The organism is Pseudomonas sp. R3-18-08, from assembly GCF_003852065.1.
In the GTDB taxonomy this organism is placed as follows: domain Bacteria; phylum Pseudomonadota; class Gammaproteobacteria; order Pseudomonadales; family Pseudomonadaceae; genus Aquipseudomonas.
In genome coordinates, this window is record NZ_CP027729.1 from 56,581 (window position 1) to 112,475 (window position 55,895).

Consider the following 55,895-nt stretch of genomic DNA (forward strand, 5'->3'; position numbering starts at 1 on the left):
ATCAGTCGGCGTTCCGACCGTTGGGCGGTGAAGGTCCGATTCCATCCGCGACGCCTAAAGCGCGCTTCTAACACACTTCCCTGCCGGGTAAAGCGGTGGCTGCCATGGATGCAGCCAGGCTTTACCGCGCCCGGCGAATGCCTCGGGAGAGTCATCATGCGTGCTGCTCAATTGAAAGCTGTTTTGCCTCGGGAGCTGCTCGCCTCCGTGGTGGTGTTTCTGGTCGCCCTGCCTTTGTGCATGGGGATTGCAATCGCGTCCGGCATGCCGCCGGCCAAGGGCTTGATCACCGGGATCATCGGTGGTCTGGTGGTGGGCTGGTTGGCGGGTTCTCCGCTGCAAGTCAGTGGCCCGGCAGCGGGGTTGGCGGTGTTGGTGTTCGAGCTGGTACGCCAGCACGGCATGCTGATGCTGGGGCCAATCCTGTTGCTGGCGGGCTTCCTGCAATTGGTGGCCGGGCGTCTGCGCCTGGGCTGCTGGTTCCGCGTGACGGCGCCGGCGGTGGTGTACGGCATGCTGGCGGGGATCGGCGTACTGATTGTGCTGTCGCAGGTCCATGTGATGCTCGACAGTGCGCCCAAACCATCCGGGCTGGATAACCTGGCAGGCTTCCCGGCGGCATTGATCGAAGCGATACCCACCCTCGGCGGCGGGCTCGGCTGGCAGGCGGGCTTGCTCGGTGTATCGACGATGCTGGTGATGTACCTGTGGGACAAATTCCGTCCACAACAACTGCGCTTCGTGCCAGGGGCTCTACTGGGCGTAGGCCTGGCAACGGTGACGAGCCTGGTGCTGGCGTTGCAGGTCAAACGTGTGGAAGTGCCGGAAAACCTGGCCGACGCCATTGACTGGCTGCGCCCCAGCGACCTGCTCAACCTGGCTGACCCGCAGCTGCTGATCGCCGCATTTGCCGTCGCCTTTATCGCCAGTGCCGAAACGCTGCTGTCCGCCGCAGCGGTCGACCGCATGCACAGCGGCCAGCGTTCGGATTTCGATAAGGAATTGTCCGCTCAAGGCGTGGGCAACATGCTGTGCGGATTGGTCGGTGCCCTGCCGATGACCGGCGTGATTGTACGCAGCTCGGCCAACGTCCAGGCGGGCGCCACCACGCGCTTGTCAGCGATGTTCCACGGCCTGTGGCTGCTGGGCTTCGTGTTGTTGCTGTCGAGTGTGCTGCAGAGCATCCCGGTGGCGAGCCTGGCGGGCGTGCTGGTGTATACCGGGATCAAGCTGGTGGACGTGAAGGCGTTCAAGGCATTGGGGCGTTATGGCCGAATGCCGATGTTCACCTACGCGGCCACGGCGCTGGCGATCATCTTCACCGACCTGCTGACCGGTGTACTGGTGGGCTTCGGGCTGACGCTGGTCAAGCTGGCCTTCAAAGCCTCACGGCTGAAAATCAGCCTGATCGACTTGCCTCAGGACGGCGAGATGGAGTTGCGGCTGATCGGTGCGGCGACGTTCCTGAAAGTGCCGGCGTTGACCCAGGTGTTGTCGACGGTGCCGATGGGAACCACCGTGCATGTGCCGCTCAATAACCTGAGTTACATCGACCATTCCTGCCTGGAGCTGTTGGAGGAATGGGGCCGGGCCAATGCGGCCAAGGGCTCGAAACTGGTGATCGAGGCGCGTGGGTTGAAGCGCCGGTTGGAAGGCCGGATAAGGACCACCACGGGGATAGGCTCCGCGCCCTCAACCACCTGACCAAACCGGATCAAAATGTAGGAGGGGCTTGCTCCCGATTGGGGTGTATCAGCCAAATAGATTTTGACTGGTCCACCGCTATCGGGAGCAAGCCCCCTCCCACATTTCGTTCTGTGTCTGATTGAGGATTTAAGTCGGCTGATCCAGCGCCAACTCCACTCCAAGCTGGCGCGACAGGCACGGCCAGCGCTTCCATGCCGCTTCCGTATCCGGGCTTTTCAACTGTTCGCGGTATGTCTCGACCGACTCCAGCGCAAAGCTCTCTTCGTTAAGCATCTCATCCACTGCCAGGTGCACCGCTTCATCCAGCTGATTGGCGAAGTCTTCACCGATCAATTGGTGGGCAATCAGGTTGGCGACCGTGGTGTCCGCCGGGATCAGCGGCTGGCCGAAATGCTTGATATACAGGTCGTTGACCTCCTCCACCAGGCGATGGGCCAGGTAGGCTTCGTCCAGCAAACCGTCCAGGCCTTCGTGGCCCGCCAGAATTGCCGGCGGCTGCAGGAAGAAATGCTCGGCAATCTTCAGCACAGGCTTGATCTGGCTTTCGATTCCGGCTTCGCGCGCTACGTCGTTGGCGGCTTCGAGCAAATCCGGGACGAGGTCGATGTACGCGGTGACAAAGCGGGTCATGACAATGTTGCGATCACCGTCAACCAGGGAAATGGCCGAATGCAGGTGCGGCAATTGCTTTTCCAATTGCTGGGCAAGCTGGCCCGTGGTTGCTTCGTGTTGATGGGCACGGGAAATCTGCTCGCGCAATGCGGCGGTGTTCATGAAGGCTCCGGTCAGGCGTAGGAAAAGAGAGAGGATAAGGTAGCTCGGTTATACGAGCACCTAAGACGCATTTGTCATAATTATTTCATGGTTATACGCACACGTTATATCGAATTGCCATCGCTCGTCGGATAAACGATTCCGCCGCCCGGTTTATTGGGCCCGTCTGTCTGTTTTCACTCATTTGCCCCTACACATTGCGGGGTCGCTGCGGCTGTCTATACTCGGATTTGTAGGCAATTGGCTGATGACGCCCGACTGCATGACGCAGCAAGGCTTGGCGGTGGTAAGCAGTTTGGAAGCCGCTCCCTTCGCCGCAGGTGCAAACCGGCGGGATAACAAGAAACATAAAAGGGGAACCCGCAATGACGCGACATCCACACGTTTGGATGGGCTTAGTGTTGTCGTCGGTATTCGGCCAGGCCCACGCCGCCTGGACAACGAATATGGCGCCAGGTGCTACTGAAGTCAGTCACGCTGTGTTTGACCTGCACATGACCATTTTCTGGATTTGTGTAGTGATCGGCATCGTCGTGTTTGGCGCGATGTTCTGGTCGATGATCCTGCACCGCCGATCCACGGGCCAGGTAGCGGCCAAGTTCCACGAAAGCACCACGGTGGAAATTCTCTGGACCGTGGTGCCGTTGCTGATCCTGGTGGCCATGGCCATTCCCGCGACCAAGACGCTGATCAACATCTACGACAGCAGTGAGTCGGATATCGATATCCAGGTCACCGGCTATCAGTGGAAGTGGCACTACAAATACCTGGGCCAGGATGTGGAGTTCTTCAGCAACCTGGCCACTCCGGCTGAGCAGATCCATAACCAGGCCACCAAGGGCGAGCACTACCTTCTCGAAGTCGACCAGCCGCTGGTGTTGCCGGTGGGGGCAAAAGTGCGCTTTCTGGTGACCGCCGCCGACGTGATCCACTCCTGGTGGGTGCCGGCCTTTGCGGTCAAGCGTGACGCCATTCCAGGCTTCGTCAATGAAGCCTGGACCCGCGTCGAGAAACCCGGCATCTATCGCGGCCAGTGCGCCGAGCTATGCGGCAAGGACCACGGGTTCATGCCCATCGTGGTCGAGGTCAAGTCCAGGGCCGACTACGACACCTGGCTTGGCGAGCGCAAGCAAGAGGCGGCCAAGCTCAAGGAGCTGACCTCCAAGGAATGGACACTCGACGAACTGGTGGCCCGCGGCGACAAGGTCTACCACACCACCTGCGTGGCCTGTCACCAGGCCGAGGGCCAGGGCCTGCCGCCCATGTTCCCGGCGCTCAAGGGCTCGAAAATCGCCACCGGGCCTGCCGCCGATCACCTGAACCTGGTTTATCACGGCAAGCCAGGTACCGCGATGGCCGCGTTCGGCAAACAACTCTCGGAAGTCGATATCGCTGCGGTCGTGACCTACGAACGCAATGCCTGGGGCAATAACAAAGGCGACATGGTCACGCCAAAAGACGTGCTGGCCATCAAACAGGCGGAAAGTAAATGACAGCCTCCCTTGCCACCGTCCAGACCCGCCCCGCCCACTCGCTTGCAGGAGAACGGTCATGAGCACTGTGATCGATGACCATGGTCACGCCGACCACGCCCACGGCCCCGCGAAGGGGTTGATGCGCTGGGTGCTGACCACCAACCATAAAGACATCGGCACGATGTACCTGTGGTTTGCCTTCACCATGTTCCTGCTGGGCGGTTCGTTCGCCATGGTGATTCGCGCCGAACTGTTCCAGCCCGGCCTGCAGATCGTGCAGCCGGCGTTCTTCAACCAGATGACCACCATGCATGGCCTGATCATGGTGTTCGGCGCGGTGATGCCGGCCTTTGTCGGCCTGGCCAACTGGATGATCCCGTTGATGATCGGCGCACCGGACATGGCCCTGCCGCGCATGAACAACTTCAGTTTCTGGCTGCTGCCGGCGGCGTTCCTGTTGCTGGTCTCGACCCTGTTCAGCCCCGGCGGCGGGCCGAATTTCGGCTGGACGTTCTATGCCCCGCTCTCCACCACCTATGCGCCGGAAAGCGTGACCTTCTTCATCTTTGCCATCCACCTGATGGGCATCAGTTCGATCATGGGCGCGATCAACGTGGTGGCGACCATTCTCAACTTGCGCGCGCCGGGCATGACCCTGATGAAAATGCCGCTGTTCGTGTGGACCTGGCTGATCACCGCGTTCCTGCTGATTGCAGTGATGCCGGTGCTGGCCGGTTGCGTGACCATGATGCTGATGGATATCCACTTCGGCACCAGCTTTTTCAGTGCGGCGGGCGGTGGTGATCCGGTGCTGTTCCAGCATGTGTTCTGGTTCTTTGGCCACCCTGAGGTGTACATCATGATCCTGCCGGCGTTCGGGGCCGTCAGCTCGATCATCCCGACCTTCTCGCGCAAACCGTTGTTTGGCTACACCTCAATGGTCTACGCCACGGCCAGCATCGCGTTCCTATCGTTCATCGTGTGGGCGCACCATATGTTCGTTGTCGGTATACCGCTGGTGGGCGAACTGTTCTTCATGTACGCCACCCTGCTGATCGCGGTGCCCACCGGGGTCAAGGTGTTCAACTGGGTCAGCACCATGTGGCAAGGCTCGCTGACCTTCGAGACGCCGATGCTGTTCGCGGTGGCCTTCGTGATCCTGTTTACCATCGGCGGTTTTTCCGGGCTGATGCTGGCGATCGCGCCGGCGGACTTCCAGTACCACGACACCTACTTCGTGGTGGCGCATTTCCATTACGTGCTGGTGCCCGGCGCGATCTTCGGCATCTTCGCCTCGGCCTACTACTGGCTGCCGAAATGGACCGGTCACATGTACGACGAAACCCTGGGCAAGCTGCACTTCTGGCTGTCCTTCGTCGGCATGAACATGGCGTTCTTCCCGATGCATTTTGTGGGCCTGGCCGGCATGCCGCGCCGGGTGCCGGACTACAACCTGCAGTTCGCCGACTTCAACATGGTGTCGTCCATTGGTGCGTTCATGTTCGGCGCCACGCAGATCTTCTTCCTGTTTATCGTGATCAAGTGCATCCGCGGCGGCCCGCCCGCGCCGGCCAAACCGTGGGATGGCGCCGAAGGCCTGGAGTGGAGCGTGCCCTCGCCCGCGCCGTACCACACCTTCACCACGCCGCCGGAGGTGAAATGAATAAGTCACCCTCGATTCCTTGTGGGAGGGGGCTTGCCCCCGATTGCTATCTCACAGCCAAAGGTAGTGTCGACTGGTACACCGCCATCGGGGCAAGCCCCCTCCCACATTGATTGTGTCCGCTTTGGGTGGGCGTTATGGCTGACTCCATACCGATCAAACGCCTGGTCACGCGCCTGCTTATCCTGGTGCTGGCGATGTTCGCCTTCGGTTTTGCCCTGGTGCCGATCTATGACGTGATGTGCAAGGCATTCGGCATCAACGGCAAGACCGGCGGGCAGTACGAAGGCGAGCAGGTCGTCGACCCGTCGCGCCAGGTGCGGGTGCAGTTCCTGTCCACCAACGCCATCGATATGGTCTGGGATTTCTATGCCAAGGCCGACGAGGTGGTGGTCAACCCGGGTGCTGTGACCGAGATGCTGTTCGTCGCTTACAACCCGACTGACAAACCGATGACCGCCCAGGCGGTGCCGAGTATTTCCCCGGCCGAAGCGGCGATGTACTTCCACAAGACCGAGTGTTTTTGCTTCACCCAGCAAGTGTTGCAGCCAGGCGAACGTATCGAGATGCCAGTGCGCTTCATCGTCGATCGCGCCATGCCCAAGGATGTGAAGCATTTGACCTTGGCCTACACGCTGTTTGATATCACTGCGCGCCAGCCGCCCGTGGCGGCCCACAGCGGCGGCTAGCTACTGTTTGCCCGCTCAATCAGGAGAGCGAATACATGTCGACTCATGATACGTACTACGTACCAGCGCAAAGCAAATGGCCGATCATTGCCACGATTGGCCTGTTGGTCACCGTGTATGGACTGGCCGTGTGGTTCAACGATCTCAAGGCGTTACGCCCGGAATCCCACGGCCCGTGGATCTTCTTCGTCGGTGGCCTGTTGCTGGCCTACATGCTGTTCGGCTGGTTCGGTGCGGTGATCAAGGAAAGCCGCGCCGGCTTGTACAGTGCGCAAATGGACCGTTCGTTTCGCTGGGGCATGACCTGGTTTATCTTTTCCGAAGTGATGTTTTTCATCGCTTTCTTTGGCGCGCTGTTTTACGTGCGTGTCTGGGCAGGACCCTGGCTGGCAGGTGAGGGCCCCAAGGGCATCGCGCATATGTTGTGGCCGAATTTCGAATTCGCCTGGCCCTTGCTGAACAACCCGGACCCCACGTTGTATCCGGCGCCCAAAGGCACGATCAGCCCGTGGGGCCTGCCGTTGGTAAACACTATCCTGCTGGTGAGTTCCAGCGTGACCATCACCATCGCCCACCATGCCTTGCGCAAAGGGCACCGCGGCGCGCTGAAGATCTGGCTGGCGCTCACCGTGCTACTGGGCCTGGCGTTTCTCGGATTCCAGGCCGAGGAGTACATCCACGCCTATAAAGAGCTGGGCCTGACGTTGGGTTCGGGCGTGTACGGCGCGACGTTCTTCATGCTCACCGGGTTTCACGGTGCCCACGTGACCATCGGCACGATCATTCTGTTTGTGATGCTGATGCGCATCCTGAAGGGGCATTTCAATGCCGAACACCAGTTCGGTTTCGAGGCGGCCAGTTGGTATTGGCACTTCGTGGATGTGGTGTGGATCGGGCTGTTTTTCTTTGTGTATGTGCTGTGAATCGTTCTACCACGGCGCATGCGAGACCAACTGGCCACTGAAAAAGCCCCAGGCGATCAGCCCGACGGTGATGGCGGCCAACACGACACGCACGGTCAGGGCAGTGACGAGGCGGTTGGAACGGCCCTCGTCCTTGACCAGGAAGAACAAGCCACTGAACAGGCTCGCGACGGTCGCGATCAGCATCAGGGCAATGGCGGCTTTGAGCATGGTCTGGCTCCGGGCTTCAGGGGGAGGGGGCAATGAGATTCAGTATAGCCAGTGCCAGGCAGCGCTTGCGGCCCGGCATCGCGCCGACCTTGGTGGTGCTGCTGTTGCTGCCGTTGATGGTCGGCCTGGGGTTCTGGCAACTGTCGCGCGGTCAGGAAAAACAGCGCTTGGTCGACAATTACGCAGAGCGGCGTGCGGCCGAGCCCATGGGCAGCGAGCAGCTTGAAGCCAGTGCCGACCCAGCCTTTCGCCGGGTTCATCTGCGCGGCAATTTCGATGCCGAACACAGTGTGCTGCTCGATAACCGTATGCGCGACGGCAGGGCCGGGGTTGAGCTGTTACAACCCTTCCATGATCAGGCCAGTGGCCTGTGGTTGTTGCTCAATCGTGGTTGGCTGCCCTGGCCGGACCGGCGCACGCCACCGGTGTTCACCACCCCGGATCAACCGGTGAGTCTTGTCGCCTGGGTGTACGTCGCCCCCGGCGAAACCTTCCAATTGCGCGTCGACCCCACAACCGCGCAGTGGCCGCGCCTGTTGACCGCGTTGCATCCCGTCGCGCTGTGGGCTGAATTGCGCCGCAGCGGGTTCGCCTACGAACTGCGCGCCGAAGCCGGCCCCGGTACCTACGACACCACCTGGCCGGTAGTCGCCATGGGCCCGGAAAAACACCTGGGGTATGCGGTGCAGTGGTTTGCCATGTCACTGGCGCTGCTGGCGCTTTACCTCTACCTCGGATGGCACAACGCAAAGGAGAAGCACCATGGGAGCCGCCATGAATCCACTCAACATGTCTGAGGCGCCGGACCGGCGTAAAGGCCGCTTTCAGTTGATCCTGATCCTGCTGATGGTGGTGGGCCCGATGGTGCTGGCGACCTTTATGTACAAGCTGCAGTTCTGGGTGCCGGACAATCGCAGTTATCACGGTGAAATGATCGGTAACGGCCAGACCCGCGCCGACATCGGCGTGCAGGCCGATGAGCAGCGCTGGCAACTGCTGGTCACCGCCCCCACCGACTGCGCCGCCGAGTGCCAGCAACTGGTGTATCTGGCGCGCCAGCTGCAGATCGGCCTCGGTCGCGATGCGTCCCGTGCCAGCCACGCGCTGGCCAGTGCGCAGCCGGTCGCTACCGACTACGACGCCAAGCTCAAGGCCGAGTACCCGCAATTGCAACGCTACTCACTGGACCTGTCGATCTTCAACCGCAATGCCGCCGCGCCGGGGGATGCGCACCTGTGGATCGTCGACCCCCACGGTAACCTGGTGCTGCGCTACGACGCCAAGGTCAACGGCAAGGATTTGCTCAACGACCTGCGCCTGCTGTTGAAACTGTCGAACATCGGATAAGGGCATCATCATGGCCAAGCCTGGATTTCGCCTCGCGTTGTTTGCCACCTTGCTGGCGCTGATCGTCGTGTTGCTGGGCGCCTATACCCGCCTGACCCATGCCGGCCTCGGGTGCCCGGACTGGCCGGGTTGCTACGGCTTTATCAGCGTGCCGCAAAGTGCAGCCCAGTTGGCCCATGCCGAGCTGCATTATCCGGATACGCCGGTGGAGGCCGACAAAGGCTGGGCCGAGATGACTCACCGCTACTTTGCCGGCACCCTCGCCCTGCTGATTGCGCTGCTGGCGGGGCGTGCGTGGAGCCACCGCCGCGACCCCGGCCAGCCGGTAAAATTGCCGCTGTTCATGTTGATGGTGGTGATCGCCCAGGCGGCGTTCGGCATGTGGACGGTGACGCTCAAGCTGTGGCCGCAAGTCGTGACGGGGCACCTGTTGGGCGGTTTTGCCACCTTGAGCCTGCTGTTCCTGTTGACCCTGCGCTTGTCCGGTGTGTTGCCCGCATTGATCGTGCCCAGGCGCCTGCAATATTGGGCAACGGCGGGGTTGGTGCTGGTGATCGGGCAGATTGCGCTGGGCGGATGGGTCAGCTCCAACTACGCGGCGGTGGCCTGTGTCGATTTGCCAACGTGTCACGGGCAATGGTGGCCGGCAGCGGACTTTGCCAACGGCTTTCACCTGACCCAGCATATCGGCCCTAACTACCTCGGTGGTCAGCTGGACAGCGATGCGCGCACGGCCATTCACCTCACCCATCGCGTCGGGGCGGTGCTGGTCACGCTGGTGCTGCTGGGCCTGGCCTGGCAATTGCGCGCGGTGGGCATGACGCGCCTGGCAGGCTTGCTGTTGATCGCCCTGGCGGCGCAAATCAGCCTGGGCCTGAGCAATGTGGCGTTCGGCTTGCCGCTGCCGGTGGCGGTGGCTCATAACGCCGGGGGCGCGGCGCTGTTGCTGACCCTGGTACTGGTCAATTATCACGCGCGTACCAGCCTGGTTCGGGTGCGCGTTCCACGCCCGATTGCCTGGCGGTTTATTCCGCGCAAACAGGTATCGGGCCTGATAACCCTTAAAGGAGAAATGCCATGGCGTCCCTGATCGGCGCAGGTCACGGCCAGGCTATCTGGCGCGACTATCTGGAGCTGACCAAGCCGAAGGTGGTGGTGCTGATGCTGATCACCTCGCTGGTGGGCATGTTCCTCGCCACCCGCGCTGGAGTGCCGTGGACGGTGCTGGTTTTCGGCAACCTGGGCATCGCCTTGTGTGCGGGCGCGGCGGCTGCGGTCAACCATGTGGTGGACCGGCGCATTGATGCACTGATGGCGCGTACGCACAAACGGCCATTGGCCGAGGGCCGCGTCTCGCCGGCTGCGGCACTGGCCTTTGCGTTGTTGCTGGCGGTGGCGGGCCTGGCGCTGTTGCTGGCCTTTACCAACCCACTGGCGGCATGGCTGACGTTGGCTTCGTTGCTGGGCTATGCGGTGATCTACACCGGTTTTCTAAAACGTGCGACGCCGCAGAACATCGTCATCGGTGGCCTGGCCGGCGCCGCGCCGCCGCTGTTGGGCTGGGTCGCGGTAACCGGGCATATCAGTGCCGAACCCCTGCTGCTGGTGCTGATCATCTTTGCCTGGACGCCGCCGCACTTTTGGGCGCTGGCCATTCACCGCAAGGAGGAGTACGCCAAGGCTGACATCCCGATGCTGCCGGTCACCCACGGCGAGCATTACACCAAGGTGCATATCCTGCTCTACACCTTTGCCCTGCTGGCGGTGAGCCTGATGCCCTATGTGATCCATATGAGCGGGTTGCTGTACCTGGCCTGTGCGCTGGTATTGGGCGGGCGCTTTCTGCAATGGGCCTGGGTGCTGTACCGTGGCAGCCAGCCGCACGCGGCGATCAACACCTTCAAGTACTCCATCTGGTACCTGCTGCTACTGTTTATCGCCCTGCTCGTCGACCACTACCTACTGTTGAACCTATGACTCGAACTCAGAAAACTGTCTTCATTCTCGTGGCCCTGGTGGCGTTGATCATGGGCCTGACCGTCAATAAGGTGCTATCAGGCAAAGGCCAGGGCGATCCCACCGCGCTGATCGACGCCGGCATTATCCTGCTGCCGCAAAGTCGCCAGCTGCCTGCGGTGAGCATGACCAACCAGGACGGCCAGCCGGTGCTGGTCGATGAGCTGAAAGGCAAGTGGAGCCTGCTGTTCTTCGGCTACACCTTCTGCCCGGATATCTGCCCGACCACCCTCGCCCAGCTGCGCCAGATCAAGAGCGAACTGCCCAAGGACGCGGTGGATAAGTTGCAGGTGATCCTGGTCAGCGTCGACCCGAACCGCGACACCCCTGCCCAGCTCAAGCAGTACCTGGGCTATTTCGATCCGCAGTTCCAGGGGCTGACCGGTGCGAATGTGCAGGAGGTGCAGACGGTCTCGAATGCGGTGAGCATCCCGTTCATCCCGGCGGACACCAGCAAGCCCAACTACACCGTCGATCACAGCGGCAACCTGGCGCTGATCGGGCCGGATGGTACCCAGCGTGGGTTCATTCGCGCGCCGTTGAATAACCAGAAGCTGGTGGCGCAGTTGCCGGGGCTGTTGCAGCGTAAATAGCTCACGACACAAAACAAATGTGGGAGGGGGCTTGCCCCCGATAGCAGGGTGTCAGTCGATGAAGATGTTGACTGACCCGCCGCTATCGGGGGCAAGCCCCCTCCCACATTTTGATCTCCAGTGTGTTGGAGATCGTTCCCACGCTCTGCGTCCGCTTTGAATCAGAACGCTGGCTTGATCGCGCCTTTGTACTTCTCTTCGATGAATTGCTTCACTTCAGGTGTGTGCAGGGCGGCTACCAGCTTCTTCACCGCGTCCGAGTCCTTGTTGTCTTCACGGGTCACCAGGATGTTTACGTAAGGCGAGTCGCTGCCTTCGATCACCAGGGCGTCCTTGGACGGGTCCAGCTTGGCTTCCAGCGCGTAGTTGGTGTTGATCAGGGCCAGGTCGACCTGGGTCAGCACGCGCGGCAGGGTGGCGGCTTCGAGTTCGCGGAACTTCAGGTTTTTGCTGTTAGCGGTGATGTCCTTGATGGTCGACAGGATGTTGGTCGGGTCCTTCAGGGTAATCAGGCCGTTGTTGGCCAGCAGCAACAGGGCGCGGCCGCCGTTGGTGGCGTCGTTCGGGATCACCACATTGGCGCCGTCCGGCAGCTCGTCCAGCTTCTTGTATTTGCTCGAGTACGCGCCCAGCGGTTCCAGGTGCACGCCGCCGACGCTCACCAGGTGAGTGCCCTTGGCCTTGTTGAATTCATCCAGGTACGGCTGGTGCTGGAAGAAGTTGGCGTCCAGGCGCTTTTCAGCCACCTGTACGTTCGGCTGCACGTAGTCGGTGAAGACTTTGACCTGCAGGTCCACGCCTTCTTTGGCCAGCGCAGGTTTCACGAATTCCAGGATTTCTGCATGCGGCACTGGCGAGGCGGCGACCTTGAGGGTCTCGGCGTGGGCAGAAAACGCGGCAACGGCGGCGAAAGCAACCAGTAGTTTTTTCATCCAGCAAGCTCCATGTTCGGGCATCTGCCGGCACCAGGCCGGCCATGGCCGTTATTTTCGAGAAAAGTGCACCACCAGCTTGTCGCCGACGGTTTGCAGAATTTGCACCAGGATCAACAGCATCACTACGGTGACTACCATCACGTCGGTCTGGAAACGCTGGTAACCGAAACGGATCGCCAGGTCGCCCAGACCACCGGCACCGACCACGCCGGCCATCGCCGTGTAGGACACCAGTGTAATCGCCGTTACGGTAATTGCCGCGAAAATGCCGGGGCGTGCTTCGGGCAGCAAGGCGTTGGTGATGATCTGGCGCGTGCTGGCACCCATTGACTGCGTGGCCTCGATGATGCCGCGGTCCACTTCACGCAGGGCGGTTTCCACCAGGCGCGCAAAGAATGGCGTGGCGCCCACCACCAGCGGCGGAATCGCACCCGCTACGCCCAGCGATGTGCCAGTGAGCAGCACGGTGAACGGAATCATCACGATCAACAGGATGATGAACGGCAGCGAGCGCAGGATGTTCACGATCAACGACAGCAGCGCGTACAAGCCTTTTTGCTCGAACAGCTGACGTGGGCTGGTCAAGAACAGCAGCACACCCAACGGCAGGCCCAGCACGACCGTGAAGAACAGCGAACCGAACAACATGGTCATGGTATCGCCGGTGGCGAGCCAGATTTCGGACCAGTCGATGTTGGCAAAGAAGCTCAGGAAAACGTCCATCAGCGCAGCACCTCCATATGAACGTCAGCGGCGGTGAAGCGCGCAAACGCGGCTTCCATGTCACCGCCAGTGACGGCGAGGGTCAATTGCCCGTAGGGGATGTCTTTGATGCGGTCGATACGACCGGCCAGGATGCTGTAGTCCACCCCCGTTTCACGGGCGACGGTACCCAGCAATGGCGCGTAGGTCGCGTCGCCTTGGAACGTCAGGCGCACGATACGGCCTGGTACGTGGGCGAAGTCATCGTGCTGCTCGCCTTCATCGACCTGTTCGGCTTCCTGGACGAAGCGCTTGGTGGTCGGATGCTTGGGATGCAGGAACACATCAGCCACCGAGCCTTGCTCGACGATCACGCCAGCGTCCATCACGGCCACCTGGTCGCACACGCGGCGAATCACGTCCATTTCATGGGTGATCAACACGATGGTCAGCTTCAGCTCGCGGTTGATTTCCGCCAGCAATTGCAAGACCGACGCGGTGGTTTGCGGGTCGAGGGCGCTGGTGGCCTCGTCGCACAGCAGAATCTTTGGTTTGGTTGCCAGGGCGCGGGCAATGCCGACGCGCTGCTTCTGGCCGCCGGACAATTGCGCCGGGTATTTCCGGGCGTGGTCCGACAGGCCGACGCGGGCGAGCAGCTCGGCGACGCGCAGGTCGATTTCCTTGCGCGACAACTCGCCGGCCAGTGTCAGCGGCAGCGCCACGTTGTCTGCAACGGTCTTGGATGCCAGCAGGTTGAAGTGCTGGAAGATCATTCCGACCTGCTGGCGGAAACGGCGCAGGCCGTTGGCATCCAGGGCGGTGACTTCTTCGCCGTCGACACTGATCTGCCCGCCACTGGGCTCTTCAAGGCGATTGATCAGGCGCAGCAGGGTACTTTTTCCCGCACCCGAGTGGCCAATCAGGCCAAACACCTGGCCGTTTTCGACGCGCAGGCTGGTGGGGTGCAGGGCGGGAATATCCTTACCGGCGACGCGGTAGGTTTTATGGACGTTTTGAAACTCGATCACGTAGCGAACCTTGTGGGGCGCATGGAAAAGGGATCAGCGGTTAGCCGGGCGCGCATTTTAGCCTGTCCATCCAGTGATTCTTAGCATTTATTTCGTATCCATCCTGCGATTTGGCAATAACGAGACCGAAGGTCATAAAAAGGGAACGGCTCATAACGCTGTCAGTCACTACTTAAGCAATGCGATGTTCCGGGTGCCGTGCCCGGGGCTTCATTCAAACGAGCCGGGGACCGCTCTGGCCACTTTGACTAAGGAGTTTTTACTGATGAGTACCAAGAAGCCAGGCACCCCGCCGAAGAGTGAACTCGCGGGTACCGATACCCTGGACCGAGGCAATACCAACACCAAATTGCAGGCGTTGGAAGAATTTCGTTCCGATGCGACCGGCCAAGCCCTGCGCACTAACCAGGGCGTGAAGATCTCCGACAACCAGAACACCTTGAAGGTCGGTGCCCGTGGCCCTTCGCTGCTGGAAGACTTCATCATGCGTGAAAAAATCACGCACTTTGACCATGAGCGCATCCCGGAGCGCATCGTGCATGCCCGTGGTACCGGCGCCCATGGTTATTTCCAGAGCTACGGCGACCATTCGGCGCTGACCAAGGCTGGTTTCCTACGTACTCCGGAGCATAAAACGCCGGTGTTCGCGCGTTTTTCCACGGTGCAGGGGCCGCGCGGTTCCGGTGACACCGTGCGTGACGTGCGCGGTTTTGCCGTGAAGTTTTTCACCGACGAAGGCAACTTCGACCTGGTGGGCAACAACATGCCGGTGTTCTTCATTCAGGATGCGATCAAGTTTCCTGATTTCGTGCACGCCGTTAAGCCTGAACCGCACAACGAGATTCCTACAGGCGGCTCGGCCCACGATACGTTCTGGGACTTTGTCTCGCTGGTACCGGAGTCGGCGCATATGGTGGTGTGGGCGATGTCTGACCGCGCCATTCCGAAAAGCCTGCGTGCAATGCAGGGTTTCGGCGTGCATACCTTCCGTTTGATCAACACCGAAGGCAAATCGAGCTTTGTGAAGTTTCACTGGCGGCCAAAAGTCGGTACCTGCTCGCTCGTGTGGGACGAAGCACAAAAGCTGGCCGGTAAAGATACCGATTACCACCGTCGCGACCTGTGGGAATCGATTGAAAGCGGCGACTACCCCGAGTGGGAACTGGGCGTTCAGATCGTTGCAGAGGAAGACGAGCATAAGTTCGACTTCGACCTGCTCGACCCGACCAAGATCATTCCAGAGGAACTGGTGCCGATCACCCCGCTGGGCAAGATGGTGCTTAACCGCAACCCGGACAATTTCTTTGCCGAGGTCGAGCAGGTTGCGTTCTGCCCAGGCCATATCGTGCCGGGCATCGACTTCACCAACGACCCACTGCTGCAAGGTCGTCTGTTTTCCTACACAGACACCCAGATCAGCCGTCTTGGCGGGCCGAACTTCCATGAGATCCCGATCAATCGCCCGGTCGCACCAAACCACAACAACCAGCGCGATGCCCTGCATCGCAGCGTGATCGATAAGGGCCGCGCAGCCTACGAGCCGAACTCCATCGACGGCGGGTGGCCGAAGGAAACGCCGGCAGGTCCGACCGACGGCGGTTTTGAGACCTACTACGAGCGCATCGATGCGAACAAGGTCCGCGAGCGCAGTGAGTCGTTTGGCGACCATTTCTCCCAGGCCACGCTGTTTTTCAACAGCATGAGCCACCACGAGAAAGAGCACATCATCGCCGCCTACAGCTTCGAGTTGGGCAAGGTCGAGCGCGAACATATTCGTGCCCGCCAGGTGAATGAAATTCTGGCCAACATCGACCTGGAACTGGCCAAGCGCGTGGCGCAGAACCTGGGCCTGCCAGCGCCGACCAAAGGCACGGTGCCTGTACGTGAAACATCGTTGAAGCAATCGCCGGCATTGAGCCAGGTGAATTTGCTGTCCGGCGACATCAAGACGCGCAAAGTGGCGATTCTGGCGGCTAACGGCGTAGACGGTGCAGCGATTGATGCACTCAAAGCCGCACTTGAGGCTGAAGGTGCGCACGCCAAGTTGCTGGGGCCGACTTCGGCGCCTGTGACCACCGCCGATGGCAAGTCGCTGCCGGTGGATGCGTCGATGGAAGGCATGCCGTCCATTGCGTTTGACGCAGTGTTTATCCCTGGCGGTAAAGAGTCGGTCAAAGCGCTGAGCGGCGACGGTGTGGCGCTGCACTACGTGCTGGAAGCGTACAAGCACCTGAAGGCTATCGCGGTAGCCAGTGACGTGAAGCCTTTGTTGGATCTGCTGAAGCTGGAGGCGGATGCGGGGTTGATCGTGGGTGCGGATGCCAAGGCGTTCAAGGCGTTCTTCGCCGCGATTGCCCAGCATCGGGTCTGGGATCGGGAGCCTAAGGCCAAGGCGATTCCGGCTTAATTATTGGGTTGTTTGTTAGATCGTCATCGGGGGCAAGCCCCCTCCCACAATTTGAATGTATTCACAGTTCAAAATGTGGGAGGGGGCAAGCCCCCGATGCTTTTGTCAGTCTGCCTTACGCGGAATCAACACAACCTGCGCCGGAATGTGTTTCAAAATCTGCCGGTGAATCTTCAGGTCATACCCTGCATCAATGCGCTTCACCCGTTTGGTCAGCAACGTGGCCAGCCACGGGTAATCCTCGGTACGTGGCACCTGAATGCTGACGTCGCAGTGGTAATTCACCACGTCGGTGGCGATGGCATCCAGCTGATGGCGCATGGCTTCGACATCCGCCAGGTTCAACGCCACGGTGGTGCTCGGCGCCGCCGGGTCGATGACTTTGGCGGCGGGCTTGGCTTCGGCGGCTTTCAAGGCGGCCTCGGCCTGATCCAGCTCAGCTTTGCGCGCATGGCTGATGGCGCTGTTGACGCCACCGGTCAGGGCCGGGGCCTTGGGCATCAGCGCGCGGGCACGGCTCAGGGCTGTGGCGGCGGCGTTGACGTCGCCCTTTTGCAGCACGATCTGGCTGCGCTGCAGGTAGGCTTCGGCCAATTGCCGCTGGTAAGCCTCCAGCGCCGGATCGTTGGGCGATTGGGCCTGCAACGTGGCGAGCTGGTCTTCGGCGGTGGCCAATTCGCTGCTGGCCAGGTTTTGCTCCAGTTGCGCGATGGCCGCAGCACGCGGATCCAGCGCTTCGGGGGCGGCGGGCGGTGTGCTTTGACAGGCGCCCAGCAGCAGGGAAAATGCGGCAAGGAGCAGATAACGGAAAGTGAACGGCTTCATTCCTGCGACTCTCTATTTGCGCAAAAAGCGAGCAAGTCTACACCCCTCGACGGGGCAGGACAAAACTCAGCAGAAACAGGGCGGCCGCCGATACTACGATCGACGGCCCGGCCGGTGTGTCCTTGAACCATGACAACGCCAGGCCTCCACACACTGCCAGCATGCCCAACAGGCTTGCGCCGATTGCCATTTGCTCCGGCGAACGAGCATGGCGCTGAGCGGCGGCTGCGGGAATGATCAACAGCGACGTGATCAACAATACGCCGACAATCTTCATCGCGACAGCGATCACCACCGCGATCAACAACATCAGCGCCAGGCGCAGGGCCGGCACGGGCAAACCTTCCACCGTGGCGAGTTCCTCGTGCACGGTGATCGCCAGCAGCGGGCGCCACAGGCTCACCAGCAGCACCAGCACCGCCGCGCTGCCGCCTAGGATCCACATAAGATCGACAGGGCTGATCGCCAGCAGATCGCCAAACAGGTAGGCCATCAGGTCAATGCGCACTTCATGCATGAAGCTCAGCACCACCAGGCCCAGGGACAAGGTACTTGGCGCCAGGATGCCCAACAGCGTATCGGAGGCCAGCGGCTGGCGCTGTTGCAACGTCACCAGCAACACCGCCAGCAGCAGGCAGCCGACGGTGACGGCGATGGTCGGGCTCACATCCAGCAGGAAGCCCATGGCCACGCCAAGCAGCGCGGCATGGGACAACGTGTCGCCAAAGTACGCCATGCGCCGCCAGACCACGAACGAGCCCAACGGGCCCGCTACCAACGCCAAAGCCAAGCCTGCCAGCAGGGCGTAGAGCAGAAAATCAGCCATGCTTGCAGCTATCTCCATGAACATGAGGGTGGGGTGCGGCGGGGTCGTCAACCACGGCGCCGTGCAGATCATGGGCGTGGTCGTGGTGGTGATGGTAGATCGCCAGGCTTTGCGCGTTCTTACCGAACAGCTCGACGAACGCCGGGTCGCCGCTGACCTGCTCCGGGTGGCCGGAGCAGCACACGTGACGGTTGAGGCAGACCACCTGGTCGGTGGTGCTCATCACCAGGTGCAAATCGTGGGAAACCATCAGCACACCGCAGCCGTGGCGGTCGCGCAAGCGGGTGATCAGGCTGTACAGCTCGGCTTGCCCGGCCACGTCGACGCCTTGCACGGGCTCATCGAGCACCAGCAGCTCTGGCTCGCGCAACAGCGCGCGGGCCAGCAGCACTCGCTGCATTTCACCGCCGGAGATGCTCTGCACCGGGCTGTCGATCACCTGTTCGGCGCCGACTTCCTTGAGCGCCGCCTGCGCGCGGGCACGGTCAACCCCCGGTACCAGGCGCAGAAAGCGCAGTACGGAAAGCGGGAGTGTCGGGTCTACGTGCAGCTTCTGCGGCATATAGCCCACGCGCAGTTTGGGCCTGCGCCATACGCTGCCACGGTCGGGCTTGAGCAGGCCCAGCACGGCGCGCACCAGGGTGGTCTTGCCGGCGCCATTGGGGCCGATCAGGGTAACGATCTGCCCCGGCTCCACGCTCAACGCAATGTCATCCAGCACATTTTGCCCGGCGAACGTGACCCCAACCTGCTCCAGGCGGATTAACGCGTTGCTCATCAAGCCCCCTGACAGCCCGAGCATAGGCCGACCACTTCGACCGTTTGCCCTTCGACGCTGAAGCCGACCTCAGCGGCGCTTTTGATGATGGCGTCACTGATGCTTTTTTGTTCAAGCTCGATGGCGGCGTGGCACTGGCGGCAAATCAGGAACTGACCCTGATGCGCGTGTTCCGGGTGGTTGCAGCCGACAAAGGCATTGAGCGAAGCGATGCGGTGCACCAGGCCGTTTTCCAGCAGGAAATCCAGCGCGCGGTAAACCGTGGGCGGCGCAGCGCGGCGGCCGTCCTGCTCGCTGAGTACGCCGAGGATGTCGTACGCGCCCAGCGGCTTGTGGCTTTGCCACACCAACTCCAGCACGCGACGACGCAGCGCGGTCAGGCGCAAACCCTTCTGCGCGCACAGGGTGTCGGCCTCCGACAGCGCGGTGTGAACGCAGTGAGAGTGGTCGTGGGGACGGCTGGCAAGCGGTGTTATAGGCATGAGCGGCGACAGATATTTGATAGAGACGTTATTATGTTACCCGTTCCTACGCCATTGAGTGGTCATCGTGTCCCGACTTTTTCCCGTTTTTGTCGTATTTGTCACCAGTTTGTTCATGGCTGGCGCCGCTCAGGCCGAGGTCAAGGTGCTGACCAGCATCAAGCCGCTGCAGCTGATTGCCGCTGCTGTGCAGGACGGTGTGGCGGTTCCGGAGGTGTTGCTGCCACCGGGTGCATCGCCGCATAACTTCGCATTGCGCCCATCCGACGTACGGCGCGTGCAGTCGGTAGACCTGCTTTATTGGATCGGTCCGGACATGGAAACATTTTTGCCGCGCGTGCTGAAAGGCCGTACGGCGACAACGGTGGCCGTGCAGGACCTGCCGGGCATGAAACTGCGCCGATTCGGCGAAGATAGCCACTCCCACGCCGATGAAGCCGACGAACATGACCACGATCATCGCCCCGGCAGTGTGGATGCACATCTGTGGCTGTCGACGGTGAATGCGCGGGTGATCGCGGCGCGTATGGCGGCTGACCTCAGTGCCGCCGACCCGGCCAACGCCGCGCGTTACCAGAGCAACGCAAAGGCCTTCGAGGATCGCCTGGATGCGCTGGATGTGCGCCTGAAGCAGCGTTTGGCCAGCGTTGAGGGCAAACCTTACTTTGTATTTCACGAAGCTTTTGATTACTTCGAAGACGCCTACGGCTTGAAGCACGCTGGTGTGTTCGCCGTTGCAGCCGAAGTGCAGCCAGGCGCCCAGCATGTGGCGGCGATGCGCACGCGGTTACAGGAAGTGGGCAAGACCTGTGTGTTCAGCGAGCCGCCGTTGCGACCAAGGTTGGCAGAGACGCTGGTGGCAGGTTTGCCGGTGAAGCTGGCGGAACTGGACGCGCTGGGTGGCTACACCCCGGCGACTGCGCAGGGGTATGAGCAGGTGCTGGAGAAGTTGGGCAACGACCTGACCGGGTGTCTGGAGTCACTTTAAAGGTGGGGCAAGCGTTAAGGCTTATTGTAGGAGCGAGCTTGCTCGCGAAAAACTCACAGGCACCGCGTTCATTCAGAAAGCACGCGTTATCGTTGACGTTTTTCGCGAGCGAGCTCGCTCCTACATTTGGACTGAGCAGGTCTTTAGAGCGCAAACGGCAGGTGGACGCTGACTTGCTGGCGTTGCGCCAAGCGCTGCTCGAACTCCGCCGGGTCATGAATCAGCACATCCTGCCCGGCAAACGCCTGCGCCGCGATCAAGCGTGACAGCCAGAAGCGCACACACGCCACTCGCAACAGGGTCGGCCACAGCTCGGCTTCCTTCGCGGTAAACGGCCGCAGCCCCGCGTAGGCCCCCAGCAATGCACGGGCGCGCTGCCCATCGATCACGCCGTCGGCATCCGAACACCAGTCATTCAAGGCGATGGCGACGTCGTACAGCATCGGCCCCGAGCAGGCGTTGTAGAAGTCGATCAGGCCGGTCAGGTGCGTGCCTTCGAACATGGCGTTGTCGCGGAACAGGTCGGCGTGAACGTTGGCGCGCGGCAGGGCAAGGATCTGCGCCTTGTGAGCCTGGATCTCGCTCAAGGCATCCTGCAGCAGCCGCTGTTGCGCGTCGTTCAGGTGCGAAATCAACTGCGCGCCTTCAGTGAGCATCCAATCCAGCCCGCGATCGGTCTTGCGTTCCAGCACCTTGTCGCCCTGGGTCGCCAGATGCAGGTGACCGAGCAAGTCGCCGACCTGGGCGCAATGCTGGGCGTTGGCGTCCTTGATGTGCTTGCCGGCCAGGCGCGGTTGCAACAGCGCCGGCTTGCCGGCCAGCGTGCGCAGGGCAACGCCGTCGGTGGTGCGCAGGGCGTAAGGCACGGGCAGGTCGGCGTCGTGGAGCACGTCGAGCAGTTCGATGAAGAATGGCATTTCCGCAACGGGGCCACGTTCAACCAGGGTCAGGACGTACTCGCCCTGTTCCAGGCTGATAAAGAAGTTGGTGTTTTCGCTACCGGCGGCAATCCCCTGGAAATCAAGCAGGCGGCCGAGCCCGTAAGGGGCAAGAAAGGTTTCCAGCTCGGGCCGAGCCAGGGGGGTGAACACAGACATGGTTAAAACTGCCATTACGGGCGCCGCTCAGGGCGGCGCCGTTGAAGTTAGGGAATCATTTCCATTCGAAGATCTTCCATGACGGGATCAGCATATCCGGCTGGTCAGAACGGATGAAGTTCGCGTCGGTTCCGTCAGCGCGTACCAGGAAATATGGTGGCGCACCTTTTGGCGTGACCTTGATGGCGTACAAAAAGCCGTTTTGGCGGTACTCCTGGATAGTCTTGTCGCCTTCCGTGCGAATGGTCACTTCCGGATCGGCCGAAGGCGCATCGTCTGCCGCCATGGCAGCCATCGGAGCGAGTGCAATCAAGCCAGTGAACAGCAGGCGATTGAATGTACGCATGATAACCTTGTCCCTTTGTTTTCATTGGTCCGGCTATTCTAGCGCCTGACCCGCCGAAAAGGTTGATCCTGCTCATGAGCCAAGCGCCTCTCGTCCTGGTGGACGGTTCTTCTTATCTGTACCGCGCCTTCCACGCGCTGCCACCGCTGACCACCTCCAAAGGCCTGCCCACCGGTGCGGTCAAGGGCGTGTTGAACATGCTCAAGAGCCTGCGCAGGCAATATCCGAACAGCCCGTTCGCCGTGGTGTTCGACGCCAAGGGCGGGACCTTTCGCGATGACATGTACGCCGAATACAAGGCCAATCGCCCGAGCATGCCCGATGACATGCGCCTGCAGATCGAGCCCCTGCACCAGAGCGTAATCGCCCTGGGCTTCCCGTTGCTGTGCGTCGAAGGCGTCGAGGCCGATGACGTGATCGGCACACTGGCCCGCAGCAGTGCGGCCGCTGACCGTCCCGTGGTGATCTCCACCGGCGACAAGGACATGGCGCAACTGGTGGACGGGCACATTACCTTGGTCAACACCATGACCGGTAGTTCGATGGACATCGAGGGCGTAAAGGAGAAATTCGGCGTCGCTCCAGAGCAAATCATCGATTACCTGGCGTTGATGGGCGATTCGTCCGACAACATCCCTGGCGTTCCCGGGATTGGCCCGAAGACCGCCTCCGGTTTGCTGGTGGGTGTGAATGGCGGCCTGAAAGAGCTGTATGAACAGCTGGACATTGTGCCGACCCTGCCGATTCGTGGCGCCAAGACGCTGCCGGCGAAGTTGGAAGAGCATAAGGAGATGGCGTTCCTGTCCTACCAGTTGGCGACGATCAAGATCGACGTGCCCCTGGATATCGGCCTGGACGACCTGCACCTGATCGAGCCGGATCGCGAAAAGCTGCTTGAGTTGTACACGCTGCTTGAGTTCAAGAGCTGGTACGAAGAGATCCAGCGCGATACCAAGCGTGTCGAGCTCAAGACGGCAAACGAGGTTGCGCCCGTCGCCCAAGCGTCGGTTGAGGCGGTGATAGCGGTGCCGGTGGAGTCGGTTTACACCACCATCCTGGACCAGGCCACGTTCGATCTGTGGCTGAAGAAGCTCAACGACGCGCCATTGTTTGCCTTCGATACCGAAACCACCGGGATCGACGCCCAGCAGGCCCAGTTGGTTGGGCTTTCGTTCGCGGTGCAGCCCCATGAAGCAGCCTATATTCCGCTGACCCATGCCTACACTGGCGCGCCGGATCAATTGGACCGTGACACCGTGCTGCTGGCCTTGAAGCCGTTGCTGGAGGATCCGACCAAGCTCAAGGTCGGCCAGCACGCCAAGTTCGACATGAATATCCTGGCCAACTGCGCCATCGGCGGCGACCCTGCGCAGGGCATCACCGTGCGGGGCATCGCCTTCGATACCATGCTCGAATCCTACGTACTGAACTCCACCGCGACCCGCCATGACATGGACAGCCTGGCGAAAAAATACCTGGACCACGACACCGTCAGCTTCCAGGACATCGCCGGCAGGGGCGCCAAGCAGCTGACATTCGACCAGATCGCCCTCGAGCAAGCTGGCCCGTATGCAGCCGAAGATGCCGATGTAACGTTGCGCCTGCACCAGAAGCTGCACGCGCAGCTGGCAGCGATCCCGAGCCTGGCCAGTGTGCTGACGGACATCGAGATGCCGTTGGTGCCGGTGCTGGCGCGTATCGAGCGCCAGGGCGCGCTGGTGGACAAGGCCCTGCTGGGCATCCAGAGCATCGAGCTGGGCAACAAGATGGTCGAGCTGGAGCGCCAGGCATTCGAGATCGCCGGCGAGGCGTTCAACCTGGGTTCGCCCAAGCAGCTCGGGGCGATTCTCTACGAGAAACTCGGAATGCCGGTGTTGAAAAAGACCGGCAAGGGCCAGGCATCCACGGCTGAAGAAGTGCTGGCCAAGCTGGCCGAGGATGATTTTCCGCTGCCCAAGGTGCTCATGCAGTACCGCAGCATGAGCAAGCTGAAAAGCACCTATACCGACCGCCTGCCGGAACAGATCAACCCGCGTACCGGGCGTATTCATACGTCTTACCATCAGGCGGTGGCGGCGACCGGGCGTTTGTCCTCCAGCGATCCGAACCTGCAGAACATCCCGGTGCGCACCGCCGAAGGGCGACGTATTCGCCAGGCGTTTATCGCACCCAAAGGCTACAAGCTGCTGGCAGCGGACTATTCGCAGATCGAGCTGCGGATCATGGCGCACCTGTCGAAGGACGAAGGGTTGATGAACGCCTTTCGCAATGACCTGGACGTGCACACCGCCACGGCCGCCGAGGTATTCAAGGTTGAATTGACCGAGGTCACCTCCAACCAGCGCCGCAGTGCCAAGGCGATCAATTTCGGCCTGATCTACGGCATGGGCGCCCAGAAGCTCGGCAAGGACATTGGCGTCGATACCAAGACCGCCAAGGCTTATATCGATGTGTACTTCGCCCGCTATCCCGGCGTGCGCGAATACATGGAGCGCACCCGCGCCCAGGCGGCGGACCAGGGTTTTGTGGAAACCTTCTTCGGGCGGCGCCTGTACGTGCCGGATATCAACTCCAACAAGCCTCAGGAACGCGCGGCGGCAGAGCGCACCGCGATCAACGCGCCCATGCAGGGCACGGCGGCGGACATCATTAAGAAAGCCATGGTGAAGGTGGACAACTGGCTGACCGAGTCTGGCCTGGACGCCAAGGTCATTCTCCAGGTGCACGACGAACTGGTACTGGAAGTGCGTGAGGATCTGATCCCGGAGGTCAGCCAGAGAATCCGCGAACACATGAGCGCCGCCGCGCAGTTGGACGTGCCCCTGGTGGTGGACGTGGGCGTTGGCGATAACTGGGACGAGGCCCATTGATTCTGCGGCTGCGCCATCACCGCGCGTGATGGCACGGCGCTTTAGATCGGAAACTGCCGTCAGTTATTTCCAAGAGTTTTTTGAACCCGCCGGAACTTAACCTGTGAACTGTCACTCAGAGTTACTGAATGGGTGGTGAAGCCCTTCAATGCTCCTATGTTGTGTTAAGTGTTGGCAGATATCTGGACCCCGCCCTAGCGGTCCGGAACTTGGACCCCGAACTTCCCTCCCCATACGAAGTCCGGGGTTTTTTTTGCCCGCGCAAAAGTTACTCGGCGATCTCAGCGCCTTTGTCCGCCAATTCCATCCAGCCGGCCAGTACAGTGTAGGCGTCTTCGAGGCCCATGCGCTTTGGCGCGGAGAACAGTTGGATGCTGATTGCGTCGCCCCAACCCTTACGGATCTCGGTCTGCACTTTGAGCAGAGTGTTCTTGGCCGCGCCGTAGGTCAGCTTGTCGGCCTTGGTCAGCAGGATATGCATCGGCATGCCGCTGGCGACCGCCCAATCGAGCATCAACAGGTCGAAATCGGTCATTGGATGACGGATGTCCATCATCAGGATCAACCCCTTCAAACTCTCCCGGCCACCCAGGTAAGCCTCCAGGTGACGCTGCCAGTGCAGCTTCAATGGGATAGGGACTTTTGCATAACCGTAGCCCGGCAGGTCGACCAGACGCCGATCATCGTCTAGCTTGAAGAAGTTGAGCAGCTGCGTGCGACCTGGGGTTTTCGAGGTGCGTGCCAGGCTGGCGTGGGTCAGGGTGTTCAGTGCGCTGGACTTACCGGCGTTGGAACGGCCTGCGAAGGCGACTTCAAAGCCTTCGTCATCGGGGCATTGGTCCACTTTGGCGGCGCTGAGCATGAAGGTGGACTGTTGGCACAGGCCGAGGATGGGATTCTTGAGTTGCATGAGATTTCCGATGTGGGCGGTGCCGAAAAAGGGTGCGGCAAGCGGTGTCGTTTCCGTTTCAGTAGCGCCAGTATATAATGCCGCAGATTTTGTGTGTGCTTTGTCCCAGCGAAGGACGAAGTTCACGGGAGCGAAAGACCTTCATTGCGCATTAGAACGCAAAACGCTCTCAAACCCTGAACAGGTCGATGTATGACCTGATGGTGACTCGCTTCGGTGTCCTGATCGCGCGTTAAAGCGCCCAGGCTACACAGGAACCGCAAGCGCTGTACAACCGAGTTTGCGTGGTCATGCCGGTGCAACGCGTGACCCGGGGTTTCAAGGCAATGCCGCCGCGTGGTTTGTGCAAGGACTGCAGTACTGAGGATTACCAGGCCATCATTGAGTTGATGGTGAGTAAACCCGGTAGATAACTCTTAAACCCTTAGCCGTAGTTGGATTAGCTGATGAACAAACTGATCGTGAGTCTGCTGTTGACATTGGGCATCACCGGTGTCGCCCATGCTGCAGGCGACGCTACCGCAGGGCAGGCGAAAGCCGCCGTGTGTGGTGCTTGCCATGGACCGGACGGTAACAGCCCGGCACCGAACTTCCCCAAACTCGCCGGCCAGGGTGAACGTTACCTGACCAAGCAGATGCACGACATCAAGGATGGCAAGCGCGTGGTGCTGGAAATGACCGGCTTGCTGGCCAACTCCAGCGATCAGGACATGGCTGACATCGCGGCGTATTTTGCCAGTCAGAAAGGCAGTGTGGGAGCTGCCGATCCGAAACTGGTCGCCCGTGGCGAGAAGCTGTTTCGTGGGGGCGACCTCGACAGGGGCTTGCCCGCCTGCACCGGCTGCCATTCGCCCAATGGCGCAGGCAACGCCGCGGCAGGCTTCCCGCACCTGAGTGGCCAGCACGCCACTTACATCGCCAAGCAGTTGACCGACTTCCGCAAAGAAGAAGCCGGCCGCGCCAACGATGGCGACGCAATGACCATGCGCACCATCGCCCGTAAACTGAGTGACGAAGACATTGCGGCAATCTCCAGTTACATCCAAGGCTTGCACTGACAGCCTGCAACGTTAACGCTCGATTAATCCATCGATGCAAGCATAAAAAGGGTGGCTACGGCCGCCCTTTTTTGTGGCGGCTGCCGTTACACTAACGAACTCATGTCCGCGTAGACCTGTCACACCTAAAGGTCGCGTGAGGCGACCGTATCTGTCCAGGAGTAAAGCATGCGTAATCTGATCCTCAGCGCCGCCCTCGTCACTGCCAGTCTCTTCGGCATAACCGCACAAGCTGCTGACGTGCCGCTTGAAGCCGGTAAAACCTACGTTGAACTGGCTAACCCGGTGCCGGTTTCAGTACCCGGCAAGATCGAAGTGGTGGAGCTGTTCTGGTACGGTTGCCCGCATTGCTACGCCTTTGAGCCGACCATCAATCCTTGGGCCGAAAAGCTGCCCAAGGACGTGAACTTCAAGCGCATTCCGGCCATGTTCGGTGGCCCATGGGATGCCCACGGCCAACTGTTCCTGACCCTGGAAGCCATGGGTGTGGAGCATAAGGTCCACAACGCGGTATTCAACGCCATCCAGAAAGAAGGCAAGCGCCTGACCACGCCAGAAGAAATGGCTGACTTCGTTGCCACCCAAGGCGTCGATAAAGACAAGTTCCTGGCCACTTTCAACTCCTTTGCCATCCAGGGCCAGATCAAACAGGCCAAGGAACTCGCGCAGAAGTATGGCGTGCAAGGCGTACCGACCCTGATCGTCAATGGCAAGTACCGTTTCGACCTGGGCAGTACCGGTGGCCCTGAACAGACGCTCAATGTCGCTGACCAGCTGATCGCCAAAGAGCGCGCAGCCAAGTAAGGGGCTCGCCATGCGCCGCTGGGGTACCGAACGCGTTGTAGGCCTGCATGATCCGCGGGTCAACGAACATCATCTGGAATCCACAGGCCTGCCGGCAGACAGCCGCCTGCGCCTGCTCAGTTTCAATATCCAGGTGGGTAACAGTACCGAGAAATATCGGCACTACCTCACGCGTGGCTGGCAGCACTTGCTGCCGCACAAAGGGCGCACCGGCAATCTGCAAAAAATCGGCGACCTGCTCAGCGACTTCGACCTGGTTGCCCTGCAGGAAGCCGACGGCGGGAGCCTGCGCTCCGGCTACATCAACCAGGTAGAACACCTTGCCCAGCTCGGCGCCTTCCCCTACTGGTACCAGCAACTCAATCGCAACCTCGGGCGGCTGGCGCAGCACAGCAATGGCGTGCTCAGCCGCTTGAAGCCGACCGTCATTGAGGATCACCCGTTGCCGGGCCCCAAAGGGCGTGGCGCGATCCTTGTGCGTTTTGGCGAAGGTCCGGAAGCGTTGGTGGTGGTGATGATGCACCTGGCCCTCGGCGGGCGTACGCGCAACCTTCAGTTGGCCTACGTGCGCGACTTGATCGGCAACTACAAGCACCAGGTGTTGATGGGTGACATGAACACCCATGCCACTGACCTGCTGCAGAATTCCCCGCTGCGCGACCTCGGCCTGCTGGCGCCGCAGGTCGAGGCAACGTTTCCCAGCTGGCGTCCGCAGCGCTGTCTGGACCATATCCTGCTCAGCCCGAGCCTCACACTGGAAAGTGTGCAGGTGCTGGCGCAGCCCATTTCCGATCACCTGCCGGTCGCGGTAGAGATTCGTCTGCCGGGTTCGCTTACGGCTGATGCATTACCCGCGTTGAGCCCAGGCCCTCGCGGACCTCTTGCATGAGCGACGACGCCCAGCGCTGGAAAGAAAAATACCTTAAAAGCATCGAGCAACAAGACAAGCTCGAACGCCGCTGGGCCGCCCGCCTCGACCTGCTACGCCGAGGGCTGGTGCGCAGCACGCTGGCGGCCGAAGGCACTGACCGCGCTGTCGATCAATGCATGAAGGAAATGCGCGATGTGGTGCGCACCGACGACATGGACGCTGCCCTGGCTGCCCTGCTGCCGCGTCTGGAAAAGGCCGTGCTGGATTCCGAGCAGCGTCGCGAAACGCGGGTTGACCAGATCAGTTCCGCCCTCACCGCCCTGGTCGCGCAGTTGCAGAAACTGCCGCTGCCCCGTGAGGTGGCGCGCCCGCTGAAGACCTTCGCCAAGCAGCTCGACGCTCGGGTCGGGCAGGCGCGGGAAATTCCGCTGCTGCTCAGCGAGTTGAGCAACCTGCAAGAGCAGGCGCTGCAAAACCTGGAGCCAGAGGGTGAAACCCCACGCTCCGGGCCCGGTTTGTTGCAACGCTTGTTTGGTGCCAAAGAGGTCTCCAATGACACCTCCGCACCTGAGCCCGAGGAGCTCCCTGCGGCAAAATCCGTTGCGCCAAAACTTGCCCCTGAGCCAGAGGAGCCGGCCCAGTCCGAAGAAATGGCACAAGCCTTGCGCGCGTTTGCACCGTTGCCACAGACAGTGACGGCCGCCGAGCCTGAGGCCGTTGCACCGGTCAAAGAGCCAGTGCCCGCCGGCGCTAAGTTTGAGTTCGAAGCGCCTGCTCAAACGTCAATCGCGGTCACGCCTGACAAAACCCCTGAACCGGTGGCGCCTGAAGCGCCGGCTGAGGAAGCCGCTCCCGAAAGCGCACTTGCTGCCTTTATCGAAGAGCCCCAAGACTCCGTCGACACGCCTGAAGAAACCCTCATCGGCAGCCTTTCCCTCCCGCCTGTATGGGATACCGCAGAGCCTGATCCCGATGCATTGCAATCGGAGGCGCTCTACGCCCTGCCCGATTCGCCGGAGCCTTCCTACAGCTCAGTTGCCCAGCATATTGAAAACACCTTGCTCGGCCTGCTGGAAGACCTCTCCCTGCCCGAGCGTCACCGGCCCCAGGCCGAAGCCATGCGCGAACGCCTTGCCCACGGCTTGAACTGGTACGAACTGCTGCCGATTCTCGATGACCTGGCGGTGCTGATGTTGGCCGTCACCGACAGCGGCCAGCATGAGTTCGAGGCTTACCTTAAACAGCTCAACGAGCGCCTTGAGGCATTCCAGGGCCATCTGCAGGTTGCCAGCGAGGGTCACGCCGACAGCCGCTCTGCTGCGCGCCAGTTGGACACGCAGATTCGCGAGCAAGTGGACGGCCTGCAAAGCAGCGTGCAGGAAGCTGCCGATCTGGACAGCCTCAAGCAACTGCTGGAGAGCCACCTTGAAGGCTTGCTCGGCACCATGGACGAACACCGCCAGCAGCGCGACCAACGCGAACAGGAAGTGGCCGCGCGCCTCCAGGGCCTGGCGGAGCGGGTGGCGAACATGGAGCAGGAAGCCCAGGGCTATCGTGAACATTTGGAAATACAGCGCCAGAAGGCGCTGATCGATCCACTCACCGGCCTGCCCAACCGCGCAGCCTGGAGTGATCGCCTGGATCAGGAGGTCAATGCCTGGCATCAACGTGGCAACAGCCTGTCACTGGCCATGCTGGACCTGGACCACTTCAAGCGCATCAATGACGGTTACGGCCACTTGGCCGGCGATAGAGTACTGAAGATCATTGCCAGTGTGCTGCGCAAGCGCCTGCGGCCGACCGATTTTATTGCGCGCTTTGGCGGCGAAGAATTTGTGTTGCTGATGCCCGACTCAGCCTTGGCGGATGCCCTGGCCGTGGGTGAAGGGCTGCGGACGGCCATCGAGGCTTGCCCGTTTCACTTCAAGGGCGTGCCGGTAACCATCACGGTATCCATGGGGGTCGCGCAGTTTCAACCAGGCGAGCGCAGTGACCTGGCGCTCAAGCGCGCAGATGAGGCGCTTTACAGGGCGAAGGCGGCGGGACGTAACCAGGTGCAGGCGGCGTAAAAGATGTTCCATTTTGTAATTTCGCCGCCTGGGATTTGACGTTACGTTACACTGTTGCATTATCGTCCTCTGCGTAATGCCTTCTGCCATGAAATCTCTCTTTATTGCTTTTGCCGTTCTCGTGCTCGCCGGTTGCTCCAGCGGCCCGCGCCTGAACACCAGCCATCCTTCGGTCAACCACGACAACCGTGTGCAGTTCGTTGTGGTGCACTACACCTCGGCCAGCCTTGAGCGTTCCCTGGCGTTGTTGACCCAGGGTCAGGTCAGCAGCCATTACCTGATCGGCGATGACGCTTCAGGCACCCTCTACAAGCTGGTTGATGAAAGCCAGCGTGCCTGGCACGCAGGGGAAAGTGAATGGATGGGGCGCACCTGGCTCAATTCCAGCTCCATCGGCATCGAGATCGTCAACCCAGGCTATAGCGACACCCCGACCGGTCGGGTGTGGTACCCGTACTCCGAAGCGCAGGTGAAATCACTGGTGGTGTTGCTCAAGGACATCAGCAAGCGTAACGGGATCGCCCCCAGGAACATCATTGGGCACAGCGACATCGCCCCGCTGCGCAAGCTGGACCCTGGCCCGTTGTTCCCTTGGAAGCGTCTGGCCGATGAAGGCCTGGGGATTTGGCCGGATGCCCAGGCGGTGGCTCGATTCCAGGCGCAGTACGCCACGCAACTGCCAAGCATCAGTTGGTTCCAGCAAGAACTGGCGCGTCTGGGTTACCAGACACCGCAAACCGGCGAGTTGGATGTGGCCACGCGTCATGTAATCGCCGCGTTCCAGATGCATTTCCGTCCATCGCTGTTTGACGGAACGCCGGATGCGGAAAGTGCGGCGATCCTGCATGCCTTGAACCAGCGCTGAAATGGGCTGGCAAGTTTTTGTGGCAAGGCAGCAAGCACCCTCGCCACAAAAGCGCGCGCCTACAGAGGCAAGGCCATATAGAACTGAGTGCCCTGCCCCGGCCGTGAGTACACACCCATGCGGCCGCCGTGCAATTGCACGATCTCCTTGCACAGCGCCAGCCCCAGGCCGGCGCCGCCTTTTTTGCGCCCCACCTGCACGAAAGGTTCGAAGATGCGTCCTTGCTGGCCGTACGCAATGCCTTCGCCGTTGTCCTCGACGCTGATAATTACCCGCTCACCATGACGCCGAGCCTGCAAGCGAATCTGCCCTCTCTCGGCCGTGTGTCGCATGGCGTTACCCAGCAGGTTGTCGAGCACGCGCTCCAGTTGTGCCTGGTCGGCATACAGGCGAGGCAGGTCAGATTGCACCTCCACCATCAGTTCAATACCTTGGGCGCCCGCCGGCTCGGCGAATCGAGCGCGGGCATGCTCAAGCAGGTCAGTCACATCGCATGGCCCCAGCGTGAGTTTCTGCAGGCCGTTCTGATAGCGCGAGAAGTTGAGCAAATCGTTGATCAACTGCATCAACCGCTGCATTTCTTCATTGACCGTATCCAGCAGGTCCGCTTCGCGTGATTCCGCCGGGAACTTGGCCCGCTCGCGGAAGAGTCCGAAGGCCATATGCATGCCGGTCACCGGTGTTCGCAGCTCGTGGGAGGCGCGCAATACGAACTCGCTGCGCACCCGCTCAAAGGCCCGCTGCTCGGTGACATCATGCAGCACCATCACCGCGCCCAGAATGTGCCCCTGTGTATGGCTGACCGGGGTCAGGCTGTACGTCAGCAGGCGCAGCTCGCCTTCGACCTCTACTTCCAGATCCTCCGGCGCCCGCTCCAGGTTGCCGCCGCGCAGCACCAAGTGCAGCTGTTCATCCATTTCCGGGCGGCCCAGCGCTTCGCCCAGGCCCTGGCCGAGGCGCGCTTCGTCCCAACCCAGCTGGCGTTGCGCCACAGGGTTGAGGTGCTCGAGATGGCCCTGGCGATCAATCATCAGCAAGCCGTCGTCAATACTGTCCAGTACTGCTTGCAAGCGCTGCTGACCGGCGAGCAGCTCATCGACATTGGTGGCCTGATGTTGGCGCAATGCCTCGGCCATGATGCCGAAGCGACGGGTCAGCTGGTTCATTTCCGCCGCCGACGATATCGGCAATGTCACTTCGAAATCGCCTTGCCCGATTTTGTCGGCAGCCTTGGCCAGTGCTTCGATTGGCCCGCCGAATCGCCGGGCAATGCCATGCGCGGTCACAAAACCGATGATCAGCACCGCAAGGCCTACCAGCCCCAGTAAGCTGGCAATCAACAGCGCCCGTTCGCGGGATCTGTGCTCGCTCGTGCTGATATTTTCCAGCGCCTGTTTGTGGTGAACGATTAGCCCATTGCGCAGGGTATTGAAGGTTTCAGTGAGCTTTTCCTTGCTGCCCGGTACAGGTGGGTTCTGCTGGAATTCGTCAAATGCCTGCAGCAGGTGCTGGTAGTCGTCGCGTGCCTGACTGAAACCGTGGGTCAGTCCGTCACGCTGTTCATGGGCGATGCCCTGGTCCAGCAGGTCGAAGTATTGCTGCTTGGAAGCTTGCAGGGCAGCCGGATCAGGGCGCTTTTCGAGCATCATCATCAGTTGATCGCCCAGGCTCTGGCGCAACTTGAGACCCAGCTCCAGGGTGACGAAGTTGCTGCGAATCAACGATTCCTGGGTCTTGGCCATCTGCATCACGCTGACCAGGCCCAGGACCAGCCCCAGCAGGGCCACGGTGATCAGCGCTGAGATGCTCAGAAATAGTCGAGTACGCAGTTTCATCGCGAGCTTCATGAGGTACAGCTCATAGGTTGTACTGTTTACGTTTGCGATACAGCGTCGACGCATCGATGCCAAGGGTGCGAGCGGCCTGGTCCAGCGTATCGCTGGTGGCGAGGACGGCGCCGATATGGGCTTTCTCCAGCTCGTCCAGGCTCAGTGCCGCACCAATGCGCGGTGCGTTGTTGGTCGGTTGCTCGGCCATGCCAAGGTGGCTGATCTCGACCTTTTCCTGAGGGCAGATGATGCTGGCGCGTTCCACCACGTTGCGCAGTTCCCGGATGTTACCGGGCCAACGGTAGTTGAGCAGCGCTTCGCGTGCCTGATCGCTGAAGCCACGAGCCGGGCGGGCATACTCCTTGACGAAGCGCGCCAGGAACCGGTCGGCCAGGGCGAGGATGTCTTCACTGCGTTCGCGTAGCGGCGGCAGGTGCAGGGTGATGACGTTGAGGCGGTACAGCAGGTCTTCACGGAAGCGGCCGTCGCGCACCATGTCTTCCAGGTTCAGGTTGGTGGCGGCGAGGATGCGCACGTCAGCGCGACGGGTAACCGGGTCGCCGACACGCTCGTATTCCTTGTCCTGAATGAACCGCAGCAGTTTTGGCTGCAAAGTGAGCGGAAAATCGCCGATTTCGTCGAGGAACAGTGTGCCGCCATCCGCCTGGTTGACTCGGCCCAATGTGCTTTCGCTGGCACCGGTAAAGGCGCCGCGGCTGTGGCCGAACAATTCGCTTTCCATCAGTTCTGCGGTCAACGAGGGGCAGTTGATGGTCACGCAGGATTTCTTCGAGCGTTTGCTCCAGCCGTGAATGGCCCGCGCCAACTCGCCTTTACCGGTGCCCGACTCGCCAAGAATCAAGATATTGGCATCGGTCCCGGCCACCTGGCGTGCGGTTTCCAGTACCACCATCATCGCCGGGCTGTGGGAGTCGAGACCGTCCTTGGATTGGCGTACCGCGCCTTCCAGCGCTTCCAGGCGTGCCGACAGCTGGCGCACTTCCAATTGCTTGGCGGTGGCCAGGCGCAACTGGTCCGGGCTGCAGGGTTTGACCAGGTAATCGGCGGCACCGGCTTGAATGGCGTCTACTGCGGTGTCCACGGCGGAGTGGGCCGTCACGATCACGACACGCATCCATGGCGCCTGGACACGCATTTGGGCCAATACATCCAGGCCATTGTCTTCGCCCAGGCGCAAATCCAGGAAGCACAGATCGAATACTTGGCGTTGCATCAAGGCATCGGCTTGGGCCGCGCTGTTGGCGGTGGCAACGGTGTAGCCTTCATCTTCCAGGCAATAACGGAAGGTACGGAGGATCGCGGACTCGTCATCCACTAAAAGAATGCGGCCTTGAAGTTCCTTGGCTGATTCCATCTGTCCCGCGCTCCTTAACTATGAATGTTGGTGTTTAGTCCCGGAATAATCGGGCAAGTTGCATGGTTTATTCTGATCGATAAAAAGCAACGTCGCGCAGCTATCTGCATACCTTCCTACACGCCTCGCTAAAGCCCCGCGCTAGTGGCGTTTTCATATCTTCTCGCCGCTTCGGCAATCCTGCAGCTACTTTCGCTCCTTCGACCCGACCGCTGGACATCGTGCATTTCGCACGGCCCTACAGGGGGCATCGTGCAGGATGCTGTGGGGCACGCTTTTAAATAATTCATATATTATTGATTTTAAAAGGTTTTATTTTGTAATAAACCTGGCATGCGCTCTGCAATAGGTAATGCATAGAGCATCATGAACGAATAATCAGAATGCGGGAGAAAGCAGTATGACTCGCCAAAGCCTCAGCCAATTGCGTGTATCGCCTCTGCATCTGCAGCAAGGCTTGTTCGCCAGCCTGGCGTTGATGGTTACGCTGACCGCCGGCCAGCAGATGCAGCATTGGCAGCAGAGTCAGCAGCCAACTCCACAGTTTGAACGTCCCGTCATGACCCAGACCCACTTCCGTTCCGTCGCCAGCACGGCTGTCGATGTAACCGCCCCGCAACTGAGAGTGGCAGACCAGGATTCCACCCTGAGCGAACTGCCGGTCCAGGAACGCTGGGTGTTCTAAGCAACAAAACGTCGCTCATGCCGAGCGGCCGCATGGCATCACTGCTGTTACCTCTATGAAAGCTTAAGGAGAATCACCATGTTGAGTTGGGCAATCACATTTCTGATCATCGCCATTGTGGCTGCAGTCCTGGGCTTCGGTGGTATCGCGGGCACCGCCACGGGTATCGCCAAGATTCTGTTCGTGGTGTTCCTGGTGATGTTCATCGCTTCGTTCTTCTTTGGTCGTCGCGGCCGAGGCTGAATATGACCACTTTGTCCCTCAAAGCCATTGCCGCTGCCGTACTCTTGGGCGGCAGTGGCCTGGTGATGGCCGCCAACGACGGCCAATCCCGGGCCAACGAATTGCTCAGCACGGATGCGCAGTACCGTGAAACCTGGCAAGGCGTAGTGAAGAAAGAAGAGCGCCTGCCGGAATGGGTGATGAACCTGTCGGGTACGGCTGAGCAGATGAACGCTGTCGAAGAGGATGGCGACAAGTATCTGGTAGGGCCGCTGTGTGAAACGGCAGATACGTGCCTGAACAAGCGCCTGATCGTCGCCTTCAGCCTCGATAAGGAAGATGCCTACGCGATGTTGGTGGAGGTCCCGGCCGGCCTGCCGGCGGACAAGTCCCCAACACGCCACGCCGATTACCGTTTTCTCGGTAAGCCGGACGAAGGCATGAAGAAGCTGCTGATGGAGCAGCTGAAGAAAGATCCGAATTGGTACTAGGTTCCGTCTCACGGAGCCGGCGTCCATAGAAAGAAGCCCGTTCGCTTCTTTCTGTTTGCATCGCGCGTCAAGGGCGATGCATGACCAGGGGGCCGGGTTGCTCTGATCGATCAGGATCGGCGCGACCTACGGGTACAGGGAGTGCCTGCGCAAGGGCCGGGTCAGGCGAAAAGCTGCGACGCAAGTTCACAAGTCCTCAAGCTTGCTGAACTTGCGGCGGGCTTATGCTGTTCATCGCTCGCGCTCCATGCCGCCCATAGCCGACATTCATCGTTTTTCCTCTCGCCAACCATTACCTTTTGTGTCGTCGCGACCATCTATCGAGAAAACTTTGCTGACGCTATAGGCTGTTTCTTACGCCAGGCTGCGGATTTTCCAAGCATTTTCAGCAAACGCCTCTAGCCATCCGGTATCTCTGTGCATACCGGAATTGGCAGCTTCACGGCAGGTTCACCCGCTTGAATGGCGGATTCGAACTGACCGTTCAGACAATTATTTTCAATAATGGCCATGCCGATTCGGCATAGGGTAGGCGTTTACGGCATTAGACGTCGCTCCCTTGCATGGGAATAGTTGCGGCTTTTTTCGCCTGCCAGTAAGCCATTTCGGCCACGCTGCGGTGACCTTCCATGGAGGCAGATGCACACACTTTTTCGCTTTCGAGCGGTCCAGCTGGCGCATTTGCCTTAAGTTCACTTGAAGTAAGGGTAATGACATGAAGAAGGCAAAGCTAAGCCTCGCCTGGCAGATCCTCATCGGTTTGGTACTGGGGATCGCGATCGGCGCAGTGCTCAACCATTTCAGTGCTGAAAAGGCCTGGTGGATCAGCAACGTGCTGCAGCCGGCGGGCGATATCTTTATCCGCCTGATCAAGATGATCGTCATCCCAATCGTGATTTCCTCGCTGATCGTGGGCATTGCCGGCGTTGGTGACGCGAAAAAGCTCGGTCGCATCGGCGTCAAAACCATCCTCTACTTTGAAGTCGTCACCACCATCGCCATTGTGGTCGGCCTGTTGCTGGCCAACCTGTTCCATCCGGGCGCGGGCATCGACATGAGTACCCTGGGTACCGTCGACATCTCCAAGTACCAGGCGACCGCCGCCGAGGTGCAGCATGAGCATGCATTCATCGAGACCATTCTCAACCTGATCCCGTCGAACATCTTCGCTGCCGTTGCGCGCGGCGAGATGCTGCCGATCATCTTCTTCTCCGTGCTGTTCGGCCTGGGCTTGTCGAGCCTCAAGCCGGAGCTGCGCGAGCCGTTGGTGACCATGTTCCAGGGCGTGTCCGAGAGCATGTTCAAAGTCACTCACATGATCATGAAGTACGCCCCTATCGGTGTATTTGCCCTGATCGCGGTAACGGTCGCCAACTTCGGCTTCGCCTCGCTGCTGCCTTTGGCCAAGCTGGTGATCCTGGTGTACGTCGCGATTCTGTTCTTCGCGTTTGCGGTGCTGGGCATGATCGCCCGCCTGTTTGGTTTCTCGATCCTCAAGCTGATGCGCATCTTCAAGGATGAGCTGGTGCTGGCCTACTCCACCGCCAGCTCTGAAACCGTGCTGCCGCGAGTGATCGAGAAGATGGAAGCCTACGGCGCACCGAAGGCGATCTGCAGCTTCGTGGTGCCGACGGGTTACTCGTTCAACCTCGACGGTTCGACCCTGTACCAGAGCATCGCTGCAATCTTCATTGCCCAGCTGTACGGCATCGACCTGTCGATCGGCCAGCAACTGATGCTGGTCCTGACCCTGATGGTCACCTCCAAAGGTATTGCCGGTGTGCCGGGTGTGTCCTTCGTTGTGTTGCTGGCGACCCTGGGCAGTGTGGGCATCCCATTGGAAGGCCTGGCGTTTATCGCGGGCGTCGACCGTGTGATGGACATGGCGCGTACCGCGCTGAACGTGATCGGCAACGCTTTGGCCGTGCTGGTTATCTCGCGCTGGGAAGGCATGTACGACGATGCCAAGGGCGAGCGCTACTGGAATTCGCTGCCGCACTGGCGCAGCAAAGAAGCGCTGCCGGCCGGCGAGATCACGCGCGGCTGATCGCTCGATTGCGCTGGCACAAACCCCGGATAATTCCGGGGTTTGTCGTTTCTGCCAGCCCCGCTATCATTCGCCCCAACTTTCGGGGGATTTAACTGATGCTCAATGGCCTGTGGCTTGGCTTCTTTGTCGTGGCAATGGTGTCAGCACTGGCGCAATGGCTGGTGGGCGGTAACGCCGGGATTTTCGCGGCGATGGTGGAAAGCATTTTCGCCATGGCCAAATTGTCGGTGGAGGTCATGGTGCTGCTGTTCGGCACCCTGACGCTGTGGCTGGGCTTTCTGCGTATCGCCGAAAAAGCCGGAATCGTCGATTGGCTGGCCAAGGCCCTGGGCCCGCTGTTTCGCCGCCTGATGCCGGAAGTGCCCGCCGGCCACCCGGCCATCGGCCTGATCACCCTCAACTTCGCCGCCAACGGCCTGGGCCTGGACAACGCCGCCACGCCTATCGGCCTGAAAGCCATGAAGGCGCTGCAGGAACTCAACCCTATCCCCAACACGGCAAGCAACGCACAGATCCTGTTTCTGGTGCTCAATGCTTCCTCGCTCACGCTGTTGCCGGTGACCATCTTCATGTACCGCGCCCAGCAAGGCGCTGCCGACCCGACGCTGGTGTTCCTGCCGATCCTGCTGGCCACCAGCGCGTCGACCCTGGTCGGCCTGCTGTCGGTGGCGGTCATGCAGCGCCTGCGCTTGTGGGACCCGGTGGTGCTGGCCTATCTGATTCCCGGCGCGTTGGTCTTGGGCGGCTTCATGGCGCTGCTGGCGACCTTGTCCGCTACCGCACTGGCCGGCTTGTCGTCGATCCTGGGCAACCTCACGCTGTTTGGCTTGATCATGCTGTTCCTGGTGATCGGCGCGTTACGCAAGGTCAAGGTGTATGAGGCCTTCGTCGAAGGCGCCAAGGAAGGCTTCGATGTCGCCAAGAACCTGTTGCCCTATCTGGTGGCGATGCTCTGTGCGGTGGGTGTGTTACGTGCGTCCGGCGCGCTGGACTTCGGCCTGGAAGGGATTCGCCACGTAGTGGCCTGGACCGGCATGGACACGCGCTTTGTCGACGCGCTGCCGACCGCGATGGTCAAGCCGTTCTCCGGCAGCGCGGCGCGGGCGATGCTGATCGAGACCATGCAGACCCAGGGTGTAGACAGCTTCCCGGCGTTGGTGGCGGCGACGATCCAGGGCAGTACCGAGACCACGTTTTATGTGTTGGCGGTGTACTTTGGTTCGGTGGGCATCCAGCGCGCGCGGCATGCGGTGGGGTGTGCGTTGTTGGCGGAGTTTGCCGGGGTCGTTGCGGCTATTGCGGTGTGCTACTGGTTCTTTGGTTGACCCTCAGACCGCTATCGGGGGCAAGCCCCCTCCCACATTTTGATCTGTGAATGCAGTTAAAGTGTGGGAGGGGGCTTGCCCCCGATGAGGCCCTCAGCGTTTCGCAACGCTATTGCCTTGTGCGACCACCCAATCCACCACCTGCCTGTTCAACCTATCCCCCGCCCGCCCAAACCCAGCCACCACCGCCGGCACCTGGGTATCGCTCACCGGCTGGCGCACTTCAAACCGGCGACTGGCAATGATGCGCTGATCGCTGCCGCGCACCAGCCGCGCATCCAGGCGAATCACCACCTCCAAGGCCTTGCCGTGATATTCGCTCTGAAACGCCTGCAACTGGCCGCCGAGCTCATAGTCGGCTTGCAGGTTAGTCTCATCGGTACTCAACAGCGTCACCCGGCCGTCACGCTGGAAGCCATCCAGCAGGCGATTACGCAACAGCACCGGCGCCGGGTCGCTCCAACGCGCGTTCGCATAGCTGCTGATCAAATCGCCATTGGGCACCACCGCAATGCGCGGGCTATCGAGAAATTCGCTGGTCTGCGGCTTGGTTACGCGCAGTGACCAGCTTACTGGTGCGCCTTGGCTGACGGGCTGGGCCGAAGCCAGGCGGTACACGTCGGACGGGTCCGGCTTGGGCAGGATCGAGCACGCGCTCATCAGCGCGAAGGCTGCCAGGGTGATCATTCGGTAAGCAGGCTTCATGGCGTGAACTCCTTGTTCTTGTCACTGCCCAGCAGGTAACCGCTGGGGTTGGCTTCGAGGCGGCGCGAGATGGCGCGCAACGAGCCGAGGGTTTCGCGCAGTTCGCGCACGGCCGGTGCCAGTTCATTGAGGCCCTGCAGGCCGCTGTTCACCGAGTCCTTGTTGTTGGCCAGCAACGTGTTGAGGGTGGCGGTGCTTTGCTCAAGAGACTTCATCGCCTGCTCCGCGCTGCCAAAGGCTTGCTTGCCTTGATCATTGAGCAAGCCGTTGGCGTTGCGCATCAGCGCCGTGGTCTGCTCCAGCGCGCCGCCGGCCTGTTTGCTCACTTGCAGCAATTGCTGCATCACCACTTTGATGTCGCCGCGCTGGTCAGCGATGGCGCCGGTGGTTTGCTGCAGGTTGTCCAGGGTCGTGCTCAAGCGTTCGACGTTTTCCCGGGAGAACAGCTGGTTGGCGTTATGCAGCAGCAGGTTGATGCTGGTCATCAGGTCGTTGCTGTTATTGAGCAGGCGTGCGATGGGCGATGGCGACGCGATGATTTCCGGCAGGTTGCCATCTTTGCCCTTGAGTTCCGGGCTTTGCGGGGTGCCGCCGCTGAGCTGGATGATCGAGGTGCCGGTGATGCCGGTCAGGGCCAGCTTGGCCTGGGTGTCTTCCTTGATCGGCGTTTGCCCGGCCAGGCGGATGCGCGCCAGCACGCGGCGCGGGTCCTTGGGGTCCAGGCGCAGGCTGGTGACATCGCCCACCTTGATCCCGCTGTACTGCACCGAGCTGCCCTGGGACAGGCCGCTGACCGCTTCGTTGAACACCACCTCGTAATCGCGAAAGGCACTGTCGACGCTGGATTTGGCCAGCCACAGGCCGAACAGCATCGCGCCGACCACCACAATTACGCTGAACAATCCGATCATCACATGATGGGCTCGGGTTTCCATGTCATACCTCGTTGAGCGATTGAGCGGCATCCAATGCCGCGCGGCCTCGGGGGCCGTGGAAATATTCGTGAATCCAGGCGTCGTCGGTTTCCGAGACAACATCAATGGCATCGGCCACCAGCACTTTCTTCTGCGCCAGCACCGCCACGCGGTCGGTGATGGTGTACAGCGTGTCGAGGTCGTGGGTCACCAGGAACACACTCAAGCCCAGCGCATCGCGCAGGGTCAGGATCAGTTGGTCGAATTGCGCCGCGCCAATCGGGTCAAGGCCGGCGGTGGGTTCGTCGAGAAACAGGATGTCCGGGTCCAGGGCCAGCGCGCGCGCCAGGGCGGCGCGCTTGATCATGCCGCCGGACAGCGACGCCGGGTATTTGTCGGCCGCCGACAGCGGCAGCCCGGCCAGGGCCAGCTTGACCGCCGCCAAATGCTCGGCATCCGCGCGGCTGAGCCCGGCGTGCTCGATCAACGGCAAGGCGACGTTCTCGGTGACGGTCAGCGAGGAAAACAACGCGCCCTTCTGGAACAGCACGCCGAAGCGCCGTTCCACCAATGAGCGTTCATGCTCGGGCAAACTTGGCAGGTTCTTGCCGAACACCCGCACTTGCCCCTCGCTGGGCCGGCGCAGGCCGACGATGCTGCGCAGCAACACCGACTTGCCGCTGCCGGAGCCGCCGACCACCGCCAGGATTTCACCCTTGTACAAATCCAGGTCGAGGTTTTCGTGCACGCTCTGGCTGCCAAAGCGGTTGCACAGGCCGCGTACCTCAATCACCGCCTCAGTGGGCGCTCGATGCAGACGACTCACCAGCCCATCTCCATGAAAAACATGGCAGCGACCGCGTCCAGCACGATCACCACGAAAATCGATTGCACCACGCTGGAGGTGGTATGCGCGCCGACCGACTCGGCACTGCCGCTGACCTTGAACCCTTCCAGGCAACCAATTGCGGCGATCAGGAACGCGAAAATCGGCGCTTTCACCATGCCCACCAGAAAATGCTGCACGCCGATGTCCGACTGCAGCAGCGACAGAAACATCGCTGGCGAAATATCCAGGGCCACCGCACACACCACGCCGCCGCCGATGATCCCTGAAAGCATCGCCAGGAACGTCAGCATCGGCAGCGCCACCAGCAGCGCCAACACCCGTGGCAGCACCAGCAGCTCCATGGGGTCCAGGCCCAAGGTGCGGATCGCGTCGATCTCTTCGTTGGCCTTCATCGAGCCGATCTGTGCGGTAAAGGCACTGGCCGTGCGGCCGGCGATCAGGATGGCGGTGAGCAATACACCGAATTCGCGTAGGAAAGAGAACGCCACCAGGTCCACGGTGAATACCGTCGCGCCAAAGCTCTTGAGCACGGTGGCGCCGAGGAAGGCCACGACGGCGCCGACCAAGAAGGTCAGCAGCGCGACGATCGGCGCGGCGTCGAGACCGGTCTGTTCGATATGCGCCACCATCGGCGTCAGGCGCCAGCGCTTGGGCCGCAAGATGCCGCGCACGAAGGTTTCGAGGATGAGGCCGATGAAGCCCAGCAGTTTCATCCCGTCTTGCCAGACGGTGTCCACGGCGCGGCCGATGCGCGCCAGCACTTGGATGCCGGTGCTCTCTTCCGGCTCTTTGAGCGGCACGCAAAAATCATTCAGCGAGCGGTAGACCGTCTTGAGCAGCGCCCGGTCGGCGGCGGACAGGCTGCAATCGGTCTGCTCGGCGGAGTGTTCGATGCGGTCGGGGCCCAGCAGCTCCACCAGCAGCGAAGCACCGGCGGTATCCAGGGCGCCGAGGCCGTTAAGGTCGATGCGCGCGCCAGCGTCGTATCGGCCGTCGAGTGTGGCCGACAACTTCTTCAGGTTTGCGTAGTGGGCAAGCGTCCAGTCACCGGTAATCCGCAGCAGCGGCGGTGTGCTGGACGTATCGAGTTGGGCCGCGCCGGCTGTCGTGCGAGTGGTCATAAGCTCCGAGCTTGTTTGGCTATCCACAATTCCTACGTAATAGCATGATCGGGCCTACTCTGGGTTGTCCGTTTGTGCTGAGTCGGTGACGTTGAAGCGCAGCACGCCAATGACTTGGCCGTCTTCGGTCAGCACCCGCACCTGCCAGCGGCCTACCGAGTCCGGCGGGAAGTTCTGCTTGTGGGTCCAGGCGCGGTAGCCCTCCTTGCGGCCGCCATGGATATCCAGGGCAATGCGGTCCACTTCCTTGCCGTTGAATTTCCACACATGGTAGATCCGCTCATCCAGGCCGCGCGGCGCGTTGATGGCGGTGTAGGCGTACAGCCCGCCGCTGCGCAGTTGCGCGGCGCTGACCTGCTTGAGGTCGTCGCCCGGTGTGCGGTCCTGGAGCTGGGTGCTGATGGCCACTTCGGTCATCCACAGGGTGGCAGGTGGCACCCAGCTTCGCAGCAGCCAGCCGGCGCAGCCGATCGCGGCCGTGACCCCCAGCAGCATCGCCCAGCCCTTGATGCTGCGCAGTGGCAGGCTGACGGCCAGGCTCGGAATCGACAGGGCCATGGCGACGCCCAGGGCCAGCTTGTAACTCTCGGCGGTGGTCAGGTGCAGGATGATCGGCAGTGCGGTCAGCAGTGCGGCGAATAACGTCAGCGTATGCAAGGCGAGGAACAGGGAACGCTTGGGCGCCAGCCATTTGTAGTACAGCGGGTCGATGATCGACACCAGCGCCGCCGCACCGAGCAGGCCGGTGAACACCGACTGGCCACTGTTCCAGGCCGTGGTGACGAAAAAGAACGGCAGCACGAAAAACAGACTTTCCTGGTGGATCATCTGGGTGGCGTAGCGCAGCAGCGGTTCGGGTATTTCGCGGTTGAACAGCTTGGTAAACAGTTGCGTGAAGCTGTTTTCCAGCATCAGCCACAGCCAGCTCACCAGCATGATCACGGCGATCCAGCTGGCCATGCCTTGCTGGCGGTCCACCAGGATGAAGCTGCCCACACCCGATATGAAACCGCCGAGTGCGATCACCCCAGGGTAGCGTTTGATCAGTTCTATAACGCGCTGGATAAGGGGCGGTAAGTTCGGCATGGACGATTCACAATGTGTGTGGGAAAAATCCGAGACAGAATAACGTCTTAGTCCGTTGTTCGGTGCTTCATTACAGGGTCCGTTTGCGAGAAAACCGTAGCGCCGCTCCAGCCAGGATGATCAGTCCCAACACACCCGCGCCGATCCAGCTCAGGGCGTTATAGCTCAACAACGGCTTTTCGACGCGCCAGTAGCCCGGCTGCTCCAACACCTGGCGCATGGCCTGATTGGTCTGCGCCAGGGTCACGGCCTTGATGCGTTTGGCCGGGTCGCCGAAGCGGCCATCAGCATATTCGCCGGCCGCGCTCCAATAATAGTCGGCCAATGCGCTGTTGCCCTGCACTGCCCAGGCCTGGCGGGCGATGGCGGCTTGCTGCAGGCGAGCGAACACCGCCGGGTCGAGACCGTCCTTGAGCAGCTGCGCCTTGAGGTCTTGTAATACCTGTTTGGCTTGCTCGAGGTTTTCCCGTTCGAGGTCGGCGTTCAGGCTGAGGAAACCGACGCCGCCGAGCACTTCGCGTTCGGTCCACGGGCCGTAAGACAAGCCGTGCCTGAGCCGCAGTTGGCGGTACAACGCCCAGTCGAGGTAGTCCTTGAGCAGGTCATAGGTTTCATCATGCTGGTCGTCCAGCACCGGTTCCGGGAACAGCCAGTGCAGCTTGGCGTTGTCGCCGACCCAACCGTGGATCAGGTCACGCTGGCTGGCAGCGGCATGCTGGATTTGCGGCAGCGGCCGGTGTTCGCTCGGCTCTACCGGGTCGAGTTGGCCATAGGTGCGTTCCAGGTAGGCCGGCAGCAGTTTGTCCAGATCGCCGACGACGATCAGGGTCATATTGTTCGGCGCGTACCAATTTTTGCGCAGCGCCTCCAACTGATCGCGCGTGAGGTGGCTGACCTCGGCGCGTTCGGCGCACTTGAGGCCCAGCTCGACGGCTAACTGGTTGCTGGCGTTGTGGCCGAGGTCCTGGCGGTCGAGGAGGCGTTGCAAGTGTGAGTAGTGGCCGCCGTCCTCGCGCTCGACCACCTGCTTGGCGGCGTTGATATGGGCGTCGGTCAGTTGGGTGCGGGTGATGATTGCCAGCAGCAGGTCCAGCACCTTGCGCTGGTTCTGCGCGGGCGCCTCGATGACGAACGTGGTGTCGGCGTTGCTGGTGTAGGCGTTCCATTCGCCGCCCAGGGCTTGCATGCGGTCTTCGAGGTCGCCTTCGCCACCGCCATCGATGCCGCTGAACAACAGGTGTTCGAACAGATGCGGCAGTTCTTTCTGGTCGCAGCTGAAATCGTCCAGGCCCACGCCAACCACCAGGCGGATGGCCACATGCCCGCGCTCGGTGCCCGGTTTGAGCAACAGTTGCAGGCCGTTGGGCAAGGTGTAGCCCTCGACTTGCAGGCGGTCAAAGGCAAAGGTGTGTGCCGAGCCCAGCAGCAGGCAGGCGAGTAACAGGCGACGCATAACAAGCTTCCTGGCGAACGAGGTCCATTGTTAACTGACTTCGCTGGCTGGCGTACGTTCAGGGCGAATGGGTGATGTCGGCAATATCTTCAGCAGAGAGTGCGCCGGTGTCGGACGTTTCCAACACAACATAGGCGCTGCTGCAGAACAACGAGTTCAAGCGCTTCATGTCGGCAATCAGCTCCAGGTGCAGGGAACTGGTTTCCAGGCTCTGCACGATTTTACGTTGCAGGCGGCTGACGTGGGCGTGGGCCAGGCGACGTTCCTGGGCGCGAAAGCGGCGTTTCTCACGCAGTAATTGACGGGCGCTTTCCGGATCGCCGCTGAGGAAGACCGACAGGCCCAGGCGCAGGTTGGCGATCAACTGGCTGTGCAGGCCGCTGAGCTCTTCCAGGCCGACCTCGGAAAATTGCCGACGTTGCGAAGTCTTCTGCTGCTGGACTTTGCGCAGCATGCGCTCGATCAAGTCGCCCGCCAGCTTCAGGTTGATGGACAGCTCAATGATTTCCGCCCAGCGTCGATTGTCCTGTTCACTCAGGTCTTCACGGGGCATTTGCGCCAGGTAAAGTTTGATCGCGCTGTAAAGCGCCTCGACGTCATCGCTGAGACGGCGCATTTCCTGGGTGATGGCGGTTTGATTGCCGCGCAGCACTTCCTGCATCGAGGTGAGCATGTTGTCGATCAGGTCGCCGAGGCGCAGGGTTTCGCGGGCGGCGTTGGCCAGCGCCAGGCTCGGCGTATTCAGTGAGGCCAGGTCCAGATGGCGCGGCTTGGCTTTGCCATCGGTTTCTGGCCGCTCCGGCAGCAGCCATTCGCACAGCCGTGCCATCGGGCCGATGGTGGGCAACAGAATCAGGCAGCGGCTGACGTTGTAGAGCAGGTGGAACGTGATGACCATGGCCTGAGTGCTGTAGTCCAGGTCGTCCATCCAGCGTACGAGTGGGTCGAGTACCGGAATGATCAACAGCAGGCCGATCAACTTGTACAACAGGCTGCCCAGGGCGACTTGCCGCCCGGCGGTGTTCTGCATGCTGGTGCTGAGAAAGGCCAGGATGCCACTGCCGATGTTGGCGCCGATCACCAGGCCGATGGCCACGTGCAAACCGATCACGCCGGCACCGGCCAGGGTTGCGGTCAGCAGCACGGCGGCGAGGCTGGAGTAGGAAATCATCGCGAACAGCGCACCGACCAAGGCATCGAGCAAGATGTCGCCGGTCAGCGAAGCGAAGATGACTTTGACACCTTGGGCATGGGTAATCGGCCCGGCGGCTTCGACGATCAGTTGCAGTGCGAGAATGATCAACCCGAGGCCGATCCCGACCCGGCCGAGTTGCCCGGCCCGCGTCTGTTTGCGCGACAGGAAAAAAATCACCCCGAGGAAGATCAACAGCGGCGATAACCAGGACAGGTCCAGGGTGAGTACCCGCGCCATCAACGCGGTGCCGACGTCGGCGCCGAGCATGGTGGCCAAGGCGGGCGTCAGGCTCATCAAGCCTTGGCCGACAAAGGACGTCACCAGCATCGCCGTGGCATTGCTGCTCTGCACCATGGCCGTTACCAGGATGCCGGCGACAAACGCCAGCCAGCGCTTGGACATGTTCTGCCCGATGACTTGGCGCAAGTTGGAGCCGTAGACCCGCAGGATGCCGGTACGGACGATGTGCGTGCCCCAGATAAGCAGGGTCACGGCGGAAAGCAGATTGAGCAAGGTCAGCATGCTCGGCCCCCCGTGTGGGTGCGCTCCAACAGGAGCGAAGGAAAGTTGCCGCGTGCCGTTCTACGTCTTGTACTTAAGCTGTAGTTGGCGAATGGGCTCTGCGCCAGCATCGCATAGCTAAACTCGGGATTGAAACAAAACTGTCACATGTAGGAGCGAGCTTGCTCGCGAAGAACCCAAGGACAACGCGTTAAATCAGGCAGTACGCGTAATCGTTGACGTTCTTCGCGAGCAAGCTCGCTCCTACAGGTTTATTGACCCGGAACGTCCTTGCGCAGTTTCACCGGGTCCTGCTGTTTCTTCTTTTTCGCGATGGCAGTGCGCATCTTGATGTTCACCGCTTCCACTGCCAGCGAGAACGCCATGGCGAAGTAGACGTAGCCTTTTGGCACGTGCACGTCGAAGGATTCGGCGATCAGCACGGTACCCACCACCAGCAGGAACGACAGCGCCAGCATCTTCAGCGACGGGTGCTTGTCGATGAATTCGCTGATGGTGCCAGCGGCCAGCATCATCACCAGTACGGCAACCACGATGGCGGCAACCATTACCGGCACATGGGAAACCATGCCGACGGCGGTGATGACCGAGTCCAGGGAGAACACAATGTCGATGATCGCAATCTGGATGATGGTGTAGATGAACTTGCCGCCGGCGCCTTTAGGCTCGTCGTTGGTTTCATCTTCACCTTCCAGGGCGTGGTACATCTCCTGGGAGCTTTTCCACAACAGGAACAGGCCACCGAAGAACAGGATCAGGTCGCGACCGGAAATGCCCTCGCCGAACACCACGAACAGGTCGGCGGTCAGTTGCATGACCCAGGTGATCGACAGCAGCAACAGGATACGCGTGACCATCGCCAGGGCAAGGCCGAAGATCCGGGTGCGTGCCTGCATGTGCTTAGGCATGCGGCTGACCAGGATCGAAATCATGATGATGTTATCGATGCCCAGGACGATCTCGAGGGCCGTCAGGGTGAAGAAGGCAATCCAGATTTCCGGATTGGTCAGCCATTCCATGTCTATTCCTTTAAGCAAATGTTAGACCGCGCAAGCTGTAGCGCCGCGCGGTAGGTGAGTCGGTACGATTATAGAGTGCTGAACAGCGGAAAAATCCCCATCAGCAACGCGGCGACCATTATGCACAGGCATACCAGTACTGCCCACTTGAGGGTGAAGCGCTGGTGATCGCCAAACTCGATACCCGCCAGGGCGACCAGCAGGTAGGTCGAGGGTACCAGTGGACTCAGCAGATGCACCGGTTGCCCGACGATCGACGCGCGGGCCATTTCCACGGCAGTGATGCCGTAGTGGCTGGCGGCTTCGGCCAGTACCGGCAGCACGCCATAGTAGAACGCATCGTTGGACATGAAGAAGGTAAACGGCATGCTCACCAGCGCCGTGATCACCGCCAGGTACGGGCCCATGGCTTCAGGGATGACCGCCAGCAGGCTCTTGGACATGGCATCGACCATGCCAGTGCCCGACAGGATGCCGGTGAAGATACCGGCGGCGAAGATCAACCCGACCACCGCCAATACGCTGCCGGCGTGGGCCGCGACGCGGTCTTTCTGTTGTTGCAGGCACGGGTAGTTGACGATCATCGCGATACTGAACGCCACCATGAACAGCACCGGCAGCGGCAACAGGCCGGCGATCAGCGTGCACATCAGGGCCAGGGTCAGCGCGCCGTTGAACCAGATCAGCTTCGGACGGCGGGCGTCGGGGAATTGCGACACGCTGATGTCGCTGTGGTCGATCTCGTCGCCCTGCAGGTGCAGTTCACCCAGGCGGGCGCGCTCGTGCTTGCCGTACATGTAGGCAATCACCAGGATCGCCACCACGCCGGCGGCCATGGCCGGGATCATCGGCACGAAGATGTCCGAAGGGTCCACATGCAGCGCACTGGCGGCGCGGGCCGTCGGGCCACCCCAGGGGGTCATGTTCATCACACCACCGGCAAGAATGATCAGGCCGGCCATGATCCGCGGGCTCATGCCGATGCGCTGGTACAGCGGCAACATGGCGGCGACGCAGATCATGTAAGTGGTGGCGCCGTCACCGTCGAGGGACACCACCAGGGCCAGCACGGCGGTGCCAACCGAGACTTTCAGCGGGTCGCCCTTGACCATCTTGAGGATCTTGCGCACGGCCGGGTCGAACAGGCCGGAGTCGATCATCAGGGCAAAATAGAGGATGGCGAACATCAGCATCACGCCGGTCGGCGCGAGCTTGGTGATGCCTTCGAGCATCATCGGGCCGATCTTCGGCGCGAAACCGCCGAACAGCGCGAACAGGATAGGCACGATGATCAAGGCGATCAGCGCAGACAGGCGCTTGGTCATGATCAGGAACATGAACGTGATGACCATGGCAAAGCCAAGGAAAGTCAGCATAGGAATACTCCAGGCGTAGCGCGGCTAGGGAATGGCGAACCGGGTGGGGTCAGCGCAGAACGAAAGGCACGTGGCGTACGGGGGGAGCTAGGGCAAACAGGCGGGTACGGGCGGACATCGAGAATCACCATTGTTGTTGTTAATAGTCGGTCTGTTGCCGACAGTGGGGGTGATCCTAGACGGGTAAGCTTTCAGCCAGCTTTCGCTGAGAAAACAGGTGATACACGGTCTTAAGGCATATGCAGATAAAAAGTGTGGGAGGGGGCTTGCCCCCGATTGCGGTGGCTCAGGCAGCTTATGGCTAGCTGACTCACCGCTATCGGGGGCAAGCCCCCTCCCACATGTGGATCACTTGATTAGCTGAGTTTTTACGGCAGTTCGAGGCCACCGGCCGCCTTGTGCAAAGCCCGCAGATGTTCGCCCATCTGCTTGAGATTGGCTTCGCAAGCGGCAATCTCGGCAGCACGGGCAGGCTCGAGCAGCGCCCTTACCTCTTTATCCAGTTCGCCGGTCAGCGATTGCAGTTGCTTCTGGCGCTCGGCACTTTCCGATTCCAGCCGCTTGGCTTCCGAAGGTTGCGGCAGGCCATAGCCACCACTGTCGAGCAGTTCGGCCGGACGGCTGAGGAAGCCGCTGTTGGCGAGAATTTGCTGCAGCGTGTTATTGGCTTTCTCCATGCCGCCGTTTTTCAGCTCCCGGGCATTGAGGTAGCGTTGTTTGACTTCGTCCTGGGCGAGCATCAGTTGTTTGCGATAGCTGGCTTGTTCCAGCAACAGCAACGCGGCGCTGGTGCGCAAATCGGCCTGGCTGAACCATTGGCGGCGCTCTTGCGCATTCAGCGACAGCCACTCTTCGACTTGGGTCTGCTTGATCGGCAGACGCTTGCGCAGTACATCGAACATCGCCTGGTAGCGCTCGCGGAACGAGTCGAAGTGATAACCCAGGCGCAACGCCTCGCGCTTGTCGTTCAGCACGCTGGTGTCGGCCAACCCACGGGCGCTGAGCACTTCCAGCAAGCCGTTGGGGGTGATGTTGTCCAGGCCGGTCAATTGGGGGTTGGCGCTGCCGCTGCGCAACAGCTTCAGGCTTTCTACCGCGCAGTTGTTGGAAATAAAGAAGTAGTTGCCGTCGTAGCTCCAGTGCATCTCGGCGGCATGTTCGACCGTGTCGTTGATTTCCTGGCGGTTGAGCTTCAGCGGCACGGATGCCAAGCCGCGCAGTTCGGTCTTGGTGTATTCGTCGATGACCTGGGCCAGCGGCAGCACGAACAGGCGCGACGGGTATTTGCCCACCAGGCCATCCCAGCTCGACAGTTGGACGTCGCCGACGAAGGCGCGGTAGGACAACACCAGATGCTGATCCAGGTCCAGCCGGCAATCCGGCCCGCGCGGACGGCCCGGCGCGCAGATCACCAGGCGCAGCATACTGTGGCCCCAGCGGCTTACCAGATTCTGGTTGGCTTCGGCGAGCAGGTAGTCGATTTCGTACACGCGCTCCGGGTCGATCTGGCCCAGCGGGGTCTTGGCGAAGTCATTGCCGGCGTTCAAAAACGCGTAGGTATTGCCGCAGGCGTCCTGCCCGGGCGGTGCCCAGCCGAAATGTTCCTTGTAATAGCGCGCCAGCGCGGGGCGGCGGCAGGCGTAGCTTGGGTCGAGGAGGAAGTACTCCATGTTGACCGCGACGAATTCCAGCGGGCTGGTGGTTTCGTAGATATCCGGGCTGCGTACCACCTGATTATTGTGCTGTTCGCGTTCGCCGCGACGGCCGACGTATTGCGGCCAGCCGGCGAGGTCCAGCAAGCGTGGGTCGTCACTGAGCGTGAAGCGCCGGTCATTCTGGCCACGGCATTGATCGGGCAGGCCAATCAAACCGGTGATGCTGTTCTGGCGGCTGCAGCGGTGGATCAGGGCTCGCTCGTCTTTGGACCACAGGCGCGCACGGTCGTAGATATGGGTCAGTTCATGCAGCACGGTGGCGAGCATTTCCTTGCGCACGGTGCCGTGGGGGCGGTTGGTTTTCTGCGTGGCGGCGCTGCCGTCGGTCAGGCTGGCAAGCAGGTTCTGGTTAAGATCCAGTTCGGACACCAGGGAGGCCTGGCCATAAGCGTTTTCAGGCATCTTGTCGGTCCAGCCGACGTCGATACGGCGGTCCAACTGCTCGATGAAACGCGGCGGCAAGGCGCCCATCGCTTCATCGAGCAACGCCTGGCTGGCCTGCTGTTGCGCCGGGCTCAAGCCATCGGTCTTGAGCCGCAGTTGCAGGCTGGCCTGGGCTGTACCGACACACAGCAGCACGGCCCCGGCCAGGAGCCAGGCGTTGATTCGCCTCACAGAGCGAGGATAGCTTCGGCGAGCGTCTGGTCGCTGGCATCACGGGCTTCCGGCACGCGGGTGCGCAAGGTGTCGAACGCCGCCTCGAGTTGCGCGCCACGAATCTCGCCGTTGGTGGCGACGAAGCTGGCGGCATCATCGTGGGCTTCGCGCACGATCTTGGAGTCGCGGATGGAGGTGGTGGTGTCAGAGGTGAAATCAATAGTGCGCGCCGAAGCACGCACGATAATGTTACTGGTGGCCTTCAGGGTTTGCGCCTGGGCGACATCGGCCAAAAACAGCAGGCCGAGGGCGGCGATGATCAACGGGCTACGCATGGGGTGACTCCAATACAAAGATGGACATACAAAGATGATTATTGGACGAGAATTGCCTGCGCCAGTTCAAGGTCGCTCGCATGAAGTTTTGGCTGGGTACGGCGCAGGTAATCCAGCGCGGACTCCAAGCGTGCGCCCCGCCATTGGCCGTCAGTGGCAATGAAAGCAGCAGCATCATCCTTGGCAACCCGTACCAATTTGTTGTCGAACGGCGCAGAGGTCACCTTGCTGGTGGCGTACGCGCTGACAACGGTGCTCTGAATGGACACGTCAAAGGCCGAAGCCGGGGGTGCCCAGCAGGCGCAGAACATCACAGGAACAATCAACAGACGGTATGAAAAAGCCATGGGACTCGACAACTGAAAACGAGCGCCAAGGCTAGCGCAATGACCGGATGAGGGCCAGTGCGACTGGCCCTTCCCCTGGTTTTAGATCGCCAGGATGGCCTGGGCCAATTGAGCGTCGGTGGCGGTGCTCAACTGCGGCGCCTGCTGGCGGATCTGGGCCAGGGCGCTTTCCAGTTTCACACCTCGGATGGCGCCTTCGCTGGCGACAAAACTGGCCGCGTCGTCACGGGCGGCTCGCACCACTTTGTTGTCGCGCAGGGAGGACGTGGCATCAGAGGTGGCGTCGGAGGTGGCTTTCAGTGCGCCAACGATCGAATCGGTGGTCACGATAAAGCTGCTCGCGTTGGCATTGGCAGCAACGACCAACAGGGCGGCAGTGCACAGCAGGCGAAGACGGGACATGGGGTAACTCCTGTAGATGAGCAAATAAAGTGGCACAGAGTGGCCACAATGAAACGGACGTTGGCATTTGGGCATCTGACGCCCGTTCTACAAGGTTCGCCACGTAGTGATTGGATATTAGGCCACCGCTTGTCCATTCGGAAGTCGTCGTTTAACTGTTATGGTTATATTTTAAAATATAAAAACTGTATTGGTTCGGCAGATTATCGCTGTCTCAATTGCATCGCATCAGAAACAGCAAAGCCCGCCTCCGGTTTCCCGGGGCGGGCTTTGCTTTGACAAATCAGAGTGCTGGCAGTGGACCCGTCAGGTCAGGGCCAGCGAGCGCCAATCAGCGCCAGAACGGCTTGCTCAGCTCTTCGTAGCGTTGAGCTTCGCTGATACCGGCATCGGCCAGCAGACGCGAATCCAGGCGAGCCAGTTGGTGGCGGCTGGAGATGCGGCGCTGCCACAACATCAGGTTGGCGAGAACGCGCAGAGGCAGGGAAGCCTGGGTGTTAACAGCTTTTTCTTCGAAGAACAGTTCGGAACTGAGTGTACGTTCCATGATGACATCCTTCCGCTTGTGGCGGGATTAGGTAGTGGTTTAACTGATGCCAATCATCCTCCTCCCGCGCAAGACTCTCTAGATACAGTTCACCTGTATTGTGAGGGACCAGTTAACTGTTTATAGAGGCTGTACGGTACGAAATGAGGGCAACTGTACCTGCTCGCACTGAAACAGTGCGAAATAGGCATTTTAAAGGAAGATCGTAGGATATTTCGGTAGGAAATGACCGGTACAGCAGTACAGTTTTTGACGTAACCACCGCTTAAGCGACCGGGTCGATGAAACTGTTCAGGCATCAACCCGGTTGTGTACCCCTCAAGCCTTGAGCATGTGTCCGGTTTCTTCCAGATTAATGTGCCAGCTCAGTGCATCACGCAGGATGTGCGGGGTATGCCCGCCAAGCGCGCAGGCGGCCTCGAAGTAACTGTTCAGCGCATCGCGATACGCCGGGTGCACACAGTTATCGATGATCACTCGGGCCCGCTCCCGTGGCGCCAGGCCACGCAAGTCGGCCAGGCCCACTTCGGTCACCAGGATGTCTACGTCATGTTCGGTGTGATCCACGTGGCTCACCATCGGTACCACGCTGGAAATCGCGCCGCCTTTGGCAATCGACTTGGTCACGAAGACCGCCAGGTGCGCATTGCGCGCAAAGTCGCCGGAGCCGCCAATGCCGTTCATCATTCGCGTGCCGCAAACGTGGGTGGAATTGACGTTGCCGTAGATATCGAACTCCAGCGCAGTGTTGATACCAATAATGCCCAGGCGACGCACCACTTCAGGATGGTTGGAAATTTCCTGCGGGCGCAGCACCAATTTGTCCTTGTAGTGCTCAAGATTGCCGAACACGTCGGCATTGCGCCGCTCCGACAGGGTAATCGAGCTGCCGGAGGCGAAGCTCAGCTTGCCGGCGTCGATCAAGTCGAACGTCGAGTCCTGCAGCACTTCCGAATACATGGTCAAGTCTTCGAACGGCGAGTCAATCAGGCCACACATCACCGCGTTAGCAATATTGCCGATACCGGCCTGCAGCGGGCCGAGCTTGTTGGTCATGCGCCCGGCGTCTACTTCCTGCTTCAGAAAGTTGATCAGGTGATTGGCGATGCCTTGGGTATCGGCGTCGGGTGGCGTCACGGTGGACGCAGAATCCGCCTGATTGGTGATCACAATAGCGACGATTTTTTCGGGCGGGATAGGAATCGCCGGGCTGCCAATGCGGTCGTCGACTTTAACCAGCGGAATCGGCGTGCGGGTTGGCCGATAGGAGGGGATGTAAATATCGTGCAGCCCTTCCAGGTTCGGATTGTGCGCCAGGTTGATCTCGACGATCACTTGCTTAGCAAAAATCGCGAAGCTGGCCGAGTTGCCCACCGAGGTGGTGGGCACGATATGCCCAAGCTCGGTGATTGCAACGGCTTCGATCACCGCGATGTCCGGCAACTTGAGCTGGTTATTGCGCAGTTGCTCGACAGTTTCCGACAGGTGCTGGTCGATAAACATCACCTCGCCCGCGTTTATCGCCTTGCGCAGCGTGCTGTCCACTTGAAAGGGCATGCGGCGTGAGAGTACGCCGGCTTCGGTCAATTGCTTGTCCAGGTCGTTGCCCAGGCTGGCGCCGGTCATCAGGGTGATTTTCAGCGGGGAAGTCTTGGCGCGCTCGGCCAGGGCGTGAGGAACGGCCTTGGCTTCACCGGCGCGGGTGAAGCCGCTCATGCCGACGGTCATGCCGTCCTCGATCAGTGCTGCGGCGTCTGCCGCGCTCATGACCTTGTTCAACAACGAAGGCAAGCGGATACGATCACGGTACATGAATGGTCATCTCAGGCTACGGAAGCAAGGTGGGCAGTGTAGTGATTTCAAAAAGTTTCGGCCCGCTACCATGGTCGAATGCCGAGTAGCGATTTAGAGCCTTTGGTCGGGTTTCATATGAGTGTGCAAAGCGGGGCGTGCAACGCCCCCGGCTGCATTACCACGCAGAGCATGGGAACGAAAAAACCCCAGCCTACGTGAGGCCAGGGTTTGGGGTATTGCGCTGGCGCAGTGTTATTCGACTGCCTTGACCATGTCTTCGATGACCTTCTTGGCATCACCGAAGACCATCATGGTCTTGTCCAGGTAGAACAACTCGTTATCCAGCCCCGCGTAGCCGCTGGCCATCGAGCGCTTGTTGACGATGATGGTCTTGGCCTTGAACGCTTCAAGGATCGGCATGCCGGCGATCGGTGAGTTCGGATCGTTCTTGGCGGCCGGGTTGACCACATCGTTGGCGCCCAGCACCAGTACCACGTCGGCCTGGCCGAACTCGGAGTTGATGTCTTCCATCTCGAACACCTGGTCATACGGCACTTCTGCTTCGGCGAGCAGTACGTTCATGTGCCCAGGCATACGGCCCGCCACCGGGTGGATCGCATACTTCACTGTCACGCCGCGGTGAGTCAGCTTCTCGGTCAGTTCCTTGAGCGCGTGCTGCGCC

General features: G+C 60.7%; 55 protein-coding genes (2 of these 55 only partly in view). 25 read left to right on the forward strand and 30 right to left on the reverse strand.

Annotated features, from left to right (window positions below; translation table 11 throughout):
* Together C4J92_RS00270 and C4J92_RS00275 are read left to right on the forward strand one after the other, a co-directional pair.
* A protein-coding gene (locus tag C4J92_RS00270) for a carbonic anhydrase (RefSeq protein ID WP_124402587.1) crosses the window boundary here: on the forward strand, positions 1-71 show its 3' end. It extends 658 nt beyond the left edge of the window; only the last 71 of its 729 coding nucleotides appear in the window; its start codon lies off the left edge, out of view; it ends in the stop codon at positions 69-71.
* Between the two features lie 85 nt (positions 72-156).
* Positions 157-1,704, forward strand: a complete 1,548-nt coding sequence (locus C4J92_RS00275; RefSeq protein WP_124402588.1) for a SulP family inorganic anion transporter — start codon at positions 157-159, stop codon at positions 1,702-1,704.
* A gap of 129 nt (positions 1,705-1,833) precedes the next feature.
* Here the strand turns inward: C4J92_RS00275 and C4J92_RS00280 are convergent, their stop codons facing one another.
* Positions 1,834-2,481: a hypothetical protein gene (locus C4J92_RS00280; protein ID WP_124402589.1), complete on the reverse strand. Its 648-nt coding sequence runs from the start codon at positions 2,479-2,481 to the stop codon at positions 1,834-1,836.
* A 365-nt stretch (positions 2,482-2,846) separates the two neighbouring features.
* Here C4J92_RS00280 and coxB point away from each other — a divergent pair, with 365 nt between their 5' ends.
* The 4 genes from coxB to C4J92_RS00300 all read left to right on the forward strand — a co-directional run bounded on the left by coxB (position 2,847) and on the right by C4J92_RS00300 (position 7,231).
* Positions 2,847-3,974, forward strand: coding sequence for a cytochrome c oxidase subunit II (gene coxB / locus C4J92_RS00285; protein WP_124402590.1), 1,128 nt, complete (start codon positions 2,847-2,849; stop codon positions 3,972-3,974).
* 58 nt (positions 3,975-4,032) lie between these two features.
* Entirely contained in the window at positions 4,033-5,619 is a 1,587-nt protein-coding gene (ctaD, locus tag C4J92_RS00290) for a cytochrome c oxidase subunit I (protein WP_124360624.1), read from the forward strand.
* Between the two features lie 137 nt (positions 5,620-5,756).
* Positions 5,757-6,308 (forward strand): cytochrome c oxidase assembly protein, encoded by a 552-nt coding sequence (locus tag C4J92_RS00295; protein WP_124360625.1) that lies wholly within the window; start codon positions 5,757-5,759, stop codon positions 6,306-6,308.
* Positions 6,309-6,343: 35 nt separating this feature from the next.
* Positions 6,344-7,231: a cytochrome c oxidase subunit 3 gene (locus C4J92_RS00300; RefSeq protein ID WP_124360626.1), complete on the forward strand. Its 888-nt coding sequence runs from the start codon at positions 6,344-6,346 to the stop codon at positions 7,229-7,231.
* 6 nt (positions 7,232-7,237) lie between these two features.
* On the opposite strand, the gene C4J92_RS00305 is transcribed toward C4J92_RS00300, so the two are convergent.
* The gene (locus C4J92_RS00305) at positions 7,238-7,441 is read right to left on the reverse strand and encodes a twin transmembrane helix small protein (RefSeq protein WP_124365282.1); all 204 of its coding nucleotides are present in this window, start codon (positions 7,439-7,441) and stop codon (positions 7,238-7,240) included.
* A gap of 32 nt (positions 7,442-7,473) precedes the next feature.
* Between C4J92_RS00305 and C4J92_RS00310 the strand changes: the two genes are divergently transcribed.
* The 5 genes from C4J92_RS00310 to C4J92_RS00330 are packed head-to-tail and all read left to right on the forward strand — an operon-like array spanning position 7,474 to position 11,397.
* Complete coding sequence (locus tag C4J92_RS00310) at positions 7,474-8,238, forward strand: SURF1 family protein (protein ID WP_124402591.1); 765 nt, start codon at positions 7,474-7,476, stop codon at positions 8,236-8,238.
* Positions 8,204-8,788, forward strand: a complete 585-nt coding sequence (locus C4J92_RS00315) for a hypothetical protein (protein WP_124402592.1) — start codon at positions 8,204-8,206, stop codon at positions 8,786-8,788. The genes C4J92_RS00310 and C4J92_RS00315 overlap by 35 nt, the downstream gene beginning before the upstream one ends.
* A 10-nt stretch (positions 8,789-8,798) precedes the next feature.
* Positions 8,799-9,878 carry a heme A synthase gene (locus tag C4J92_RS00320; RefSeq protein ID WP_124402593.1) on the forward strand — a complete coding sequence of 360 codons (1,080 nt, stop codon included), beginning with the start codon at positions 8,799-8,801 and terminating at the stop codon, positions 9,876-9,878.
* Positions 9,866-10,765: a heme o synthase gene (gene cyoE, locus C4J92_RS00325; protein WP_124360631.1), complete on the forward strand. Its 900-nt coding sequence runs from the start codon at positions 9,866-9,868 to the stop codon at positions 10,763-10,765. Before C4J92_RS00320 ends, cyoE begins: the two co-directional genes overlap by 13 nt.
* The gene (locus C4J92_RS00330) at positions 10,762-11,397 is read left to right on the forward strand and encodes an SCO family protein (protein WP_124360632.1); all 636 of its coding nucleotides are present in this window, start codon (positions 10,762-10,764) and stop codon (positions 11,395-11,397) included. Before cyoE ends, C4J92_RS00330 begins: the two co-directional genes overlap by 4 nt.
* Before the next feature lie 161 nt (positions 11,398-11,558).
* Here C4J92_RS00330 and C4J92_RS00335 read toward each other — a convergent pair whose 3' ends face one another.
* Genes C4J92_RS00335 through C4J92_RS00345 form a run of 3 tightly spaced genes read right to left on the reverse strand, consistent with a single transcriptional unit; the run spans position 11,559 to position 14,062 of the window.
* On the reverse strand, positions 11,559-12,329 hold the full coding sequence (locus C4J92_RS00335) for a MetQ/NlpA family ABC transporter substrate-binding protein (protein WP_124402594.1): 771 nt from the start codon (positions 12,327-12,329) through the stop codon (positions 11,559-11,561).
* A 51-nt stretch (positions 12,330-12,380) separates the two neighbouring features.
* On the reverse strand, positions 12,381-13,055 hold the full coding sequence (locus tag C4J92_RS00340) for a methionine ABC transporter permease (RefSeq protein WP_124402595.1): 675 nt from the start codon (positions 13,053-13,055) through the stop codon (positions 12,381-12,383).
* The gene (locus C4J92_RS00345; protein ID WP_124402596.1) at positions 13,055-14,062 is read right to left on the reverse strand and encodes a methionine ABC transporter ATP-binding protein; all 1,008 of its coding nucleotides are present in this window, start codon (positions 14,060-14,062) and stop codon (positions 13,055-13,057) included. Before C4J92_RS00345 ends, C4J92_RS00340 begins: the two co-directional genes overlap by 1 nt.
* Positions 14,063-14,246: 184 nt before the next feature.
* On the opposite strand from C4J92_RS00345, the gene katE reads away from it, so the two are divergent.
* Complete coding sequence (katE, locus tag C4J92_RS00350) at positions 14,247-16,469, forward strand: catalase HPII (protein ID WP_256657438.1); 2,223 nt, start codon at positions 14,247-14,249, stop codon at positions 16,467-16,469.
* A gap of 105 nt (positions 16,470-16,574) precedes the next feature.
* Here the strand turns inward: katE and C4J92_RS00355 are convergent, their stop codons facing one another.
* From C4J92_RS00355 to zur, 4 genes are read right to left on the reverse strand one after another with little or no spacing between them, the layout of a single operon-like run.
* Positions 16,575-17,294, reverse strand: coding sequence for a PA5502 family lipoprotein (locus C4J92_RS00355; protein WP_124402597.1), 720 nt, complete (start codon positions 17,292-17,294; stop codon positions 16,575-16,577).
* 37 nt (positions 17,295-17,331) lie between these two features.
* On the reverse strand, positions 17,332-18,120 hold the full coding sequence (gene znuB, locus C4J92_RS00360; protein WP_124360638.1) for a zinc ABC transporter permease subunit ZnuB: 789 nt from the start codon (positions 18,118-18,120) through the stop codon (positions 17,332-17,334).
* Positions 18,113-18,898, reverse strand: a complete 786-nt coding sequence (znuC, locus tag C4J92_RS00365; protein WP_124360639.1) for a zinc ABC transporter ATP-binding protein ZnuC — start codon at positions 18,896-18,898, stop codon at positions 18,113-18,115. Before znuC ends, znuB begins: the two co-directional genes overlap by 8 nt.
* On the reverse strand, positions 18,898-19,380 hold the full coding sequence (zur, locus tag C4J92_RS00370) for a zinc uptake transcriptional repressor Zur (protein ID WP_124365291.1): 483 nt from the start codon (positions 19,378-19,380) through the stop codon (positions 18,898-18,900). Before zur ends, znuC begins: the two co-directional genes overlap by 1 nt.
* A 58-nt stretch (positions 19,381-19,438) precedes the next feature.
* Here zur and C4J92_RS00375 point away from each other — a divergent pair, with 58 nt between their 5' ends.
* Positions 19,439-20,368, forward strand: coding sequence for a zinc ABC transporter substrate-binding protein (locus C4J92_RS00375; protein WP_124402598.1), 930 nt, complete (start codon positions 19,439-19,441; stop codon positions 20,366-20,368).
* A 143-nt stretch (positions 20,369-20,511) separates the two neighbouring features.
* Here the strand turns inward: C4J92_RS00375 and C4J92_RS00380 are convergent, their stop codons facing one another.
* Positions 20,512-21,465 carry a homoserine kinase gene (locus C4J92_RS00380; RefSeq protein WP_124402599.1) on the reverse strand — a complete coding sequence of 318 codons (954 nt, stop codon included), beginning with the start codon at positions 21,463-21,465 and terminating at the stop codon, positions 20,512-20,514.
* Positions 21,466-21,520: 55 nt separating this feature from the next.
* The gene (locus C4J92_RS00385; RefSeq protein ID WP_124360643.1) at positions 21,521-21,811 is read right to left on the reverse strand and encodes a DUF2782 domain-containing protein; all 291 of its coding nucleotides are present in this window, start codon (positions 21,809-21,811) and stop codon (positions 21,521-21,523) included.
* Between the two features lie 74 nt (positions 21,812-21,885).
* On the opposite strand from C4J92_RS00385, the gene polA reads away from it, so the two are divergent.
* The gene (gene polA / locus C4J92_RS00390; protein ID WP_124402600.1) at positions 21,886-24,681 is read left to right on the forward strand and encodes a DNA polymerase I; all 2,796 of its coding nucleotides are present in this window, start codon (positions 21,886-21,888) and stop codon (positions 24,679-24,681) included.
* 268 nt (positions 24,682-24,949) lie between these two features.
* Here the strand turns inward: polA and yihA are convergent, their stop codons facing one another.
* Positions 24,950-25,591 carry a ribosome biogenesis GTP-binding protein YihA/YsxC gene (yihA, locus tag C4J92_RS00395; protein ID WP_124360645.1) on the reverse strand — a complete coding sequence of 214 codons (642 nt, stop codon included), beginning with the start codon at positions 25,589-25,591 and terminating at the stop codon, positions 24,950-24,952.
* Between the two features lie 266 nt (positions 25,592-25,857).
* Here yihA and C4J92_RS27075 point away from each other — a divergent pair, with 266 nt between their 5' ends.
* The 6 genes from C4J92_RS27075 (at position 25,858) to C4J92_RS00425 (ending at position 31,258) form a co-directional block, all read left to right on the forward strand.
* The gene (locus tag C4J92_RS27075; RefSeq protein ID WP_372237514.1) at positions 25,858-26,004 is read left to right on the forward strand and encodes a cytochrome C; all 147 of its coding nucleotides are present in this window, start codon (positions 25,858-25,860) and stop codon (positions 26,002-26,004) included.
* Positions 26,005-26,037: 33 nt separating this feature from the next.
* Complete coding sequence (locus C4J92_RS00405; RefSeq protein ID WP_124402601.1) at positions 26,038-26,649, forward strand: cytochrome c4; 612 nt, start codon at positions 26,038-26,040, stop codon at positions 26,647-26,649.
* Positions 26,650-26,817: 168 nt separating this feature from the next.
* Complete coding sequence (dsbA, locus tag C4J92_RS00410; RefSeq protein ID WP_124402602.1) at positions 26,818-27,453, forward strand: thiol:disulfide interchange protein DsbA; 636 nt, start codon at positions 26,818-26,820, stop codon at positions 27,451-27,453.
* A gap of 10 nt (positions 27,454-27,463) precedes the next feature.
* Positions 27,464-28,342 (forward strand): endonuclease/exonuclease/phosphatase family protein, encoded by an 879-nt coding sequence (locus C4J92_RS00415; protein ID WP_124402603.1) that lies wholly within the window; start codon positions 27,464-27,466, stop codon positions 28,340-28,342.
* The gene (locus C4J92_RS00420) at positions 28,339-30,393 is read left to right on the forward strand and encodes a GGDEF domain-containing protein (RefSeq protein ID WP_124402604.1); all 2,055 of its coding nucleotides are present in this window, start codon (positions 28,339-28,341) and stop codon (positions 30,391-30,393) included. Before C4J92_RS00415 ends, C4J92_RS00420 begins: the two co-directional genes overlap by 4 nt.
* Before the next feature lie 88 nt (positions 30,394-30,481).
* A complete protein-coding gene (locus C4J92_RS00425; protein ID WP_124402605.1) occupies positions 30,482-31,258 on the forward strand; it encodes an N-acetylmuramoyl-L-alanine amidase in 777 nt (258 codons plus the stop codon).
* A gap of 59 nt (positions 31,259-31,317) precedes the next feature.
* Here C4J92_RS00425 and C4J92_RS00430 read toward each other — a convergent pair whose 3' ends face one another.
* Positions 31,318-33,105 (reverse strand): KinB sensor domain-containing domain, encoded by a 1,788-nt coding sequence (locus C4J92_RS00430; protein ID WP_124402606.1) that lies wholly within the window; start codon positions 33,103-33,105, stop codon positions 31,318-31,320.
* 10 nt (positions 33,106-33,115) lie between these two features.
* Complete coding sequence (gene algB / locus C4J92_RS00435; RefSeq protein WP_124360652.1) at positions 33,116-34,462, reverse strand: sigma-54-dependent response regulator transcription factor AlgB; 1,347 nt, start codon at positions 34,460-34,462, stop codon at positions 33,116-33,118.
* A 400-nt stretch (positions 34,463-34,862) separates the two neighbouring features.
* Between algB and C4J92_RS00440 the strand changes: the two genes are divergently transcribed.
* The 5 genes from C4J92_RS00440 (at position 34,863) to C4J92_RS00460 (ending at position 39,235) form a co-directional block, all read left to right on the forward strand.
* On the forward strand, positions 34,863-35,147 hold the full coding sequence (locus C4J92_RS00440) for a hypothetical protein (RefSeq protein WP_124402607.1): 285 nt from the start codon (positions 34,863-34,865) through the stop codon (positions 35,145-35,147).
* 78 nt (positions 35,148-35,225) lie between these two features.
* A complete protein-coding gene (locus C4J92_RS00445; protein WP_003170804.1) occupies positions 35,226-35,390 on the forward strand; it encodes a DUF1328 domain-containing protein in 165 nt (54 codons plus the stop codon).
* Between the two features lie 2 nt (positions 35,391-35,392).
* On the forward strand, positions 35,393-35,860 hold the full coding sequence (locus C4J92_RS00450; protein WP_124384510.1) for an inhibitor of vertebrate lysozyme family protein: 468 nt from the start codon (positions 35,393-35,395) through the stop codon (positions 35,858-35,860).
* Positions 35,861-36,575: 715 nt separating this feature from the next.
* Positions 36,576-37,907, forward strand: coding sequence for a glutamate/aspartate:proton symporter GltP (gene gltP, locus C4J92_RS00455; protein ID WP_124360655.1), 1,332 nt, complete (start codon positions 36,576-36,578; stop codon positions 37,905-37,907).
* A gap of 98 nt (positions 37,908-38,005) precedes the next feature.
* Positions 38,006-39,235: a nucleoside recognition domain-containing protein gene (locus tag C4J92_RS00460; protein ID WP_005783476.1), complete on the forward strand. Its 1,230-nt coding sequence runs from the start codon at positions 38,006-38,008 to the stop codon at positions 39,233-39,235.
* 93 nt (positions 39,236-39,328) lie between these two features.
* Here C4J92_RS00460 and C4J92_RS00465 read toward each other — a convergent pair whose 3' ends face one another.
* The 16 genes from C4J92_RS00465 to C4J92_RS00540 all read right to left on the reverse strand — a co-directional run.
* Positions 39,329-39,940: an ABC-type transport auxiliary lipoprotein family protein gene (locus C4J92_RS00465; protein ID WP_124402608.1), complete on the reverse strand. Its 612-nt coding sequence runs from the start codon at positions 39,938-39,940 to the stop codon at positions 39,329-39,331.
* The gene (locus tag C4J92_RS00470) at positions 39,937-40,875 is read right to left on the reverse strand and encodes an MlaD family protein (protein WP_124365301.1); all 939 of its coding nucleotides are present in this window, start codon (positions 40,873-40,875) and stop codon (positions 39,937-39,939) included. Before C4J92_RS00470 ends, C4J92_RS00465 begins: the two co-directional genes overlap by 4 nt.
* A gap of 1 nt (position 40,876) precedes the next feature.
* Positions 40,877-41,680 (reverse strand): ABC transporter ATP-binding protein, encoded by an 804-nt coding sequence (locus C4J92_RS00475; protein ID WP_124365302.1) that lies wholly within the window; start codon positions 41,678-41,680, stop codon positions 40,877-40,879.
* Positions 41,677-42,825: an ABC transporter permease gene (locus C4J92_RS00480; RefSeq protein WP_124360659.1), complete on the reverse strand. Its 1,149-nt coding sequence runs from the start codon at positions 42,823-42,825 to the stop codon at positions 41,677-41,679. The genes C4J92_RS00475 and C4J92_RS00480 overlap by 4 nt, the downstream gene beginning before the upstream one ends.
* A gap of 54 nt (positions 42,826-42,879) precedes the next feature.
* Positions 42,880-43,911 carry a DUF5924 family protein gene (locus C4J92_RS00485; RefSeq protein ID WP_124365304.1) on the reverse strand — a complete coding sequence of 344 codons (1,032 nt, stop codon included), beginning with the start codon at positions 43,909-43,911 and terminating at the stop codon, positions 42,880-42,882.
* Positions 43,912-43,981: 70 nt separating this feature from the next.
* Complete coding sequence (locus C4J92_RS00490) at positions 43,982-45,364, reverse strand: pitrilysin family protein (RefSeq protein WP_124402609.1); 1,383 nt, start codon at positions 45,362-45,364, stop codon at positions 43,982-43,984.
* A 58-nt stretch (positions 45,365-45,422) separates the two neighbouring features.
* Entirely contained in the window at positions 45,423-47,081 is a 1,659-nt protein-coding gene (locus C4J92_RS00495; RefSeq protein WP_124402610.1) for a Na/Pi cotransporter family protein, read from the reverse strand.
* Between the two features lie 251 nt (positions 47,082-47,332).
* Positions 47,333-48,100 carry a TerC family protein gene (locus C4J92_RS00500; protein WP_124369102.1) on the reverse strand — a complete coding sequence of 256 codons (768 nt, stop codon included), beginning with the start codon at positions 48,098-48,100 and terminating at the stop codon, positions 47,333-47,335.
* A gap of 68 nt (positions 48,101-48,168) precedes the next feature.
* Entirely contained in the window at positions 48,169-49,476 is a 1,308-nt protein-coding gene (locus C4J92_RS00505; protein ID WP_124402611.1) for a CitMHS family transporter, read from the reverse strand.
* Positions 49,477-49,844: 368 nt separating this feature from the next.
* Complete coding sequence (locus C4J92_RS00510) at positions 49,845-51,806, reverse strand: DUF4105 domain-containing protein (protein WP_124402612.1); 1,962 nt, start codon at positions 51,804-51,806, stop codon at positions 49,845-49,847.
* Positions 51,803-52,123, reverse strand: coding sequence for a DUF2388 domain-containing protein (locus tag C4J92_RS00515; protein ID WP_124365308.1), 321 nt, complete (start codon positions 52,121-52,123; stop codon positions 51,803-51,805). Before C4J92_RS00515 ends, C4J92_RS00510 begins: the two co-directional genes overlap by 4 nt.
* A gap of 38 nt (positions 52,124-52,161) precedes the next feature.
* Positions 52,162-52,470, reverse strand: coding sequence for a DUF2388 domain-containing protein (locus C4J92_RS00520; RefSeq protein ID WP_124360666.1), 309 nt, complete (start codon positions 52,468-52,470; stop codon positions 52,162-52,164).
* A gap of 81 nt (positions 52,471-52,551) precedes the next feature.
* On the reverse strand, positions 52,552-52,872 hold the full coding sequence (locus C4J92_RS00525) for a DUF2388 domain-containing protein (protein ID WP_124369106.1): 321 nt from the start codon (positions 52,870-52,872) through the stop codon (positions 52,552-52,554).
* Positions 52,873-53,203: 331 nt separating this feature from the next.
* Positions 53,204-53,419: a DUF1127 domain-containing protein gene (locus C4J92_RS00530; protein ID WP_003187413.1), complete on the reverse strand. Its 216-nt coding sequence runs from the start codon at positions 53,417-53,419 to the stop codon at positions 53,204-53,206.
* Positions 53,420-53,737: 318 nt separating this feature from the next.
* Positions 53,738-55,231 (reverse strand): acetyl-CoA hydrolase/transferase family protein, encoded by a 1,494-nt coding sequence (locus C4J92_RS00535; protein ID WP_124402613.1) that lies wholly within the window; start codon positions 55,229-55,231, stop codon positions 53,738-53,740.
* 234 nt (positions 55,232-55,465) lie between these two features.
* Positions 55,466-55,895: the 3' portion of an NAD(P)(+) transhydrogenase (Re/Si-specific) subunit beta gene (locus C4J92_RS00540; protein WP_124402614.1), read on the reverse strand. Its footprint extends 1,007 nt past the window's final position; only the last 430 of its 1,437 coding nucleotides appear in the window; its start codon lies off the right edge, out of view; its stop codon occupies positions 55,466-55,468.

Excerpts from the sequence above, each read along its gene's own strand:
- znuC (WP_124360639.1), bottom strand. The coding sequence starts at position 18,898 with ATGAGCAACGCGTTAATCCGCCTGGAGCAGGTTGGGGTCACGTTCGCC.
- zur (WP_124365291.1), bottom strand. The coding sequence starts at position 19,380 with ATGCCTATAACACCGCTTGCCAGCCGTCCCCACGACCACTCTCACTGC.
- C4J92_RS00445 (WP_003170804.1), top strand. The coding sequence starts at position 35,226 with ATGTTGAGTTGGGCAATCACATTTCTGATCATCGCCATTGTGGCTGCA.
- C4J92_RS00420 (WP_124402604.1), top strand. The coding sequence starts at position 28,339 with ATGAGCGACGACGCCCAGCGCTGGAAAGAAAAATACCTTAAAAGCATC.
- C4J92_RS00315 (WP_124402592.1), top strand. The coding sequence starts at position 8,204 with ATGGGAGCCGCCATGAATCCACTCAACATGTCTGAGGCGCCGGACCGG.
- C4J92_RS00450 (WP_124384510.1), top strand. The coding sequence starts at position 35,393 with ATGACCACTTTGTCCCTCAAAGCCATTGCCGCTGCCGTACTCTTGGGC.
- C4J92_RS00440 (WP_124402607.1), top strand. The coding sequence starts at position 34,863 with ATGACTCGCCAAAGCCTCAGCCAATTGCGTGTATCGCCTCTGCATCTG.
- C4J92_RS00470 (WP_124365301.1), bottom strand. The coding sequence starts at position 40,875 with ATGGAAACCCGAGCCCATCATGTGATGATCGGATTGTTCAGCGTAATT.
- C4J92_RS00355 (WP_124402597.1), bottom strand. The coding sequence starts at position 17,294 with ATGAAGCCGTTCACTTTCCGTTATCTGCTCCTTGCCGCATTTTCCCTG.
- C4J92_RS00525 (WP_124369106.1), bottom strand. The coding sequence starts at position 52,872 with ATGTCCCGTCTTCGCCTGCTGTGCACTGCCGCCCTGTTGGTCGTTGCT.
- katE (WP_256657438.1), top strand. The coding sequence starts at position 14,247 with ATGTTCCGGGTGCCGTGCCCGGGGCTTCATTCAAACGAGCCGGGGACC.
- C4J92_RS00480 (WP_124360659.1), bottom strand. The coding sequence starts at position 42,825 with ATGACCACTCGCACGACAGCCGGCGCGGCCCAACTCGATACGTCCAGC.
- C4J92_RS00310 (WP_124402591.1), top strand. The coding sequence starts at position 7,474 with ATGAGATTCAGTATAGCCAGTGCCAGGCAGCGCTTGCGGCCCGGCATC.
- C4J92_RS00330 (WP_124360632.1), top strand. The coding sequence starts at position 10,762 with ATGACTCGAACTCAGAAAACTGTCTTCATTCTCGTGGCCCTGGTGGCG.
- C4J92_RS00305 (WP_124365282.1), bottom strand. The coding sequence starts at position 7,441 with ATGCTCAAAGCCGCCATTGCCCTGATGCTGATCGCGACCGTCGCGAGC.
- C4J92_RS00295 (WP_124360625.1), top strand. The coding sequence starts at position 5,757 with ATGGCTGACTCCATACCGATCAAACGCCTGGTCACGCGCCTGCTTATC.
- C4J92_RS00425 (WP_124402605.1), top strand. The coding sequence starts at position 30,482 with ATGAAATCTCTCTTTATTGCTTTTGCCGTTCTCGTGCTCGCCGGTTGC.
- C4J92_RS00335 (WP_124402594.1), bottom strand. The coding sequence starts at position 12,329 with ATGAAAAAACTACTGGTTGCTTTCGCCGCCGTTGCCGCGTTTTCTGCC.
- C4J92_RS00275 (WP_124402588.1), top strand. The coding sequence starts at position 157 with ATGCGTGCTGCTCAATTGAAAGCTGTTTTGCCTCGGGAGCTGCTCGCC.
- coxB (WP_124402590.1), top strand. The coding sequence starts at position 2,847 with ATGACGCGACATCCACACGTTTGGATGGGCTTAGTGTTGTCGTCGGTA.
- znuB (WP_124360638.1), bottom strand. The coding sequence starts at position 18,120 with ATGGCTGATTTTCTGCTCTACGCCCTGCTGGCAGGCTTGGCTTTGGCG.
- C4J92_RS00430 (WP_124402606.1), bottom strand. The coding sequence starts at position 33,105 with ATGAAGCTCGCGATGAAACTGCGTACTCGACTATTTCTGAGCATCTCA.
- C4J92_RS00530 (WP_003187413.1), bottom strand. The coding sequence starts at position 53,419 with ATGGAACGTACACTCAGTTCCGAACTGTTCTTCGAAGAAAAAGCTGTT.
- C4J92_RS00520 (WP_124360666.1), bottom strand. The coding sequence starts at position 52,470 with ATGGCTTTTTCATACCGTCTGTTGATTGTTCCTGTGATGTTCTGCGCC.
- C4J92_RS00515 (WP_124365308.1), bottom strand. The coding sequence starts at position 52,123 with ATGCGTAGCCCGTTGATCATCGCCGCCCTCGGCCTGCTGTTTTTGGCC.
- algB (WP_124360652.1), bottom strand. The coding sequence starts at position 34,462 with ATGGAATCAGCCAAGGAACTTCAAGGCCGCATTCTTTTAGTGGATGAC.
- C4J92_RS00380 (WP_124402599.1), bottom strand. The coding sequence starts at position 21,465 with ATGTCTGTGTTCACCCCCCTGGCTCGGCCCGAGCTGGAAACCTTTCTT.
- C4J92_RS00405 (WP_124402601.1), top strand. The coding sequence starts at position 26,038 with ATGAACAAACTGATCGTGAGTCTGCTGTTGACATTGGGCATCACCGGT.
- C4J92_RS00505 (WP_124402611.1), bottom strand. The coding sequence starts at position 49,476 with ATGCTGACTTTCCTTGGCTTTGCCATGGTCATCACGTTCATGTTCCTG.
- C4J92_RS00465 (WP_124402608.1), bottom strand. The coding sequence starts at position 39,940 with ATGAAGCCTGCTTACCGAATGATCACCCTGGCAGCCTTCGCGCTGATG.
- C4J92_RS00500 (WP_124369102.1), bottom strand. The coding sequence starts at position 48,100 with ATGGAATGGCTGACCAATCCGGAAATCTGGATTGCCTTCTTCACCCTG.
- C4J92_RS00300 (WP_124360626.1), top strand. The coding sequence starts at position 6,344 with ATGTCGACTCATGATACGTACTACGTACCAGCGCAAAGCAAATGGCCG.
- C4J92_RS00340 (WP_124402595.1), bottom strand. The coding sequence starts at position 13,055 with ATGGACGTTTTCCTGAGCTTCTTTGCCAACATCGACTGGTCCGAAATC.
- C4J92_RS00535 (WP_124402613.1), bottom strand. The coding sequence starts at position 55,231 with ATGTACCGTGATCGTATCCGCTTGCCTTCGTTGTTGAACAAGGTCATG.
- gltP (WP_124360655.1), top strand. The coding sequence starts at position 36,576 with ATGAAGAAGGCAAAGCTAAGCCTCGCCTGGCAGATCCTCATCGGTTTG.
- cyoE (WP_124360631.1), top strand. The coding sequence starts at position 9,866 with ATGGCGTCCCTGATCGGCGCAGGTCACGGCCAGGCTATCTGGCGCGAC.
- C4J92_RS00320 (WP_124402593.1), top strand. The coding sequence starts at position 8,799 with ATGGCCAAGCCTGGATTTCGCCTCGCGTTGTTTGCCACCTTGCTGGCG.
- C4J92_RS00490 (WP_124402609.1), bottom strand. The coding sequence starts at position 45,364 with ATGCGTCGCCTGTTACTCGCCTGCCTGCTGCTGGGCTCGGCACACACC.
- C4J92_RS00485 (WP_124365304.1), bottom strand. The coding sequence starts at position 43,911 with ATGCCGAACTTACCGCCCCTTATCCAGCGCGTTATAGAACTGATCAAA.
- C4J92_RS00385 (WP_124360643.1), bottom strand. The coding sequence starts at position 21,811 with ATGCGTACATTCAATCGCCTGCTGTTCACTGGCTTGATTGCACTCGCT.
- C4J92_RS00495 (WP_124402610.1), bottom strand. The coding sequence starts at position 47,081 with ATGCTGACCTTGCTCAATCTGCTTTCCGCCGTGACCCTGCTTATCTGG.
- polA (WP_124402600.1), top strand. The coding sequence starts at position 21,886 with ATGAGCCAAGCGCCTCTCGTCCTGGTGGACGGTTCTTCTTATCTGTAC.
- C4J92_RS00460 (WP_005783476.1), top strand. The coding sequence starts at position 38,006 with ATGCTCAATGGCCTGTGGCTTGGCTTCTTTGTCGTGGCAATGGTGTCA.
- C4J92_RS00280 (WP_124402589.1), bottom strand. The coding sequence starts at position 2,481 with ATGAACACCGCCGCATTGCGCGAGCAGATTTCCCGTGCCCATCAACAC.
- ctaD (WP_124360624.1), top strand. The coding sequence starts at position 4,033 with ATGAGCACTGTGATCGATGACCATGGTCACGCCGACCACGCCCACGGC.
- dsbA (WP_124402602.1), top strand. The coding sequence starts at position 26,818 with ATGCGTAATCTGATCCTCAGCGCCGCCCTCGTCACTGCCAGTCTCTTC.
- C4J92_RS00415 (WP_124402603.1), top strand. The coding sequence starts at position 27,464 with ATGCGCCGCTGGGGTACCGAACGCGTTGTAGGCCTGCATGATCCGCGG.
- yihA (WP_124360645.1), bottom strand. The coding sequence starts at position 25,591 with ATGCAACTCAAGAATCCCATCCTCGGCCTGTGCCAACAGTCCACCTTC.